50 protein-coding genes, 2 tRNA genes and 1 pseudogene (1 of these 53 running past the window's edge) are annotated in these 56,627 nt (G+C 71.7%); 20 read left to right on the forward strand and 33 right to left on the reverse strand.

Annotated features, from left to right (window positions below):
• Window positions 1-589: 589 nt before the first annotated feature.
• Complete coding sequence (gene tyrS / locus ACGF5C_RS22060) at window positions 590-1,876, reverse strand: tyrosine--tRNA ligase (protein ID WP_393304472.1); 1,287 nt, start codon at window positions 1,874-1,876, stop codon at window positions 590-592.
• Between the two features lie 79 nt (window positions 1,877-1,955).
• On the opposite strand from tyrS, the gene ACGF5C_RS22065 reads away from it, so the two are divergent.
• Window positions 1,956-2,366 (forward strand): PaaI family thioesterase, encoded by a 411-nt coding sequence (locus ACGF5C_RS22065; protein WP_393304320.1) that lies wholly within the window; start codon window positions 1,956-1,958, stop codon window positions 2,364-2,366.
• A 33-nt stretch (window positions 2,367-2,399) separates the two neighbouring features.
• Here ACGF5C_RS22065 and ACGF5C_RS22070 read toward each other — a convergent pair.
• The 3 genes and pseudogenes from ACGF5C_RS22070 to ACGF5C_RS22080 form a co-directional block, all read right to left on the reverse strand.
• Window positions 2,400-2,770, reverse strand: a pseudogene (locus ACGF5C_RS22070) (transporter associated domain-containing protein); the annotation flags it as partial.
• Window positions 2,771-2,840: 70 nt separating this feature from the next.
• Entirely contained in the window at window positions 2,841-3,485 is a 645-nt protein-coding gene (locus ACGF5C_RS22075; protein ID WP_393304322.1) for a hypothetical protein, read from the reverse strand.
• Window positions 3,486-3,539: 54 nt separating this feature from the next.
• Entirely contained in the window at window positions 3,540-4,022 is a 483-nt protein-coding gene (locus ACGF5C_RS22080) for a GNAT family N-acetyltransferase (RefSeq protein ID WP_393304324.1), read from the reverse strand.
• Between the two features lie 168 nt (window positions 4,023-4,190).
• On the opposite strand from ACGF5C_RS22080, the gene ACGF5C_RS22085 reads away from it, so the two are divergent.
• Window positions 4,191-4,439 carry a hypothetical protein gene (locus ACGF5C_RS22085; protein WP_393304326.1) on the forward strand — a complete coding sequence of 83 codons (249 nt, stop codon included), beginning with the start codon at window positions 4,191-4,193 and terminating at the stop codon, window positions 4,437-4,439.
• A 160-nt stretch (window positions 4,440-4,599) separates the two neighbouring features.
• Here the strand turns inward: ACGF5C_RS22085 and ACGF5C_RS22090 are convergent, their stop codons facing one another.
• The 4 genes from ACGF5C_RS22090 to ACGF5C_RS22105 all read right to left on the reverse strand — a co-directional run bounded on the left by ACGF5C_RS22090 (window position 4,600) and on the right by ACGF5C_RS22105 (window position 8,001).
• A complete protein-coding gene (locus tag ACGF5C_RS22090) occupies window positions 4,600-5,256 on the reverse strand; it encodes an SGNH/GDSL hydrolase family protein (RefSeq protein ID WP_393269229.1) in 657 nt (218 codons plus the stop codon).
• A 550-nt stretch (window positions 5,257-5,806) separates the two neighbouring features.
• Window positions 5,807-5,932 carry a hypothetical protein gene (locus ACGF5C_RS22095; protein ID WP_393304328.1) on the reverse strand — a complete coding sequence of 42 codons (126 nt, stop codon included), beginning with the start codon at window positions 5,930-5,932 and terminating at the stop codon, window positions 5,807-5,809.
• A 326-nt stretch (window positions 5,933-6,258) separates the two neighbouring features.
• Complete coding sequence (locus tag ACGF5C_RS22100) at window positions 6,259-7,131, reverse strand: hypothetical protein (protein ID WP_393304330.1); 873 nt, start codon at window positions 7,129-7,131, stop codon at window positions 6,259-6,261.
• Between the two features lie 285 nt (window positions 7,132-7,416).
• Window positions 7,417-8,001, reverse strand: a complete 585-nt coding sequence (locus ACGF5C_RS22105) for a hypothetical protein (protein ID WP_393304332.1) — start codon at window positions 7,999-8,001, stop codon at window positions 7,417-7,419.
• A gap of 232 nt (window positions 8,002-8,233) precedes the next feature.
• Here ACGF5C_RS22105 and ACGF5C_RS22110 point away from each other — a divergent pair, with 232 nt between their 5' ends.
• On the forward strand, window positions 8,234-8,824 hold the full coding sequence (locus tag ACGF5C_RS22110; protein WP_393304334.1) for a TetR/AcrR family transcriptional regulator: 591 nt from the start codon (window positions 8,234-8,236) through the stop codon (window positions 8,822-8,824).
• Between the two features lie 277 nt (window positions 8,825-9,101).
• Here ACGF5C_RS22110 and ACGF5C_RS22115 read toward each other — a convergent pair whose 3' ends face one another.
• Both ACGF5C_RS22115 and ACGF5C_RS22120 read right to left on the reverse strand, forming a co-directional pair.
• Window positions 9,102-10,091: a BtrH N-terminal domain-containing protein gene (locus tag ACGF5C_RS22115; protein WP_393304336.1), complete on the reverse strand. Its 990-nt coding sequence runs from the start codon at window positions 10,089-10,091 to the stop codon at window positions 9,102-9,104.
• Window positions 10,088-10,933 (reverse strand): MerR family transcriptional regulator, encoded by an 846-nt coding sequence (locus ACGF5C_RS22120; RefSeq protein ID WP_393304474.1) that lies wholly within the window; start codon window positions 10,931-10,933, stop codon window positions 10,088-10,090. Before ACGF5C_RS22120 ends, ACGF5C_RS22115 begins: the two co-directional genes overlap by 4 nt.
• 490 nt (window positions 10,934-11,423) lie before the next feature.
• Between ACGF5C_RS22120 and ACGF5C_RS22125 the strand changes: the two genes are divergently transcribed.
• The gene (locus tag ACGF5C_RS22125; RefSeq protein WP_393304338.1) at window positions 11,424-11,690 is read left to right on the forward strand and encodes a hypothetical protein; all 267 of its coding nucleotides are present in this window, start codon (window positions 11,424-11,426) and stop codon (window positions 11,688-11,690) included.
• 114 nt (window positions 11,691-11,804) lie between these two features.
• On the opposite strand, the gene pdxY is transcribed toward ACGF5C_RS22125, so the two are convergent.
• The gene (gene pdxY / locus ACGF5C_RS22130; protein ID WP_393304340.1) at window positions 11,805-12,656 is read right to left on the reverse strand and encodes a pyridoxal kinase PdxY; all 852 of its coding nucleotides are present in this window, start codon (window positions 12,654-12,656) and stop codon (window positions 11,805-11,807) included.
• A 288-nt stretch (window positions 12,657-12,944) separates the two neighbouring features.
• On the opposite strand from pdxY, the gene ACGF5C_RS22135 reads away from it, so the two are divergent.
• Window positions 12,945-13,361, forward strand: a complete 417-nt coding sequence (locus tag ACGF5C_RS22135) for an MmcQ/YjbR family DNA-binding protein (RefSeq protein WP_393304342.1) — start codon at window positions 12,945-12,947, stop codon at window positions 13,359-13,361.
• Between the two features lie 157 nt (window positions 13,362-13,518).
• On the opposite strand, the gene ACGF5C_RS22140 is transcribed toward ACGF5C_RS22135, so the two are convergent.
• The 3 genes from ACGF5C_RS22140 to ACGF5C_RS22150 form a co-directional block, all read right to left on the reverse strand.
• Entirely contained in the window at window positions 13,519-14,700 is a 1,182-nt protein-coding gene (locus tag ACGF5C_RS22140; protein ID WP_393304344.1) for an N-acetylglucosamine-6-phosphate deacetylase, read from the reverse strand.
• On the reverse strand, window positions 14,697-15,470 hold the full coding sequence (locus ACGF5C_RS22145; protein WP_393304346.1) for a 6-phosphogluconolactonase: 774 nt from the start codon (window positions 15,468-15,470) through the stop codon (window positions 14,697-14,699). Before ACGF5C_RS22145 ends, ACGF5C_RS22140 begins: the two co-directional genes overlap by 4 nt.
• 79 nt (window positions 15,471-15,549) lie before the next feature.
• On the reverse strand, window positions 15,550-16,524 hold the full coding sequence (locus ACGF5C_RS22150; protein WP_393304348.1) for a LacI family DNA-binding transcriptional regulator: 975 nt from the start codon (window positions 16,522-16,524) through the stop codon (window positions 15,550-15,552).
• Window positions 16,525-16,628: 104 nt separating this feature from the next.
• Here ACGF5C_RS22150 and ACGF5C_RS22155 point away from each other — a divergent pair, with 104 nt between their 5' ends.
• The 3 genes from ACGF5C_RS22155 to ACGF5C_RS22165 are packed head-to-tail and all read left to right on the forward strand — an operon-like array spanning window position 16,629 to window position 20,697.
• Complete coding sequence (locus ACGF5C_RS22155) at window positions 16,629-17,876, forward strand: AGE family epimerase/isomerase (RefSeq protein WP_393304350.1); 1,248 nt, start codon at window positions 16,629-16,631, stop codon at window positions 17,874-17,876.
• The gene (locus tag ACGF5C_RS22160) at window positions 17,860-19,170 is read left to right on the forward strand and encodes an enolase C-terminal domain-like protein (protein ID WP_393304352.1); all 1,311 of its coding nucleotides are present in this window, start codon (window positions 17,860-17,862) and stop codon (window positions 19,168-19,170) included. The genes ACGF5C_RS22155 and ACGF5C_RS22160 overlap by 17 nt, the downstream gene beginning before the upstream one ends.
• A gap of 33 nt (window positions 19,171-19,203) precedes the next feature.
• On the forward strand, window positions 19,204-20,697 hold the full coding sequence (locus ACGF5C_RS22165) for a DUF4127 family protein (protein ID WP_393304353.1): 1,494 nt from the start codon (window positions 19,204-19,206) through the stop codon (window positions 20,695-20,697).
• A gap of 33 nt (window positions 20,698-20,730) precedes the next feature.
• Here the strand turns inward: ACGF5C_RS22165 and ACGF5C_RS22170 are convergent, their stop codons facing one another.
• From ACGF5C_RS22170 to ACGF5C_RS22205, 8 genes are all read right to left on the reverse strand, one after another.
• Window positions 20,731-23,625, reverse strand: coding sequence for a hypothetical protein (locus tag ACGF5C_RS22170; RefSeq protein ID WP_393304355.1), 2,895 nt, complete (start codon window positions 23,623-23,625; stop codon window positions 20,731-20,733).
• Window positions 23,622-26,099, reverse strand: coding sequence for a hypothetical protein (locus ACGF5C_RS22175; RefSeq protein WP_393304356.1), 2,478 nt, complete (start codon window positions 26,097-26,099; stop codon window positions 23,622-23,624). The genes ACGF5C_RS22170 and ACGF5C_RS22175 overlap by 4 nt, the downstream gene beginning before the upstream one ends.
• Window positions 26,100-26,183: 84 nt before the next feature.
• Complete coding sequence (locus ACGF5C_RS22180) at window positions 26,184-28,256, reverse strand: hypothetical protein (protein WP_393304358.1); 2,073 nt, start codon at window positions 28,254-28,256, stop codon at window positions 26,184-26,186.
• A gap of 94 nt (window positions 28,257-28,350) precedes the next feature.
• Window positions 28,351-29,235, reverse strand: a complete 885-nt coding sequence (locus tag ACGF5C_RS22185; RefSeq protein ID WP_393304360.1) for a carbohydrate ABC transporter permease — start codon at window positions 29,233-29,235, stop codon at window positions 28,351-28,353.
• Window positions 29,232-30,167 (reverse strand): carbohydrate ABC transporter permease, encoded by a 936-nt coding sequence (locus ACGF5C_RS22190; protein WP_393304362.1) that lies wholly within the window; start codon window positions 30,165-30,167, stop codon window positions 29,232-29,234. Before ACGF5C_RS22190 ends, ACGF5C_RS22185 begins: the two co-directional genes overlap by 4 nt.
• Window positions 30,168-30,234: 67 nt before the next feature.
• Complete coding sequence (locus ACGF5C_RS22195; RefSeq protein ID WP_393304364.1) at window positions 30,235-31,494, reverse strand: ABC transporter substrate-binding protein; 1,260 nt, start codon at window positions 31,492-31,494, stop codon at window positions 30,235-30,237.
• A gap of 227 nt (window positions 31,495-31,721) precedes the next feature.
• Window positions 31,722-32,726, reverse strand: coding sequence for a hydroxyacid dehydrogenase (locus tag ACGF5C_RS22200; RefSeq protein WP_393304365.1), 1,005 nt, complete (start codon window positions 32,724-32,726; stop codon window positions 31,722-31,724).
• Complete coding sequence (locus ACGF5C_RS22205) at window positions 32,723-33,682, reverse strand: dienelactone hydrolase family protein (RefSeq protein WP_393304367.1); 960 nt, start codon at window positions 33,680-33,682, stop codon at window positions 32,723-32,725. The genes ACGF5C_RS22200 and ACGF5C_RS22205 overlap by 4 nt, the downstream gene beginning before the upstream one ends.
• A 213-nt stretch (window positions 33,683-33,895) precedes the next feature.
• On the opposite strand from ACGF5C_RS22205, the gene ACGF5C_RS22210 reads away from it, so the two are divergent.
• From ACGF5C_RS22210 to ACGF5C_RS22230, 5 genes are all read left to right on the forward strand, one after another.
• The gene (locus ACGF5C_RS22210) at window positions 33,896-34,759 is read left to right on the forward strand and encodes a Gfo/Idh/MocA family oxidoreductase (RefSeq protein ID WP_393304369.1); all 864 of its coding nucleotides are present in this window, start codon (window positions 33,896-33,898) and stop codon (window positions 34,757-34,759) included.
• Between the two features lie 13 nt (window positions 34,760-34,772).
• Window positions 34,773-35,780, forward strand: a complete 1,008-nt coding sequence (locus tag ACGF5C_RS22215; RefSeq protein WP_393304371.1) for a Gfo/Idh/MocA family protein — start codon at window positions 34,773-34,775, stop codon at window positions 35,778-35,780.
• Window positions 35,781-35,795: 15 nt separating this feature from the next.
• Complete coding sequence (locus tag ACGF5C_RS22220) at window positions 35,796-36,452, forward strand: SGNH/GDSL hydrolase family protein (protein WP_393304372.1); 657 nt, start codon at window positions 35,796-35,798, stop codon at window positions 36,450-36,452.
• A 72-nt stretch (window positions 36,453-36,524) separates the two neighbouring features.
• On the forward strand, window positions 36,525-37,586 hold the full coding sequence (locus ACGF5C_RS22225; RefSeq protein WP_393304374.1) for a dihydrodipicolinate synthase family protein: 1,062 nt from the start codon (window positions 36,525-36,527) through the stop codon (window positions 37,584-37,586).
• Entirely contained in the window at window positions 37,583-39,208 is a 1,626-nt protein-coding gene (locus tag ACGF5C_RS22230; RefSeq protein ID WP_393304375.1) for a mannitol dehydrogenase family protein, read from the forward strand. The genes ACGF5C_RS22225 and ACGF5C_RS22230 overlap by 4 nt, the downstream gene beginning before the upstream one ends.
• A gap of 3 nt (window positions 39,209-39,211) precedes the next feature.
• Here the strand turns inward: ACGF5C_RS22230 and ACGF5C_RS22235 are convergent, their stop codons facing one another.
• Complete coding sequence (locus tag ACGF5C_RS22235; protein WP_393304377.1) at window positions 39,212-39,799, reverse strand: TetR/AcrR family transcriptional regulator; 588 nt, start codon at window positions 39,797-39,799, stop codon at window positions 39,212-39,214.
• An 80-nt stretch (window positions 39,800-39,879) separates the two neighbouring features.
• Here ACGF5C_RS22235 and ACGF5C_RS22240 point away from each other — a divergent pair, with 80 nt between their 5' ends.
• Complete coding sequence (locus tag ACGF5C_RS22240) at window positions 39,880-40,338, forward strand: GNAT family N-acetyltransferase (RefSeq protein WP_393304378.1); 459 nt, start codon at window positions 39,880-39,882, stop codon at window positions 40,336-40,338.
• A 74-nt stretch (window positions 40,339-40,412) separates the two neighbouring features.
• On the opposite strand, the gene ACGF5C_RS22245 is transcribed toward ACGF5C_RS22240, so the two are convergent.
• The 8 genes from ACGF5C_RS22245 to argS form a co-directional block, all read right to left on the reverse strand.
• Complete coding sequence (locus tag ACGF5C_RS22245) at window positions 40,413-40,853, reverse strand: hypothetical protein (protein WP_393304380.1); 441 nt, start codon at window positions 40,851-40,853, stop codon at window positions 40,413-40,415.
• Between the two features lie 259 nt (window positions 40,854-41,112).
• A complete protein-coding gene (locus tag ACGF5C_RS22250) occupies window positions 41,113-41,748 on the reverse strand; it encodes a hypothetical protein (RefSeq protein ID WP_393304382.1) in 636 nt (211 codons plus the stop codon).
• Window positions 41,749-42,246: 498 nt separating this feature from the next.
• Window positions 42,247-43,026: a hypothetical protein gene (locus tag ACGF5C_RS22255; RefSeq protein ID WP_393304384.1), complete on the reverse strand. Its 780-nt coding sequence runs from the start codon at window positions 43,024-43,026 to the stop codon at window positions 42,247-42,249.
• Between the two features lie 653 nt (window positions 43,027-43,679).
• Window positions 43,680-44,558 carry an RNA polymerase sigma-70 factor gene (locus ACGF5C_RS22260; RefSeq protein ID WP_393304385.1) on the reverse strand — a complete coding sequence of 293 codons (879 nt, stop codon included), beginning with the start codon at window positions 44,556-44,558 and terminating at the stop codon, window positions 43,680-43,682.
• Window positions 44,555-45,145 (reverse strand): carboxymuconolactone decarboxylase family protein, encoded by a 591-nt coding sequence (locus tag ACGF5C_RS22265; protein WP_393304387.1) that lies wholly within the window; start codon window positions 45,143-45,145, stop codon window positions 44,555-44,557. Before ACGF5C_RS22265 ends, ACGF5C_RS22260 begins: the two co-directional genes overlap by 4 nt.
• A 67-nt stretch (window positions 45,146-45,212) precedes the next feature.
• The gene (locus ACGF5C_RS22270) at window positions 45,213-47,171 is read right to left on the reverse strand and encodes a bifunctional aldolase/short-chain dehydrogenase (RefSeq protein ID WP_393304389.1); all 1,959 of its coding nucleotides are present in this window, start codon (window positions 47,169-47,171) and stop codon (window positions 45,213-45,215) included.
• Between the two features lie 34 nt (window positions 47,172-47,205).
• Window positions 47,206-48,219 (reverse strand): S-methyl-5-thioribose-1-phosphate isomerase, encoded by a 1,014-nt coding sequence (mtnA, locus tag ACGF5C_RS22275; protein ID WP_393304391.1) that lies wholly within the window; start codon window positions 48,217-48,219, stop codon window positions 47,206-47,208.
• Window positions 48,220-48,307: 88 nt separating this feature from the next.
• Window positions 48,308-50,026, reverse strand: coding sequence for an arginine--tRNA ligase (gene argS / locus ACGF5C_RS22280; protein WP_393304392.1), 1,719 nt, complete (start codon window positions 50,024-50,026; stop codon window positions 48,308-48,310).
• 322 nt (window positions 50,027-50,348) lie between these two features.
• Between argS and ACGF5C_RS22285 the strand changes: the two genes are divergently transcribed.
• The 6 genes from ACGF5C_RS22285 to ACGF5C_RS22310 all read left to right on the forward strand — a co-directional run bounded on the left by ACGF5C_RS22285 (window position 50,349) and on the right by ACGF5C_RS22310 (window position 55,063).
• Window positions 50,349-51,761 (forward strand): hypothetical protein, encoded by a 1,413-nt coding sequence (locus ACGF5C_RS22285; protein ID WP_393304394.1) that lies wholly within the window; start codon window positions 50,349-50,351, stop codon window positions 51,759-51,761.
• A gap of 20 nt (window positions 51,762-51,781) precedes the next feature.
• Window positions 51,782-51,854, forward strand: a tRNA-Lys gene (locus ACGF5C_RS22290).
• A 10-nt stretch (window positions 51,855-51,864) separates the two neighbouring features.
• Window positions 51,865-51,936 (forward strand) — tRNA-Pro (locus ACGF5C_RS22295).
• Between the two features lie 217 nt (window positions 51,937-52,153).
• Window positions 52,154-53,104 carry a DUF817 domain-containing protein gene (locus ACGF5C_RS22300; RefSeq protein ID WP_393304396.1) on the forward strand — a complete coding sequence of 317 codons (951 nt, stop codon included), beginning with the start codon at window positions 52,154-52,156 and terminating at the stop codon, window positions 53,102-53,104.
• 381 nt (window positions 53,105-53,485) lie between these two features.
• Window positions 53,486-54,346 (forward strand): phosphotransferase family protein, encoded by an 861-nt coding sequence (locus ACGF5C_RS22305; RefSeq protein ID WP_393304398.1) that lies wholly within the window; start codon window positions 53,486-53,488, stop codon window positions 54,344-54,346.
• A 69-nt stretch (window positions 54,347-54,415) separates the two neighbouring features.
• Window positions 54,416-55,063, forward strand: coding sequence for an AAA family ATPase (locus ACGF5C_RS22310; protein ID WP_393304400.1), 648 nt, complete (start codon window positions 54,416-54,418; stop codon window positions 55,061-55,063).
• Between the two features lie 223 nt (window positions 55,064-55,286).
• On the opposite strand, the gene ACGF5C_RS22315 is transcribed toward ACGF5C_RS22310, so the two are convergent.
• Together ACGF5C_RS22315 and ACGF5C_RS22320 are read right to left on the reverse strand one after the other, a co-directional pair.
• The gene (locus ACGF5C_RS22315; RefSeq protein WP_393304401.1) at window positions 55,287-56,096 is read right to left on the reverse strand and encodes a class F sortase; all 810 of its coding nucleotides are present in this window, start codon (window positions 56,094-56,096) and stop codon (window positions 55,287-55,289) included.
• Window positions 56,080-56,627, reverse strand: partial view of a hypothetical protein gene (locus tag ACGF5C_RS22320; RefSeq protein ID WP_393304403.1) — the 3' portion only. The gene runs 121 nt beyond the window's last position; the window shows 548 of its 669 coding nt (coding positions 122-669); the start codon falls outside the window, past its right edge — the gene reads right to left on this strand; its stop codon occupies window positions 56,080-56,082. The genes ACGF5C_RS22315 and ACGF5C_RS22320 overlap by 17 nt, the downstream gene beginning before the upstream one ends.

Consider the following 56,627-nt stretch of genomic DNA (forward strand, 5'->3'; position numbering starts at 1 on the left):
AACAAACCATAAAGGCTTGCCAGTCCGGGGTATAAATCAATTTGGCACTGGCTTATCAAGCACCCTGTTGAGTTCTCAAAGAACAACCACACACCGCCCGGAAACCCCACACCGTGGAGCCCCCGACCCGGGGCATTTCGTTCACATCCCCGCCGCTCTCGCGCCGGGCACTTTCACTACGCTACCCGCTGGTTTCCGCCGAGTCAAACCGCTCTGCCGCGATCCGCACCACTTCAACCCAATTTCCGGACACCACAACCAGACCGGCTTCCACCGATTCCGATCGCAGCTTCCGACAGACCGGCCGCCGCGGTCTCCCGCGAACTCGCCCGGTTTCCTGCCGGCGTCGAACCTTACCCGGTCGGCTCCGCCTCACCAAATCCGCCTCACAGCGAATCCGGGGCACCGCCCGGTCCCGGGTCCAAGGAGTGCAACCCCTCGAACCGGAAGCTCATTCCCACGCTCCGGCCTCCAGGACTTTCGCCCCGTTTCGTCCGTTCCGCGCTGGCAGAGAGAAAGTTACGCCCCCGGCGGATTGATCGTCAAATCCGCCGGGGGCGTCGCCCGTCACAGTCGCGCGGGCGTACGGCTAGCTGCGCAGCTCGACCCCGGCGAACGACCGCTTGCCGCGGCGCAGCACCAGGTACCGACCGTGCAGCAGGTCCTCGGGGCTCACGGTGGCGTCGGTCTCGGTGACCCGGTTGTTGTTGACGTAGGCGCCGCCCTCGGCGATCACCCGGCGGGCCTCCTTCAGGCTCGGGACCAGCCCGGAATCGCGCAGGAGCCCGGCGACGTCGGGCAGCTCGTCGAGGTGGACGAGGCCGGCCTCGGTCAGCGCGGCGCGCAGCGTCGCCGGCGTGAGCTCCTCCAGCGAGCCCCGGCCGAAGAGCGCCTGGCTGGCGGCGACCACCTGCGCCATCTCCCGCTCGCCGTGCACGAGCGTGGTCAGCTCCTCGGCGAGCGCGCGCTGTGCCGCCCGGGCCGCCGGCCGCTCCGCCGTCTCCTTCTCCAGCGCCTCCAGTTCCTCCCGCGAACGGAAGCTGAAGTAGCGCAGGTAGCGGCTCACGTCCCGGTCGTCGACGTTGACCCAGAACTGGTAGAACGCGTACGGGCTGGTCATCTCGGGGTCGAGCCAGATGGCGCCGCCCTCGGTCTTGCCGAACTTCGTCCCGTCCGACTTCGTGACCAGCGGGGTGGTGAACGCCTGCACCGGGCCGGCGCCGCGCCGGCGGATGTAGTCCACCCCGGCCGCGATGTTGCCCCACTGGTCGGAGCCGCCGAACTGGAGCTGGCAGCCGTGCCGGCGGTGCAACTCGAAGAAGTCGTTGGCCTGGAGCAGTTGGTAGCTGAACTCGGTGAAGCTGATTCCGCTCTCCAGCCGCGCCTTGACCACCTCCCGGGCCAGCATCCTGTTGACCGGGAAGTGCTTACCGACGTCGCGGAGGAACTCGACCACCGACATCTCGCCGGTCCAGTCGAGGTTGTTGACCAGTTGCGCGGCGTTCTCGCCCTCGTACGAGACGAAGGGGGCGAGCTGGTCGCGGATCCGGGCCACCCAGCCGGCGACCACCTCGGGCGGGTTGAGGGTCCGCTCGGCGCTCTCCTTCGGGTCGCCGATCTGGCCGGTCGCGCCGCCGACGAGCAGCAGCGGCCGGTGCCCGGCGAGCTGGAGCCGACGGGCCGTGGTGACCTGCATGAGGTGGCCGACGTGCAGGCTCGGCGCGGTCGGGTCGAAACCCACATAGTAGGTGGCGGCACTGCCGTCGAGCAGCGTACGCAGCTCGTCGAGGTTGGTGGAGTCCTGGATCAGGCCGCGCCACCGCAGGTCATCGGTCAGGGAGTCCCGCCCGGGCGGCGGGAGGCTGCTGTCGGTCACGGTCACCCATTCTCCCCTATGACCGGGCGCCTGCCGTAGCGGGTTTGCGCAGCCGGCGGCGGCGTAGGCTGGCGACGCCATGATCGGGAAGGGGAACGCCGTGGACATGCCGGATCTGACGGGCGGCTTCGTCGCCCTGCTCGGCCTCAGGTTCGACGAGGTCAGCGGGGACCGCGTGGTGATCCGCTGGCAGGTCCGCCCGGAGCTGCACCAGCCGTTCGGGATCCAGCACGGCGGCGTGTACTGCTCGGTGGTCGAGACCGCGGCCAGCGTCGGCGGTTCGGTGTGGCTGGGCGACCGGGGGCGGGTCGTCGGCGTGTCGAACCAGACCGACTTCCTGCGCGCGGTCCGCGACGGCGAGCTGACCGGCGTGGGCACCCCCGTACACCGGGGGCGCAGCCAGCAGCTCTGGCAGGTGGAGATCACCGACGCCGACGCCCAGCTCGTCGCCCGCGGCCAGGTGCGACTACAGAACCTCTCCCCCGCCTGACCCGCGCCCCGGCCAGAGGCGCGGTGGCGACGGTCAGCCGCGGGCCTCGTCCAGCACCGGCTCCCCGGCGTCGTCGCACGGCGGCGCGGCCGGCCGGCGCAGCCGGACGCCGGTGATCGCGCGGTGGTCGATGCGGGCCACCTCCAGCTCCCAGCCGTCCACGGTGACGCTCTCCCCGCGACGGTGGGAATGTGGCCGAGGCAGGTGAGCACCAGGCCCGCGATGGTGGTGTAGTCGCCGCCGGGGCGGCCGGGCAGCTCGACCCCGACGTCGGTGAGGTCGTGCACCGGGAAGGTGCCGGGGAGCAGCATGGGGCCGTCCGGCTCGGTGCGCACGGCGCGCACGTCCCGGTCGGTCTCGTCGTAGATCTCCCCGACGATCTCCTCCAGGATGTCCTCGAGGGACCCGGCCGGCGTAGGCCAGTCTGTGCCCACCGGGCCGGCCGGTGAATCCTCGCCCCGGCCCGGGAAGCGGTCAGGCTCGCTCGGCGACCGGCGGGGCCGTCAGGTCGAGCACGTACGAGCGGCCCTCGGGGCGGAAGCCGAGCCGGTGGTAGTAGGGGGCGACCATGCCGGGCGGGGTGACCACCCGGCGGAACCCCCGGTCGGTGAAGAGGCGGCTGCGCCGGTAGACGAACTCGCCCGGGGTGAAGTCCCGGAACCGCCGGGTGACGTAGTCGAGGTCGACCTGCGCCACGCCGTCGGGCTCGGCGTGCGACAGCACCACGCCGACCACCTCGTCGGCCCGCAGCACGAGGAAGGCGGAGCGCTCGGCGGAGGTGCCGGGCGGCCAGCGGAAGCCGGGGTTGAAGCGGGCGATGTCCGTGCCGTGGACGCGCAGCGTGTGGGCGAGGAACTGGTCGTCCACGCCGACCTCGACCACCTGGTAGGTCGCCTCGTCGTGGCGGGTGGCGAGCATGGCGCGCAGATACCAGACGTTGATCACGGCCAGCACGACGTTCAGCCCGACCATCGGCCAGACCTGCACCGCGGCGTTGTAGCCGATCAGGATCAGACACCCGAGCAGGTTCAGGGCACGCAGCCGGAGAATGCGCGTCTGCAGCAGCGACCAGACCAGCAGCGCCGAGCCGGTCCAGCCGATGAGTTCCAGCCAGTCCACCCCGCGAGAGTAGTGGTCACCCGGGTCAGCCCGCACGGCGGGCGCGGGGCCGGTTCACCGGTCGGCGAGCTCCAGCACCCACTCCTCCACCTCGGCGCCGCGGCCGTTGGCGTACCCCCTGTCCTCGCCCGTGACGACGAAGCCGCACTTGCGCAGCACGGCGAGCGAGGCCCGGTTGTCCTTGGCGGCGCGGGCGTGCACGGGCCGCTGGGGCAGCTCGCGCAGCAGGGCGGCGAGCGCGGCGGTGGCGTAGCCCCGGCCCCAGCGACGCGGGTCGATCCAGTAGCTGACCTCGGTCTTGTCGTCGACCGGGAAGGCGGTCACGTGGCCGACGACCTCGTCGTCGACGACGGCCGTGCGGGCGACGATCCGCTCGTCGGCGCGGAGCCGGCGCCAGTGCGCGTCGAACCGCGCCCGGTCGGTCGGGTCCTCCGGGCCGAAGGCGGCCATCCAGTTGGCCTCGACGTCCTGCTCGTGGTCGAAGAAGTGGGGCAGGTCGTCGTCGCGTACGGGGCGCAGGCGCAGGTCGGCGGTCACGGGCCCGAGGATAGGGCCAGGCGGTGACATCGCGGACCTCGCGTCACGCCCGCTGCGCCGCGTTCGCCAGTCCCGGCCGCGCCCCCGATCAGGCCCAGGGCGGACACGGACGCCCGTCGGTGCGCCGATTCGAGCACGCCGGGCCGGCGCCGCGCGGACAATGAGCTGGTGACACGAGCGGTACGGGGCGCGCGGGCGGGCGGGACGCCCGTCGGCACGGCGGCGGGCGCACGGGCGGCGGGCGCGGCGTCGCTCGGAGCGCTTGCCGTGGGCGCGCTGGCCGTCGGGGCCGTCGCCGTCGGGGCGCTGGCCATCGGTCGGCTCGCGATCCGCCGGGCCGTCGTGCGGGAGTTGCGCATCGGCCGGCTGGAGATCGACGAACTGGTCGTGCGCGAGCGCCCCGCCGGCGACGGGTAGCGGCCCGACGGTTAACCGCGGCTGTCGACCGAGACGTAGTGAACTCCGCGCTGGTCATCGTCCATTCGCTCAGCGATACCGTCGCGCCCGCCGGCCGACGAGCCCGGTGGAGAGGTCGTCGGCGAACATCCGTGGTTCCGCCGTCTCTTCTCGCGGATCGTCACGGGACGGCTGTCGGGGCGGTTGCCAGGTCCCGGGCGGCGACCGCCCGCAGCCACTGCTGGGCCAGCAGGGCGTGACCCGGTTGTGTCAGGTGCACGCCGTCCGCCGTCCAGACCTGCTCGTCGGCTGTTCCGGCACCGAACAGGTGGTCCACCGTCACCAACGTCGCGTCGAAGTCGACGGCCAGTTTGCGCACCACGTCGGCCTTCGGCCCGAGGTCTTCGCGCCATGCCCGCTGTCCGTCGTCGAGCGGGATGAGGAAGGGCTCGATCAGGATGACGGCGGCGTCGAGCCGCCGTCGGGTCAGGTCGAGGATGTGCCGGTAGTCGCGTTCGAACTCCTCCACGGTGGTGGGATCGTCGGCACTGTACCGGCGCCAGGTGTCGTTGATGCCGATCAGCACCGACACCACCTGCGGCGCGAGCCGCAGGCAGTCGTCGTCCCACCTGGCGCGCAGGTCGCGGACCCGGTCGCCGCTGACGCCCCGGTTGAGGAAGGTGACGGCGTGCTGCGGGTGCCGGGCGGTGAACCAGGCCGAGGCCATCATGGCGTATCCGCCACCGAGGTCGTCGGACCGCTCGCGGTTGCGTCCCGCGTCGGTGATGCTGTCGCCGATGAACAGCACCCGTCCGCCGGGTGGGATCTCTTCTGTCATCACGGGCCTCCATTGCGTCGCGTGGGTGCCGGAGCCGGGCAGGGCGATCGTACGCGTGCCCGGCTGAGAGGTCGGCTGGTCAGAATCGTGGTAGGGGCCGGCCCATCCTGTACCAGTCGACCGTCTGGTACTTCGTCCCGAACGGGCGCGCCTTGCTGCTGACCTTCGATCCCGAGGCGGATCTGAGCATGGGCTGGGACCAGTGCGTCGAGCAGGAGTCGCTCTACCGAGACGTCCCGAGGACCTGGTTCGCCTGGTGCGCAACGTTCATGGATAGCACGCTAGTCAGCACGTCCTGGCCGGTGCAGCCAGGGCGCGGCCCTGGGCGCCGCCGCGATCAGGGCGACCGCGAGCGCCGTGATCACCACCTGCCCGATCCGGCCGGGCGTAGTCCCCGGCACCGTGTCCAGCACGTAGTCGGCGTACCCGTTCGCCGCCGCGCCGCTGGCAAGGACAACCAGCCAAGCAACAGCCCTTCGATCCGGCGCAGCGCTAGCAACAGCGCCGCGAGCGGATCGAACACGGTCAGCGAGGTGAAGCACACCATCAGTCAGGTGGGGGTGGACGGGCTTGGACCACCCGGCCGGACGCCGAGCAGGTCGCCCAGGTGGACGATCCCGCCGTACGCGAGGAGGCAGACAGCGGCGATCACGACGACCCGAACCCACCGGCGCACACCGGCCCACCGCCGGAGCGATCTCCGTCTCGCCGCGCCCACCGGCCCCCCGTTCCAGTCGGACAGTGCCCCGCCCGCGCCGCATCGATGCTAATGCGGTTCCAGGGACGTTCGCTGCGCCGGTCCAGACCACCACCGGCGGCGTTGGAGGCGTGCCGGATCGCCTCCCTGGACCTCCCCGCGACACTGGCAACGTTCTGGACCCGCACCTCGAGAGCCGGCAAACGTTTGTGGTCAGCGCACTAGCCGGCCCATGGGACCTCGGCGGGCCGCTGTCCCCCGCGCCGATCCGACGTGGTGTAGCGCCCGGGCCCGGCGTCGTCGGGTCAGTAGCCTTCGAATTCACTCACGGCGTCGGGGTGGGCGAAGAAGGCGCCGGGATAGCGCGGCGGGTACCGCAGGGCGACGTCGCGGTCATCGGGCGGAAAGGCCCGATTGATGCCGAGTGCCACCTCGTAGCCGCCGTGGACGAGTAGCTGTTTCGCTCCCGGAATGTACTCGTTCTCGACCTGGTACCGCAGCTCGGTGAACTTGGCCCGCACCGCATTGCCGAGCGCCACCAGATTCAGGGCCTCGGGACCGCCGTCGACCCCTGCCTGAAGCGCTCTGGTGAGGGTGCTCGTAAATGGGTCGATCTCGCTCCCGAACAGCATCACCCGGCCAGCGCCCAGCAGCGACAACTGTACGCCGTGCCGGTGACCGGCCGGTGGGTCCGGCCGGGTGAAGTGCCGCGCGGCGATCTGCGCGGAACCGCAGTCCAGCAGGACGACGAGTCGGGTGGCCGCGCTGTCCCGCATCAGGTCGGCGACCCTCCTGAGCACGGACCGCCGGCTGCCCGGATCCTCGGTCTGCTGCTCCGCGCCCTCGGGGGTCTCCCAGTGTTCCGGGCCGGTCGCGGCGTAGGAGAACAGCAACGTGTCCGACGCCGCCGCGGCGGCCCGGCGCACGGCGTCGATCACCGCGTCGGGGGACTCCCCGCGCACGAGCTGTTCGGTGTGCGCTTCGAGGAAGGGCGTGCCGATGTTCGGGGAGACGAGGGCGCGGGCCAACGCCCTGGTCGCCTCCACCGCCGACTCGTAGCCGTGGCCGAAGCCATGGTCCGCGTCGGGGTCGGGGGTGTCTCGGCCGACGAGGACGGCTCGGGAACCGGCGAGGACGGGCAGGAGCGGATGTCGTCGCGGGGTCGCGTCGGCTGTCATCACTCCATTCTGGAGACCGAGAGCCGGCCAGTCGATGCCCCGGCCATGTTGGTGTCGGGGGAGCGCGGGCCGGCACCTCGCGCCGCAGGTCGCTCCCTGCGGGCCGGCTTGCGGCGCGTCAACCGCCGTGCCCGTACCGGCTCGGCCAACCCGCCGACCCGCTCTCGGCAGCACCATCACCACCGTCGAGAGTGAGCCCCTACCGCCTCGTCCAAACGGACGACACTCGGCGTGTCACCGACCCGGTGAACGTTCATGGACAGCGCACTAGCCTGACCGCCGTGGTCATCCCACCCGGCAGTCGCTGGGCCCCGGGATGCTCGTCTTTCCAGGAGGTCCCATTGAAGCGGGCGACGCGCCGCTCCTGGGAGATGACCCAGCCGTGCTCGCCGCCCGCTCCGCTCCCGCCGCGAAATCACGCCTGGTTGTCTCCCTGGTGGTGGGCTCTCCGCGACCGGTCTTCTCGCCGCTTCGCCAGGATGATGAGTGCGCCGGAGACGACGCCTGCGAAGTACGGGACGGCACGAGCAGGACGCCACCGACGGAACACCACGCCGCGAGGCCCCAGCCGATCCCGGCGGGCACGGCGACCCCGCGTCCGGCGAGGTGCCAGGTCAGGCAACCCAGGAGGATCAGGGGCACGGCGAAGCTTCCCGGACCGGCCCAGAAGGTGACCGCGTTCTGAAGGGATGCCACCGTCTGGTCGGCGCCGCTGTCCGTCAGCCCGAGCGGGACGGCTGCCCACACCCCTCGGCCGACCCAGCCGGCGATGTCTTCGCGGGAGAAGACAGTCAGCAACAACAGGTGACCCGTCCCCAGCACGAGCATGATGCCGCTCGCCCAGCGCAGCAGTTGCTTACCGGCGTTCATCGTCAGCCCCGCTCCCGATACCGTGCCGGGAGATCGTCGCGGAGTGCCAACACGTCCTCGACTGCGAAGTCAGCGGTGGGTTCGTGGATGCGCCACGGAACGCTGGCGTGTGCGGTGTTCGGAAGTCTCACGTGCAGGGCCCTCCCAAATTTCTCGTCGCGTCGCCGGCGCCGCAAGATGATCTCCTGTGTCAGCCAGCACAGGCTGTTATGGTTAGCACAGAGGAGGTGGCGTGACAACACGACGAAAGCAGACCAGCGGAGAGAGCCGCGAGCTGATCCTCACCGCGGCGGCAGAACTGTTCGCGACCAAGGGCTACCGGCAGACGACGTTTGCCGACGTGGCCGAGCGGTCCGGGATCAGTCGGGGCTCCATTCCGTGGCACTTCGGCAGCAAGGAGGGTCTGCTGCTGGCGGTCCTCGAACGGTCGGTGGACCTGCTCCACGCAAGCCTCGGCGAGGCGCCCGGCCCAGGCGCGGAGACCGGGCTGGACCACCTGATGAAGGGGCTCGGCGCGCTGTTCACGCGGCCCACGACCAGACTGTTCGTCACGCTGCTGGTAGAGGCGCTGGAGCCGGACTCCCCCATCCATGACCGATACGTGGCGATCCACGACACCCTGCGCGGTCACTGCAAGCGCTGGCTGGACCGATTCGCGCCGCCGGCCGGCTTGTCCACCGACGCGCTGGCAGTCGCGATCGTCGGGGCGGGGATGGGCATCCACCAGCAGTGGCTGGTGGCGCCCGACCGGGTCGACATCGAGCAGTCGCTGGCCGCGTTGCGGGCATTGGTGGCGGGAGTCGTGCCGGCAAGCGGGACATGACCGACCGTCGCGCCGGCTACGGCTTCCTCGCGGTGCGCTGAAATCCCCCGCCGGAACCGGTCGTCGACGGCCCGTGCCGGGTCCTCGTACTGCCACCCACCCCGCGCGGTCCCACGGTCAGGCCCGCGCCGGCGGGCAGGGCCTGTGCAGCCAGGCCGACGTGCCCACCCGGCGCACCGCGCCGCTATCCAGGGGTCACGAGGCCCGCCAGTGCGATCCGGACGTGCCGAGGTTGGCGGTGTTCGAGCGGGTACGGGAGCCGCGATCGTCGAGGTGGTCAGTCGGTGCGAATGCCGGTCAGGATCTGCATGGCGTGGCGCTCCCTGGCCGCGAGTTCGGTGAGGAGCACCGAGGCTCGGATCAGGTGGTCCGGGTCGCCGGTTTCTCCGGCGGCCGTGATGTGGTGGGAGACCTCGGTCCATGACGGGGCGATCTCGGCGTACCGCCGGTGACCGAGGCGGACGTTGTCGTCGTCGACGATCGTGGCGCATTCGGCGAGGAAGTCGCGGTACATGGCGCGAAACAGGGCGCCGCCGGTCCCGCCGCGTTCCATCAGCGCTGCGGCCAGCGGGAGGTCGCGGGACGGGTCGCGGGAGCGGTCGAGCCACCGCGCCACCTGTCGGGCCGCCTTGTCGATGCCGCGATGGCCGAGGTTGGCGATGGGTGGGTTGAGGAAAGCGTGCGCGTTGTTGCGGATGGCCGCCCGGATGGCGTGGCCCAGATCGGGCCGGCCGGTGGGGCTGGCGATGGTGTAGGAGAGGTTGCGGGCGGTCATCGGCCCGCGTTCGTTGCGGGCCCGTTCCAAGCTCGTCAGCGTGGTCGTCACGGTGCCGCCCTGCTGGGCGGTGTCGATCAGGTAGGCATGGGTGTCGTCGTAGCCGTACATCGCGGCGAAGTGAGCCCCGAAGTGGACTTTCGTGCTGAAGTAGTCCAGGTGGTAGGAGTCCAGTTGCAGGCCGACCGGGCGTCCGGCGGCGAGGGCGACGACCACGTTCTGCCAGGCCTTACGGGGCGAGGCGGTCTCCTGGATGTGCAGCGTCAGGCCCAGCCGGTCGGCCACGGTTCGGGTAATCGTGGTCGGCTTGGTGCGGCCGCCGAGGAACGGAAAGTCCATGCTCCTGGCATCCCAGTAGACGAAGCCCAGACCTTCGCCGAGGCCGAACAGCATGGGCTCGGACAGGTCGACGCCCTCGTGGCGCAGCAGGGCACCGAGCGTGGTGGTCTCGCAGTGCTGACCGGCGGGGAACGCCACGTTCTCAATGATCATTCGGTCTCCTTATCTGCTGGTCGGGACGGGCCGGACGGGGGTCGGACCGGCCAGGCGATCTCCGTGCGGAGCGCGGCCGTGGGTGTGCCGGGTACGGGCGATACGAGGTAGCGCTCCTCGGCTGGGCCCGCCAGCGCCCGGCCGTGCTCGGCGATCCAGCGTCCCAGCGACCGGTAGGCGGTATCGATGGCGTCGTAGCCGCCCTCGTGGACGGTCGCGGCGAGCAGGCAGCCCGGCAGTTCCCCGGGCGCAATCGTCGCGGTCGGCCGGGGCGGGCGCGCCACCGGCGCGAACAGCTCCACCTCCAACTCCGCCGCGTCGAGGTCGTCGCTGAGGTATCGGGTCCCGACCGGCCCTGCCGGGGCGATCCCCTGCGCGGCGAGGCCGGCGAACAGCCGCGCGAACCCGGGCGCCAACGCCTCGGCCAGCCCGCTCAGCGGGGTACGCACCAGCATGCGGGCGGTGGGCTGGGCATCGCGCCACCGTTCGTACACGTGTAGCCAGCCCGGCACGCGTCCCGGCTCGGCCAGAACAGCCCCCAACCGCCCGGCGATCTCGTCGAGCCGGGCCGCCCGCGCGGCCACGCGTTCCCGGTGCCGCTCGATTACGGCGCGGGTCTGCTCCGGGGTTTCGGCCGCCAGGATCTCGGCGATCTCGGGCAACGGCACCTCCAGCTCTCGCAGCCGCCGGACCAGCCCCGCTCTGGGGAACTGGTCGACGCTGTACCGGCGGTAGCCGGTATCCGGATCGACCGACGCCGGGACGAGCAGACCCAACCGGTCGTAGTTGCGCAGCACTCGAACGGACAAGCGGGTCGCTCGCGCGAACACCCCGATCGGCATCAACCCCGTCACCGGCGCCTCCAACAGCCTCGACCCTCCCCATGGGAGAGGGTCAACCTCGGCCCGGCCCTGCCGCGCCGACCACGGAACGAATCATGATGGAACGGGTCCGGCCGGCCACGTACCCCAGCGCGCTCGCGGGTCGCGCGCCCGGCAGCTCGCCGTCACGCAGGCTGAACCGGTCGGCACGGGCCCGCACAGGTGCGTTGCCGGCGGCAACGACCCCTCCGGCTCCGCGAGCAGCGACCCGTACTGCCTCTTCGGGGACAGGGGTGACGCCGGAGCGCGTGCCGTCCGGCGTCAGGCACGGCGGCTGGCCCAGCTCGGCACCCAGGCCTCGGCCGGAGTGGCCGGCCGCGCGGCCGTCAGGTGCTGGCGGAGTGCGGTGAGGGTGGGATGCGGGTTGCCCGCGAGGCACACGAACCAGTGCGGGTAGACCGGCGTCGGGCCGTGCAGCGGGATGCGACGCAGGTCGTGGGTGGTTGGCCAGATGTACCGGTCGCCGACCGAGCGACTCGAGCGGGTACCGGCTGACCGGGTCGGCCGCGTGCTGGTCGCGTGGAACATCACGGGCACCGGGGCGATCGCGGTGCTCACCGCGCTGTGGGGCGTTCTGGCCGGGGCCACCGACGTACGCGTCGCGATCGGTGTCGCCGGCGTGCTGCTCCTGGCCACCCCGTACCTGCTCCCGCGCCGCTCCGGCACGCAGTCGCCGGCCACCGGGCCTGCGCGGCCGTTCGTCAGCGCTGCTCGATGACCGGGCCAGGTCCGATCCCGGCCGGACGGGCTCTGGCCCGTCCCCGGCTGTTCTCCGGTGGCCGGGCCACGACCCGCCGGCGAGGCGTCAGACGTACCGACGCCATGCTCACCGTCAGCGCAGCCGCCGGGCGGTGAACCTGGTCGGCGGCTCGGCGATCGCGTCCTGGGCCGCGATCAGCTGGATCTCCCGGGTGCCCGCCGCGAGGGTCGCCTCGAGTACGGCGAAGACGGAGGCGATGGTGCGTTCCAGTGCCGTCGCGGGCGAGCCCGTCGTCCGCAGGTGCGCGAGATACAGCGCCGCGGTGACGTCACCGCCGCCGTTCGGGCTGATCGGCAGCAGCGGCGTCGTCACGGCCCAGGCGCCCTCGTCCGAGACGGCCACCACCTCCAGCGAGCCCACCGGCACGTCGCCGTGGAGCACGCTGGTGACCAGGACGTGCCGCGGCCCCGTCCCGCGCACCACGTCGACCGCCTCCAGCAACTCCGCCAACGAGTTCGTCGTACGGCCGGCGAGGAAGTCCAGCTCGAACTGGTTCGGGGTGATGATGTCCGCACGCGGCACGACGACGTCCCGCATGAACTCCGGGATGCCGGGCCGGACGAACATCCCGCGGCCGGCGTCGCCCATCACCGGGTCGCAGCAGTACACGGCATCCGGGTTGGCCGCCTTGACCTTGTCCACCGCGTCGAGGATCACCGCGCCCATCGCCGGGTCGCCCTGGTAGCCCGACAACACGGCGTCAGCGCTGCCGAGGACCCCGCGGTCCGCGATGCCCGCGATCACCTCGGCCACGTCGGCGGGCGCCAGCAGCGGCCCTCGCCACGCGCCGTACCCGGTGTGGTTGGAGAAATGGACCGTCAGTACCGGCCAGACCTCGTGCCCGAGCCGCTGGAGAGGAAAGGCCGCCGCCGAGTTGCCCACGTAGCCGTAGGCGACCGAAGACTGGATGGACAGGATCTTCACCGGCTCATCATGACGGTTCCCGCCGGTGCCACACGTACTGCCCACCGTTTCTGTCGAGTGACCCACTCCGGGCCCTCCTGCGATGGCAGAACCACTGACGGGGGCTTCCACCGCCGGCGACTGTTGGAGCTGTGCACAGCGACCCGCACGCTCGCAGCCGCCGTCCGGAACCTGTTGGCCACCTCGGCAAGCTGACCGAACGTGGGATCCGGCGGGCCGGCGGCGAACGCGTTCGACGCAGCGGCTAGTCTGCGCCTGTGCAGGAGGCGATGTCCTGGAGCAACCTCGATGGCTGACGCCGACGACGTCCGTCGCCTGGCACTGGCACTGCCTCACGTGGTCGAGATCGACAGTGACGGCTTCGACTTCCGGGTGGCCGGCAAGGGATTCGTCTGGTCCTACCCGGAGCGCAGACCCGGTGCGCCGCGCCTCATCCGCACCGACATCGCGGTGCTGTACGCCGGCGACGAAGCGGAGAAGCAGGCCTTGCTCCTCGGCGAGCCCGAGGTCTTCTTCACCACCCCCGCGTACGACGGGCTGCCCCTGGTCATGCTGCGGCTGGCGCAGGTGACCGTCGATCGCCTGGCGGAACTCGTCACCGACGCGTGGCGCATGCGTGCCCCGGAACCGCTCGCCGGCGACCTCGACGACGACCCGGATTCGTCGAGCCGAGACCTGAGCAGAGCCGCTCCGGAGGCCAGGTAGCACTCGCGCCGCCGCGTCCCCGCAGCCGGCTCCCGGCTTCGTGGCGCCCCGCCCACCCGCCTGACCAGGGCAGGGCCGCAGCGGCACGCCGGTCAGTCCGGCGGCCGGTTCCGGGTCGACAGTCGCATCATCGTCATCTGGTGGCCCTGCCGGCGGATCAGCCGTCGGTGGCGGGGCGGGCCACGCCGCCGACGATCGTGGCGAGCAGCCGGGGTTCCGCCTGCCGTGGCGGGCCGTCGAGTCCGCGGACGAGCACGAGGTCGGCTCGGGCCCCCACGGCGACGACTCCCCGGTCGGGTGATCCGAGCAGCCGGGACGGCACGGTCGACGCCATCGACCACACCTCCGCGAGACCGAAGCTGGTCTGCCGCAGCGCCCACCGGACGCACTCGAACAGCGACCGGCCGCTGCCGGCCAGCAACTCGGTGCCGGTCAGGCTGAGCCGGCCGTCGGCGTCCACGGTGACCGAGCCGCCGACCGGGGTGCGGTACTCACCGGGCGGGCAGCCGGCGAGGGCCGCCGAATCGCTGACCAGGACCGAGCGTTCGACGCCCTTCGCCCGCACCATGGCGGTGAGCGTGTCAGCGGGGAGGTGGTGACCGTCGGCGATGAAGCTCGCCGTCAGGGCCTCCTCCGCCAGCTGCGCCCACAGGTGGTTGGGATGCCGCGGCAGGACGGCGTGCGACCCGTTCCCGAGGTGGGTGGATAGCCGTGCTCCCGCGTGGACCGCCGCCCGCACCTGCTCCGGTGTCGCGGCGGTGTGTCCCAGGCCGACGACGATCCCGGCCTCGGTGGCGGCGCGGACGTACCGCGTCGCGCCGGGCCGTTCGGGCGCCAGCGTGACGAGGCGTACCAGGCCCGGGGCGACGTCGAGCCACTGCGTGAGCTCCCGCGGGTCCGGGTCGCGGACGTGCCGCCGGTCGTGCGCGCCACGGGGGCCGTCCGCGTCGGCCAGGTAGGGGCCTTCGACGTGTACGCCGACGACGACGTCGGCGACCAGGGGGTCGCTCGCGCGGGCGGCGGCTATCACGTCGAGGGTGGAGAGGATCTTCTCCTGGCTGGCCGTGATGATCGTGGGGCAGTACGACGTGACGCCCCGGCGGCACAGCGACCGGGTCAACTCGACCACGGTGGCGACCGACACGTCGTCGGCGTTGACGTCCGCGCCGGCGAATCCGTTGACCTGCAGGTCCACCAGCCCGGGAAGGATCGTGGGCTGGTCCGGCGTCGGCTGGGTCTCCTCGATGGACGAGATGCGGTCGCCGGAGATCCGCAGCCGCACGGGGCGACCGTCGGCGAGCCGGCCCTCGATGCGCGTCTGCTGCCCCGGTGGGGTCACGTCAGCTCGTCCAGGCCGCTCGCGGCTGCCGCGTCGGCGTGCACCGACACCGACCGGTGCGTCCGGAGCGCGCTCGCGGGGCAGGCCGGGCCGATGGGTCCGGTCAGGGCGAGCCTCAGCGCGGCCGCCTTGTGCCGGCCGTGCACGGTGACGACGATCGAGTTCGCGCTCAGCAGCGTCGGCACGGTCAAGGTGACCGCCTGGGCCGGCACGTCCTCCAGTCGGGCGAACAACCCCTCGTCGACCTGCTGTTGACGCGAGACCGGGTCGAGTTCGACCACCCGCACGGCGGCCGGGTCGTCGAAGCGGGCGACGTCGGGCTCGTTGAAGGCGATGTGTCCGTTCACGCCGATGCCCATGCAGGTAAGGTCGATCGGGCCCTGCGCCAGCAGCGTGGCGTAGCGGGCGGCCTCGGTGACAGGGTCCGCTTCGGGCCGCAGTCGCGTGAACGACCCGAGCCCGGCGACCGGCAACCGCTCCTGCAACCACTGCCCGAACGCCTGGGGATGCGTCTGCGGAAGTCCCACGTACTCGTCCATGTGGAAGGCGTGCACCCGGGACCAGTCGATCGAGACATCGCGTACCAGCGCCGCGAGCATCTCCTGCTGCGAGGGCGCCGCCGCCAGCACGATCCGGGCGCTGCCACGGGACGCGATCGCGCCACGGATGACGTCCGCGGCGACGCGTGCGGCGCCGGCACCGGCACCGGCCGGATCCGCTGTCACGTGCAGGGTCACGTCGTCCGCACTCAGCCCCGCCGGCATGCCCATTCCGTCTCCTCAGGCTCTGCAATCGGTTGCACAGACCCTAACGACGAAGCGTCGGCGGGTCAACACGTTGTGGCAGCGGTCAGGCGGCGGGACCGGTCGAGGCGCGGAGGGTGAGCTCGCCGTCGAGGCGGATCTCCTCGGTCGGCTCACCCGAGCCGCAGCGCTGCAGCAGCTCCACGGCCACGTGCCCCAGCCGCTGCACCGGGGCCGTCACGGTCGTCAGGCGGGGCGTGACGGTGCGCGCCAGCAGCACGTCGTCGCAGCCGATCACGCTGCGCTCCTCCGGCACCCGCACCCCGGCGTCGGCAAGCCCCGCCAGGACGCCACACGCCATCAGGTCGTCGAACGCGAAGGTGGCGGTGCAATCGCTGTCCAGCAGCGCCCTCGCCGCCGCCAGCCCGCCCTCGAAGGACGCCGCGAAGGGCCCGAGGTCGACCAGCGTGACGTCGGACCGGACCGCCCACGCGTGGATCGCGTCGGCCCGCTGGCGCGCCGCCCACGAGGCGGAAGGGCCACGCATCATGGCGACCCGGCGGTGGCCCAACTGCTCCAGGTGCCGGCCGGCGGCCTGCAGGGCGCGCGTGTTGTCGCAGGTCACGCCCGGCAACCCCCGGATCCGCCGGTTGATGACGACGCACGGCAGGTCATTCACCTTGTCCTTGAGCCCGGACGAGGACCGGGGCGACGCCAGCAGCAGGCCGTCGACCTGGCCGGCGAGGTGACGGATGAGCTGGGGCTCCGCGGCGGCTCTCTCCTCCGTGTCGACGAGCAGCACGGAGGAGTCCAGCTTGTCGGCCGCCTGCTGGATGGCCCGGACCAGTGGCGGGAAGAAGGGGTTGGTGATGTCCGGGACGAGCAGTCCGATCAGGCCCGTCCGCCCGGTCACCAGGCCGCGCGCGGCCTTGTTGGGCTGGTAGCCCACCTCGCGGGCCGCGGCGTGGATGCGTTCCCGGAGTTCGGCGTTCACCACGTGCGGCCGGCTGAAGGCACGCGAGACGGTCGACGCGGACACGCCACACGCCTCTGCGATCGAGTAGATCGTCGGCCGCTTCATTCGGTCCTCCTGTTTCGGGCTGTCGCCGCGCTCGCTGAATGTGAAGCGTGCCGCTACTCTAGCCACCGACACGGTATGCAAGCGATTGCACCAGGAGGGGTCGGATGACCGCTGAGGCCCGGGTCCAACTCGAGAACGTGATCCTGCCCTTCTGGCTGCGCCACGGCGTCGACGAGCGGCGGGGTGGCTTCCACACCTGCTTCGACAACCGCGGCCGCCGGCTCGTCTCCACGGAGAAGTTCACCTGGTCGCAGGGGCGGTTCGTGTGGCTGCTCGCGCGAGCGGCCCGGCTGGCCACGGAGGGGCTGCTGGACGTCGACGGCGACCGCCTGGTGGCACTGGCCGAACGCGGCGCCCGGTTCCTCGCCGACCATGTGGTCCGACCCGACGGCACCTGCCACTTCGTGGTCACCGCGGACGGCACCCCCACCCACGGTCCGGCTGGCGAGACGCACAGCGTCTACGCGGACTGCTTCGTCGTGATGGGACTGGCCGAACTGGCCCGCACGACCGGGTCGACGGCGTGGCTGGAGGTCGCCGAGCCGCTGCTGTCCCGGGCGACCGCGGACATCCGGACGAACCGCGCGGCGACGCCGCCGTACGCCGTCCCCGACGGGCATGTCGCCTTCGGCCCCCGGATGATCCTGCTCAACACCCGCCTGGAACACGCGCGGGCCCTGCGCCACCTCGACCGGATGACCTCGGACACGCTGGCCGACCTCGCCGCCGACCGCGACGCCATGCTCCGCCACCGCACGCCCGACGGCACCTTCCGGGAGATGATTCCCGACCTGCCCGACGACACCTCCCTCGTCGCCCGGCACCGGGTCCCCGGGCACGCCCTCGAAGGCGTCTGGGTCGCCCTGGAGGCGGGCAACCTTCTCGGCGAGAGCGACGAGGTCACCGACGCCGAGCTGCTGACCAGCGTCGACGCCCTCTGCGCATCGGCCTGGGACAGCCGGCACGGGGGGCTCTTCCGCTACGTCGACGCCGAGGGCGCCACGGAGCCGCGCGGCACCGGGGGTGACACGCCCTACGAGAGGCTGGTCCGTTCGACCTGGAGCACGAAGCTGTGGTGGGTGCACACCGAGGCGGCGTACACCACGGCGCTGGCCGCACGCCGCTACGGCGACCGTGACGCCGGGCGGTGGGCGGAGCTGATCTGGGACTACACCCTCGCGACGTTCCCCGGCCGGGACGAGGGCGAGGAGTGGGTCCAGATCCGCGACCGCGGCGGACGCCCGCTGGACCAGGTCGTGGCGTTGCCGGTCAAGGACCCCTTCCACATCGCCCGGAACCTCATGCAACTGGTCGAACTCGGTGCCGAGGTGCCCGTTGACAGCCGCCGCTGACACCGACATCACCGTCCGCGACGCCCGGGTCAGCTTCCGGGAGATCGACCTGGACCATCCGTTCATGATCAGCGGTCGCGCCATCACCTGGTTCACCCTCGCCCTGGTCGACGTGGTCGCCACGAACCGCCGTGGCGAGGCCGCGACCGGCCGGGGTGCCTCGGTGCTCTCCGTCCCGTGGTCGTGGCCGACATCGCGGCTGGACGTCAGAGGACGGGACGCCGCCCTGCGCCGCCTCACCGAACGGTTCGCGCACGCCGCGCTGGGTGCTGAGCCGGCCGACCCCGTCGGCACGTGGCTCCGGCTGCACCAGACGGTGGCCGACACCGGTGCCGCCGTCGAGGACGTCCCGGCGCCGGAGCCGATACCCCGGCTGGCGGCGCTGCTGTGCCTCGGCGCGGTCGACAATGCCCTGCACGACGCGTGGGCCCGCGCGGCGGGCCGCCCGGCGCACACCATGTACACCCCCGACCACCTCGCCCACGACCTCGGCGCGTGCGTGGATCCGACGTTGGCCGGCCGGTACCCGGGTGAGTTCCTGACCGCACCGCGCCGGCGGCTGCCGGTCCAGCACGTGGTCGGCACCGCCGACCCGCTGCGGCCCGGCGACGCCGGCGGCGCGCGGTCGCTCGAGGAGTGGCTGCGCCGGGACGGCGTACGCCATGTGAAGATCAAGGTGCCGGGTCGCGATCCCGACGCCGACGCGCGGCGGATCGCAGAGGTGCATCGGGTGGCATCGGCCCGGACGGCCGACGTGGTGCTGTCGGTGGACCCCAACGAGGGCTACCCCGGGCCGGCGGCACTCGGCGCGATGCTGGACGCCCTGGCGGCGACGGCACCCGACGCCTTCCAGGCCGTGGCCTTCGTCGAGCAGCCCTGGCCCCGGGACAGCAGCCCGGATCCGGCCGCCGTGCGGGAGCAGAGCCGGCGCCGGCCCGTCCTGATGGACGAGAGCCTGCACGACCCGGCGCAGCTTCGCCACGTGCGAAGCGACGGCTGGTCGGGAGTCGTGGTGAAGGCCGGCAAGGGCCAGACGCCCGCCCTGCTCACGTACGCCTTCGCCCGCGCCCACGGGCTCTTCGTGACGATGCAGGACCTCACAGCGGTGGACGCGGCCCTCGCCCACTCGGCCCGCCTGGCGAGCGTGTTCGACCTCTCCGCCCCGCATCTGGAGTACAACAGCCGCCAGTACGCGCCGACCGGCAACCGCGACCTCGCCGGTCGGCAGCCGTCCCTGGTCACCGTCGACGACGGCGTGATCGTCCTCGACGAACCAACGGCCGGCATCTACTGACGCCGCACCGACCGCGATCCCGAGGAGGACGAAATGACCCGCGTCGCCCTGCTGCCGCCGGACGAGAGACCCAACACCCGTGGCTACGCGGTCGCCATCGGGGCGTGCGCCGGGTTGGACGTCGTCACCCCGCCTCCCGCCGCCATGCCGTCGTTCCGGCAGCCGGCGGACACCGCGGCCCTGGCGCGGTGGCTCCGGGAGATCTCCACGGAGGTCGACCACGTCGTCGTCTCCCTGGAGTTGCTCGTCCACGGCGGGCTGATCCCGTCGCGCAACACCGACGACCGGATCGGGCAGGTGCTGTCCCGCCTCGACGTGCTGCGTCAGATCGACGTGCCGGTCACGGCCTTCGGCGTGGTGACCCGACTGCCGTCGTACGACAACGCCGCCCGCTCCCGACAGGAACCGGCCTACTGGGCCACGCACGGGGCGCGGCTCGGCGCGTTGTCGACCGTCTGGGACGCGCACGACCTGGGCGAGGCGACGGCCGAGGCGGTCGCCGCCGCTCGTGGGCAGGTGCCGGACGCCTACGTGACCGACCTGGTGCGACGGCGCGCGCGCAACCACGCCGTGCTGCTCGCCGCGCTGGAGATGGCCTCCGACGGGACCCTGGACACCCTCGTGATCTCGTCCGACGACACCGCGCCGCGGGGACTGCCGGCGGCGGAGCGGCGACAGTTGCAGCGCTGGATCGAACGGCTCGGCGTCGACGTCCTCACCTACCCCGGCGCCGACGAGGTGCCGAGCGTGCTCGTGGCGCGCGTGGCGGCGCAGGTCCGGGGAGTCACCCCGACGATCGCCGTCGACTGCCCGGACGCGGACGGCCTGGACCGGATCGCCCCGTACGAGGACCGACCGGTGCGGCTCGGCCTCGCCAACCAGGTTCGTGCCCTCGGGGCCGTGGAGGTCGCGGACGCCGACGAGGCCGACCTGGTGGTCGTCGTGCACCCGCCCGCGACAGAGCCCGGCGACTGGGTGCTCGACCCGCCCGACGCGTCCGCCGACACCGGCTGGACGGCCGTGGCGGACGCGGTCGCGGCCCATGTCGCCGCGGGGCGCCGGGTGGCCGTGGCGGACATCCGCTTCGCCAACGGCAGCGACCCGCAGTTGCTCGCCGGACTCGACGACCGGGGCCTGCTGGGCCGGCTCGTGTCCTACGGCGGCTGGAACACCGCGGGCAACACGATCGGCACCACCCTCGCCGCCGGTGTCACGCCGGCGCTGTCGGTCACCCCGCGCTCGCAGGACGCCCGCGACCGGTTCCTGGCCCGCAAGATCATCGAGGACGGGCACTACCTGCCGGTCGTGCGGCGGCGCCTGCAACAGGAGGCGGCGCAGCGGGGGCTGACCGACCCACCGCTCGACGAGCTGCCCGACGTGCACGCGCGGATCACGCGGGATCTGCACCGGTGGGCGACCGGCACCCGGACGCTGTCCGGCTGGACCGTGACGAACGCGCGGCTGCCCTGGTCGTACACCTTCACCGTCGACTTCGACCTGACGCCGCCGGGCGGGGCGGCAACCTGACCGGTTGCCGCCCCGCCGGCGGTGCCGCCGCCGTCACATGCCGGCGCACTGCCCCAGGCTGTCGCCGGTGACGCTGTTGGGCGCGCCCCGGTCGGTCGGTTCGCTGTCGTTCCCGGTGCAGGTCAGTGATCCCGAGATCCGGTTGCCCGACAGCACCACCCAGCCGCCGGTGCCGGCCACGCTCACCGCGCCGTGGACCTGGGACCGGCGGAGCCACACGGCGCGCCCGTGGTCGGTTTCCACCCCGCCCTGCACCTGTGAGTCCTCCACGAGTACGCCCGCGCCGGGGCGTACGACGATGCCGCCGCGGACGTCGGCATTCCGGACACAGGTCGTCCCGGCCTCGACCGCGAGGTCGCCGTGGTGCGTTCCGGTGATCGTCCGGTCGCAGGCGGGCGCCACCGGCTCCGGCACCCACCGGTACAGGGTGCTGCCTCGGTTGTAGTAGTAGGAGCCGTTGCGGTCGATGGCCAGGTTCTGCATCCCGGTCTGCAGGATCGTCATCTGCAACGTCGCCGGGTCGATCTCGAAGAGCCGGCCGGTCGAGGTGCCGACGAGCTTGCCGTGGTGCCAGAAGAGCTCCCGGCCGGTGGCGTAGATCTTGCTGTCGTCCACCCCGAAGTAGGTCTTGCGGAACACGACTCTGCGGGTGTCCGGGTCGAACTTGAACAGCGCGTTCGCGGTGAAGCCCCACAGGTTGCCGTCGTCGTCGAAGGTGAGGGCCGAGACGTTCTCCTCCCCCGGGACGGGCACGGTCTCGAACACCACCTTCCCGGTCGCCGGGTCGAAGACGAACAGCTTGCCCTCGCTGGTGGTCGGTTCGATGCCGATGCCGCCCCAGATGCCGGTGCCGCCGTAGACGAGGCCGTCCCGGTAGGCCAGGGCGAGCGGGGTCTGGTCCTTGACGACGTCGCGGAACACCCGCAGGTCGCCGGTCGACGGGTTGAACAGGGACAGCGCTCCGCCGAGCTGCCCGTAGTCCGGCATCGAGCCGATGGCCACGACGTCACCGGCGCTGGCCCAGCCGAGTGGTCGATCCTGGTGACTGCCCAGCGAGACGACCCGGTCGCGGTCCGTCACCGGGTTCGTCGCCGGATCCCACGGCCGGGTGGTGTCGTAGGCGTAGATCCGCGCACCGGGGTAGGTGCCGAAGACGAGATGGTCGCCGTGGGCGACGAGCCCCTCGGTCTGTCCGACACCGTTGAGCGGCTCGGTCGCGCCGCTGTCCACGTCCACCCGGGCGATCCCCGGCGGGGATCCGTACCCGCCGACGTAGACGTCGCCGCGCGGGCCGGTCGCCATCGACCGGATCAGGAACGGCGTCAGCTCCGCGTCGGCGCGCACCGCGGCCGTCCGCCCGGTGGCGGGATTCCAGGCGTGGAAGATCGACTTGCTGGTCGCGGTCACCACGGACGTGCCGGGGAACCCGTCGGTGCCCAGCTCCATCAGGGCCCAGCCACGGGCCGCGGATCCCTGGAGGTTCATGGAGATCCGGCGCTGCTGCCGGGTGTCGAGGTCGTAGGCGATCACCGCGCCCTCGATCGGCACGATCAGCGCCTCGCGCCGGCGCACGCCACTGTCCTCGGTGCTCACCTCGGGAGACACCGCCAGACCCACGACCTGGGGTACGACGTCCACCCACGCCTGCTCGGCCAGCGAGTAGACGAGCAGGTCGGTCGAGGGCGTCGGCCGGGCGAAGAGGAGCCCGCCGGAGACGGTCACGTCGTAGAGGAAGGTGTCGGCGTCGTGCCCGGCTGGCAGTGGGATCTCGTGGACCTCGCCGGTGTGCGTGTCGAGGCGGGTGAGGCTGGCCCGCAGCGCGCCGCCGCCGGCGTAGACGTACCGGCCGTCGGAGTCGATGCTGCGCACGTAGATGTTGCCCTCGACCTGGACCCCGTAGTCCTGCCACTGCCCCGTGGCGGGGTCGTAGGCGATCACCTTGCCGTCCGGATAGGTGCCCCACACCGGCCGGCCGCGGTCGTCGAGGGTCGCCGACCACAGGTGCGTCTGACCGAACGGCGCGGTGGCGACGAGTTCGAGGGTGAGGTCGTCCGGGTCGAACCGCCACACCTCCCCCTTGGTCTGCGTGCCGATGTAGATGTCGCGATCGGCGGTCGTGACGAACGACCAGGACATGATCACGTTCGGCATGGTCCGGCTCATCAACCGCGCACCGGTCACGATGTCCACCGCGCTGAACGTCGAGGGACTGCCACCGCCGATGACCACCCCGATGTCCCGTCCGGCCGAGTCGGTGGTGTAGCCCGCCCCGGCGTTGGTGATGCCGGCGATCGGCTCGCCCAGATCCTGCTCGACACCGGCCGGCGGCTGCGGAGCGGGGCCGGTGGCGGCGAACGCGACCGAGTCGACGAGGCCGTCGGCGGTGCCGACCGAACTGGAGTAGATGACCGGCTCCGCGCTGACCGCGTCGGCCGGCGCCGGGAACGTCGCCGCCTGGCGGTCCCAGGCCCCGGGTGCGGGGCGCAGCACCTGGTACGGCTGGGCGATCCTGGCGCCGGCGGAGTCGTAGAAGTAGACCGTCGGTTGCAGGACGCCGCTGGTCAGCTTGAGGTCCATCGAGAACGTGTAGTTCACGCCCCCGGTCACCGGCACGCGCACGGGTCGCAGGCCGGCGCCGGCGGTCGTGCTCGCGTCGCGCACCCGCAGGCTACGGCCACCGTCGCTGGCGTCGGTGTCGTCGAGGGAGTAGTACTTCTCGGAGCCGGGCCACAGCGGGGACCAGCTCGCGGGCAGGCCGTCCGGACCCACCTCCTCGAAGCTCGCGTTCGCCAGCAGGTTCCCGCTGGTGTCCGCGGTCACGCCGGTCGTACCGGCGCTCGCGGGTGGCGCCACGAGCGCGACGGGCGCCAGCACCACCACGCTCAGCATCCACCGGGCCCAGGCCCGGCTCCGTCGGTTGTCGCTCACGACGATTCTCCCTCCAGTCCGACACACTGCCCTGACACCTGCCCGGTCACCGCGTTGCGAACGCCGTCGTCGGTCGGCGTCCAGCCGTTCTCCGCGCAGGCGAGCGCGCCGTCGATGGTGTTGCCGGACAGCAGCACACGTCCGCTGGTACGCGTGATCGACACCGCCCCGTCGACGCGAGACCGGGCGATGCTCACCACCCGGGCCTGGTCCGTGGTCACGCCACCGTGCACGCGGGAGTCCTCGATCCGGACACTCGCTCCGGCGCCGACCTGGATCGGGCCGTCGACCACCGCGCCGGTGACGCAGGTCTTGCCCACGGTGACCCGGAGGGGGCCGTCGTGCGTACCGGTGACCGTCGCGTCGCAGTCGCGCGGGTCGTCGGCGGGCTCCCACCGGAACACGTTGGTGTTGTTCGCGACGTAGATCGTCTCGTCGCGGTCCATGCCGGCGATGCGGACGTCCTGGTCCAGGACCAGCCCGTGTTCCAGCGTCTGCGGGTCGAACCAGAACAGCTTCCCGCCGGCGTTGCCGTAGAAGCGGGCGTCCGCGGCGCGGTAGAACAGCTCGGTGCGGAAGCCCCACAGGTTGCCGTCGGCGAATCCGGCGTCGAAGGACCGGGGGACGGTGCGGGTACGCGGGTCGAACTCGAAGACGGTGCCGTCCCCGACCAGGCCCCACACCATGCCGTTCGGGCCGACGGTGAGCGCCTGGACCACGGCGCCGCCGCCCACCACGGGCGCACTCCAGACCTTCTCACCGGCCTCGACGTCCCAGACGAACAGTTCGGCCCGGTCCTGGGTGGGGGTGCTCGACAGCCCACCGTGGATCGAGGTGCCGCCGACGACGAGCCCACCGACGGCGGTCAGCGCGGTCACGCTCTGGTCCGGTACGACGTCGCGGTGGAACTGGTACGCCCCGCTGGCCGGGTCGAAGACCACGAGACCGCCGCCGAGTTCCCCGTAGTCGGGGACGGTGCCGCCGACCACCACGTTCCCCGCCGACACGAGGGTCACCGGCCGGTCCTGCCCGAGCTCGGCGCGGCCGAGCGAGAACAGGTGCCGGGGGTTGCTGCCCCAGTCCCAGGCGGCGTCACCGCCGACCTCGCCCGCGTAGTACTCCGCGCCCGGGTAGCTGCCCACCACGATCCGGTTGCCGTGGGTGGTGATGCTGTCGGCCTGCTTCGGCCCCGACAGCTGCTCGAGCTGGCCCGTCCCCCGGTTGACGCGGGCCATGACGCCAGCGCTGAGGTAGGCACCGAAGTACACGTTTCCGTCGGGGCCGGCGCCGACGGAGTGGACCGTCGCCGGGGAGCTCCGGATGACGTTCGGCAGGATGTCACCGGTGCGGTTCTCCAGGTTGTACCGCCAGATCGTGCCGTCGCCGCGCATGCCCACCAGGGTCGTGCCCGGGAACTGCGGGGTGCCGAGCTGCATCGGCTCGAAGGCACGGGTGGTGCCGAGCGCCGCGGCGAGGGGGCTGTCCTCCCACCCGATGGAGGCCGTCTGCCGGGTGGCGGTGTCGTAGCCCTGGACCTTGTCGCCGGAGGCGTAGAAGAAGCGGCCGTCCACCGCACCACGGGTCATGTGTCCGAAGGCGATCGGCTGCCCGACCGTGTCGGTGCAGCACCACTGCCCGGCGGACAGGTCGTAGACGAGGTGGTTGCGACCGTCCAGGGTCGGTGAGTACTGCACGAACACCAGGTCGCCGTGCCGGGTCACCCGGTTGACGAAGCTGGCCCTCGTCGCCACCGGCTCCGGCAGCGGGATCTCGGTCTTCCCGCCGGTCGTCGGGTCGAGGCTGAACAGGTGCGGGACCGCGCCCGTGCCGACCCAGAGTTTGCCGTCGACCTCGTCGAAGCCCCAGGCGTAGTCCCCGTCGGCCGTCATACCGCCGTAGTCGCGGAACGCCCCGGTGGCGGGGTCGTAGGAGTAGACCTTGGCGTCCGGGTAGGTGGTGCCGTAGAGGATGCCGTCCCTGATCAGCAGCGTCCGCAGCATCCCCTCACCGACCACCCCCGTAGCGATCTTGGTGACCTGGTCGGTCGCGGGGTCGTACCGCCACAGGGTGCCGTCGTTGGGCGCCCGGACGCTGAAGTAGACCAGCCCGGAGTCGTCCACCACGATGGAACTGGCGACGGTGTAGCCGGGGAACGTCGTGGTGTGGAGCAGCTCGCCGGTGCGGGCGTCGATGGCGTTGAAGCTCACCGGGGTGCCGTCGCTGAAGCCGTAGACGACGGGTGTGCCGTCGGGGCGCACGTCCATCGCCGCGAGCCGCACGTTGGCCGTGTACATCGAGCCGAGGTCCACGAACTCGGCCATCGGGTCGTGCTGCACGGCGGCGGCGCCGCTCGTCTCGGAGGCGGGCGACGCGTGGGCGGGCCCGGCGGACGCGGCGAGTAACGCCGCGCCCAGGAGCAGGGCGAGCAGGGCCCTGCGGCGGATGCGTGGGCCGGGTCTGCATGAACCTGGCATGGTGGCACCTTTCGGTCGACGCGGGACGGGACGGTGGGCAAAACGGGCCGGCCCGCTCGCCGGGGCGAGCGGGCCGGGTGGGCGCTACTGGTGTGTCGTCGCGGGATCGAAGCGGTAGACGTGGGTGGCGTCGGCGAAGTAGATCCGGCCCTGCCCGTCCATCGCCGACTCCCGTACGCCGGTCTCGACGAGCACCTCGATCGCCGGCGTCCCGGGGTCGAACCGGAAGAGCCGGCCACCGGCGTTGCCGTAGAAGAACCCGTCGGCCGGGCGGTGGTACAGCGACGTGGCCCGGCCCCAGGTGTTGGTGTTGCGCAGGCCGGTCGCGACCGACCGGACCACCTTCCGTTGACCCGGGTCGTACGCGAAGACGGTGCCGTCGTCGGCCATTCCCCACAGCAGGCCGTCGGGGCCGAACTCGAGTTCGTGGATGACGGTCGCGCCCGGCACGACCACCGCGCTCCACGCGAGCCGGCCGGCGGCCACGTCCCAGGCGAACAGCCGCGCCTGGTCCTGCGTCGGCTCGCTGGACAGCCCGCCGTGGATCGACGTGCCGCCGTAGACGACCCCGTCCCGGTACGCGAGCGAGACGACGCTCTGGTCGTCGACGACGTCGCGGTGGACCTCGACGGCACCGGTGGCGGGGTCGACGAGGGTCAGCGCGCCGCCGAGTTGCCCGTAGTCCGGGACGCTGCCGACCGCGAGCCGCTCCCCCGCCGATGTCATGGCGAAGATCCGGTCCTGGAAGTGCGGCTCGCCCCGGCCGAGCTCCAGCACCTTGCGCGGATTGGTGCCCCAGGCCCAGGGCTGCGCCGGGTCGCCGGTGTGCACGACGGCGCCCGGGTAGGAGCTCACCGCGATCGTCCCGTTGTGGCTGACGATCGCGTCGGCCTGCTTGGGCCCGCGGATCTGCTCGACCTGCTGCGACTCCTGGTCGATCCGGCTCATCACGCCGCTGCTGAGGTAGGCGCCCATGTACACGGTGCCGTCGGGGCCGACGCCCATGCTGTGCGCCCCGGCGGGTGAGCCCAGCACGTCGGCGGGGACGATCCGGGACCGTCTGGTGGCGAGGTTGTAGTGCCAGAGGCGGCCGTCGGTGTCGATGCCCACCACGGTCTCGCCGGGGAAGAGCGGTTCACGCAGGTCCATGACGCTCATCCCGTACGTGCCCACGGCGTCGGCCAGCTGGGCGGGCAGGGTGCTGTCCTCGAATCCGGTCGAGACGGGGCGCCGGGCGGGCACCTGGTAGCCGGTGAGGGTTCCGCCGGCCATCAGGTAGAAGGTGCCGTCGCGCCCCTGGGCGGTGGGTTCCGCGCCGAAGGTGTTGCCGATGACCTGGTCGAGCCACCGCTCGCGCTTCAGGTCGTACACCGCAATGTCGTACGTGCCTCGCGGGGAGAGCCGCACGAAGACCAGGTCGTCGCGGGGCTCGATGCCGATGAACCAGTCGGTGTTCTCGAGCAGGGGCGCGGGCACCGACATCTCGGTGGTCTGACCGGATCGCGGGTCGACCTGGTAGAGGTGGGGCACCGGTCCGGTGCCGGCCCAGACCTTGCCTGCCACGATCCCGACCGAGAAGACGTAGGCGGCGTCGGTGGTGAGGCTGCCGTAGTCGCGGAACCGGCCGGTCGCCGGGTCGAACGACACGAGCTTCGCGTGCGGGTAGGTGCCGAAGTACAGGACGCCGTTCGCGTCGAAGGTGGCCGAGTAGAGGGCGGTCTCCCCGGCGATCCCGCCGAGGTGCTCCAGCCGCATGGTGTCGGGGTGGAAGCGGAACACGGCCGCCGGCGTGGGGGCGCGTACGGAGAAGTAGACGGTGCCGTCGGGTGCCACCTCCACCCATCCGCCGACGGTGTAGCCGTCGAGCGGGAGGGCCGTGATCCGCCTGCCGTTGCGGGCGTCGACGACGGTGAAGCTGGCCGGGGTGCCGTTGGAGATCGCGTAGGCCACCGGTGTGCCGTCGGGCAGTGTGCCGAACTCGGCGTTGCGGACGTTCACGGTGTAGAGCGCCGGCCCCAGGTCCGTGACCTGGCCGGCGGTCGCGACGACAGCGGGGGCTGCCGCCGGGGCGGCGGTGGTCGTCAGCAGGAGAAGCGGGAGACAGGCGGCGAGGACGACGGACCCTCGCCGGAGTCCGCTGGGCAGGAGCGATCGCATGGGCACCTCTTCTGTTCGTCCGGATTGCGCCTCACGGTGCTGCAATCGATGGCATAGACAGGTGGAAGGGCATGCCGCTGAGTGCGTGACGCCGCTACTTGAGGCCGCTCATCATCACGCCGCGGACGAAGAACCGCTGCAGGAGGACGAAGACCACGACGGTGGGAACGAAGGTGATGACGGAGGCGGCCATCGTGGTGGCCAGTTCGGTGTCCTGCTCCTGAAGGCTGTTCAGACCCACCGTCAGCACGTAGTTGCCGGGACTGCGCTGGGACACCAGGGGCCAGAGGAAGTCGTTCCAGTGCCACAGGAAGACGAAGGTGCCGAGCGTGGCCATGATCGGCTTGGTCTGCGGCAGGATGATCGACCAGTAGACCCGGAACTCGCTCGCCCCGTCGATGCGGGCCGCCTCGAGCAGCTCGTCCGGAATCTCCTGGATGAACTGCCGCATCAGGAACATGGCCTGGGCGTTGGCGATGGTGGGCACGACCATCCCCCACATCGTGTCGAGGCCACCCATCTCCGACACCATGATGAACAGCGGGATGAGCGTCAGGTGCCCCGGCACCATGAGCATCGCGACGAACAGCCAGAAGACGAACTCCCTGCCCAGGAACCGCTTCTTGGCGAACGCGTAGCCCGCCATCGAGGCGAAGAGCAGGACGAGGACCACCGACGCCAGCGAGTAGACCGCCGAGTTGACGGCCCACTCGTACACCTGGTTGCTGCCGAGGGCGTCGGCGTACGCGTCGAACGAGATGCTGTCCGGCAGCAACGAGCCTGGCAGCTCCACGCCCTGCTTCGGTTGCAGGGACAGCACGAGCATCGCCCAGAAGGGGAAGAACGTCACCACCGCGCAGAGCGCCAGCGGCACGTGCATCCACAGGGCCCGGCGCCGCCGCCGGTTGGGCCGCCGTACGGGCGTCTGCGGTGTGCTGGCCGTCGGCGGGGCGGGGGCCTGGGCGACCGTGGTGCTCATGCCGACTTCCCCTTGTTCATCAGGCGGTGCTGGATCAGCGAGGTGATGAGGGTGATGACCAGCAGGACGACGCCGGCGGCGCTCGCGTACCCGAAGTCGAAGTAGCCGAAGCCCTGGTCGTAGATCATGTACGTCAGCGAGTAGCTGGCGCGTACCGGGCCGCCACCGGTCATCACGTAGATGGTGTCGAACACCTGGAAGGATCCGATGATCTCCAGGACCGTGACGAAGAAGAGGGCCGGCTTCAGCAGCGGCAGCGTGACGTGCCAGTAGCGGCGCCGCCACCCGGCCCCGTCGACGTGGGCGGCCTCGTAGTACTCGTTGGGGATGGCGAGCATTCCGGCGAGCAGGATGAGCATGTTGTAGCCGAAGCCCTTCCACGCGCTCACGATCGCCAGCGCGGGAATGACCATGGCCTCGCTCTGCAACCAGCCCACGTCCGGGATGCCGACGAGGTTGAGCAGCCAGTTAAGCGGACCGTCGACCTCGAAGATCCACACCCAGATGATTCCGGACATGACCGTGCTGGTGACGACCGGGAGGAAGAAGATGGAGCGGTAGATGCTCATGCCGCGCAGGGTCCGGTCGCACAGCGTCGCCATCGCCAGGGACACACCCATGCTGAGCGGGATGGTGAGCAGGGTGTAGTAGGCCGTGACCTTCAGCGAGTTCCAGAACAGCGAATCGCCGAACAGCCGGGTGAAGTTCTCCGTCCCCACGAAGGTGAAGGTGCCGGCGATCCCGTAGTCGCCCAGGCTGAGGAACATGCCCATGACCGCGGGGATGATCCGGAACACCAGGAAGAAGAGGACGTACGGCAGGATGAACAGGTAGCCGGCGAAGGCGGCCCGCGAGCGCCACCAGGGCCTTCTCGCGCGTCGTGCCCCCGACTGCGGCACTGGCTGGACTGTCCCTACGGCCTGCTCGCTCACCACACCTCCTTCGCCGGTGGTCGCAGGCGTGCCGGATGCGGCCACGCCTGCGACCGTCGAATGTGAATCAGCGGCGCTCGAGGAGCGCGTTGACGTCCTTCTCCGCTGCGGCGAGCGCATCCTTGGGTGCGGTCTTGCCGAGCAGCACGGCCTGCAGGTGCGGCTTGATCAGGTTCATGATCTCCCGCGCCTTCGGGTGGATGACGCCCGACCGGATGACGTCCAGGTGCTTCTCGCCCTCGGCCATTCCCGGGTTGTCCGAGTACAGCCCCGTGACGGACTTCCTCGGCGCGTAGTAGCCGTTCTTCTGGTCGAAGGACCGCATGTGCTCCGGGCTGGTCAGGAAGTCGATCCACGCCTTCGACGCGGCCTTGGCGTCGCTGCCGGCCAGCACCGACAGGCCACCCACCGAGCCGGCGGCGACCTGCACCTTGTCGGTGAGCGGCTGGCTGACCACCAACTCCTCCGGCTTGAACAGCTTCGCCAGGCTGGCGGTCGTGTTGTTGGGCGAGTAGGCCTGCTTGCCCTGCCCCAGCGCGCTCTGCTCCAGCGTCTCGGCCGTGGTCAGGCTCTGCTGCGAGGTCCACCCGTTGTCGACCAGCTTCTTGACGAACTCCAGTGCCCGCAGCCCCTCGGGACTGTTGAACGCCGCCTTCTTGCCGTCGGCGGTCAGGACCTCACCGCCGGCCTGCCAGAGGTAGGGGTAGAAGCTGTGGTTGAGGGTGAGGGTCTGCGCGGCCACGTAGTCGGTCGGGACGTACCCGGCCGCCTTCACCTTCGGCGCCATCTGCTCGATGTCCGCCCAGGTCTCGGGGCACTTCTGCACCCCGGACGCGGCGAGCACCTGCTTGTTGCACACGCCGATCAGCGCCTGCATCAGCAGCGGCACACCGTAGAGCTTCCCGTCCCACGACATCGCGTCGAGCGCCGCCGGCGTGAAGTCGTCCCGGTCGTCGGCGATGACGTCCTCGACGGGCTCCAGCACGCCCTCGACGGCGAACTTGGGGATGAAGTCGGGGTTGAAGTAGACGACGTCCGGGCCCTGCTTGCCGGCGATCGCCGTGACGAGGGTTTCCTCGCGGTTGGTGAACGGCTGCACCACGACGTCGACATCGACCTTCGGGTACTTCTGCTTGAACTGCTCGACCACCGGATCCCAGTAGCTGTCCTTGCCGCTGTCCCCGATGGGGTAGGTCCAGAAGGTCACCGAACCCTCGACGGCACCCGGGTCCGTCGGCATCGCGCTGTCCCCGCCGTTGCAGCCGGCGACGGCCAGCGTCACCGTCAGCACCGTGGCGCCCAATCGGAGTCTGGAAATACCGCTCATGCCGCCCCCTCTTTTCTGAAACAGCCTGCCCCCGCCTGTTTCTCATCGTGCAATCGGTTGCAGAGAACCTAGCGTCGGCACGGTCACCGGTCAAGGGCATCGATAGGCCGAACTCTTCCCGGCGAGCGGGTCGTCAGCGCAGGGTGGCCGGTCGATGACCGACGAGCGGTCGACCGCCCCGCCGGGGTCCACACCCGCCCCTCACCGCGACGCACCCACCGGCCCGGTCACGCCAGCAGGTCGTAGGACTCCACGCTCACCTCGTGTTCGAGCGGTTCGCCGACGAGGAACCGGCGCAGCTCGTCGACCACGATCCGACCCTGCGCCCGTCGCGCCTCGACCGTGCCGCCCGCGACGTGCGGCGTGACGACGACGTTCGGCAGCCCCAGGAACGCACTCGTCGCCGGCAGCGGCTCGGTGTCGAACACGTCCAACCCGGCCGAGAGCCGGCCCGGCACCAGCTCCGCGAGCAGGGCCTCCTCGTCGACGACCCAGGAGCGGGCCGTGTTGACCACGATCGCGCCGTCCGGCAGCGCGGCGAGTTCGCCCCGGCCGACCAGGTGCCGGGTCTCCGGGGTGGACGGCGCGTGCACGGCGACGACGTCGCTGCACCGGAACAGCTCCGCCAACCCGACCAGCTCCACCCCATGCCGCGCGGCCACCGTCGGGTCGGCGTACGGGTCGTACGCGCGCAGCGCCGACGCCCCCAACGCCCGCACCATCCGCGCGTACTCCCGCCCGGTGCGACCGAAACCGACGATCCCGACGTTGCGCGCCGCCAGCGCCCGGCCCAGCTCCGGCTGCCGGGCCGCCGCCCAGTCACGTCCCGTCCACAGGGCACGGTCGTGCCGGTGCAGGTTCCGCAGCAGGGCCAGGGTCAGGGTCAGTGCCATCTCGGCGACGGCGGGCGCCATGGCCGCCGCGCCGGCCTGGCAGACCCGCAGCCCGGACCGGAGGGCCGCGGCCGGGAACAGCCGGCGGATCGAACCGGCCGAGTGCAGGGCGAGTCGCAGCCGCTCGCCACGCAGTCGAGCCGGGTCGAACGGCGTCGTGCTCCACGACGTGACGACGACGTCGAACCGGTCGGCGGCGGCCGACGGCAGCACCGTCCGCCGGTCGCCGTCGCCGAACTCGACGACCGCGTGGTCGCGGAGGCGCTGCTGGGATTCCGGCGCGAAGAGCAGGTCGTACTCGTCGGGGGCGACGACGACGCAGACGGTCGGCTTGGTCATGGCGGGTAGGTCTCCTCGGGCGTGTCGGCAGCGGCCAGGCGCCCGCGCAGCCACGCGTAGCAGGCGTGCAGGACGTGGTCGGGGTGGGCGTGTCCGCTGTTGTGGTAGAGGGTCTCCAGGCCGGGCGGTCCGGGCCACCGTCGGGCGGCCCGCTCGACCAGACGGTGGTTGTGCCAGCCGTCCGAGGCGCCGCCGCCGGCGAGTAGGAACGGTCGGGGCGCGACCAGGGCGAGCAGGTCGTCGTGGTCGCGGCCGGGCGGCACCGCGCCGGCGAGGTACCAGGGGTCGGCCCAGTTCGAGTACGCCAGGCCCAGGCCCGGTTCGTGCGCGACTCCCGCGGCGATCCGCGTGTCCAGCGCGGTCAGGTGCAGCGCCAGCTTCCCGCCGAGCGAGTGGCCGAAGGCGCCGATCCGCCGGGGCGCGACCCACGGCACGCTGGCGAGGGCGTCCACCGCGAGGAACAGGTCGGCCAGGCTGCGGCCCAGACCGGTGATCGCCAACGAGTCCGCGTGCGACGTGGCGCTCGGTCGGTACCGTTCGCTCAGCGAGGCCGTTTCCGTCGCCGGATCGAGCACGTACTCGAACCACCACGGCACGGCGAGGACCGCGAAGCCGCGCGCGACGAGGTGCCGGGCGTAGGCCTGGGATCCCCGTTGGGCGGCACTGCGGCCGGCGGTGCGGGCGCACGGTTCACCGAACAGGGTGGCCACCTCGTAGAACGGCACGACCACGGCCGGGCGGACATCCTCACCCGCCGGCCGGACCAGCTCCGCCCGCATCGTCGTTCCGTACGAGGTCAGGTCGACGGGACGGCGCACCGTCCCGTCAGCGGTCCGCCGCGCCGAGCCGATCTCCCACGACCCGTCCGGATCGCGGACCGCACCCAGCCACCGCAGCCACCAGTTCCGGCCCTGCTCCGGCTCGCGATGCTCGTCAGCGGCACCATCCGGGGTCACCGGGCCAGGGTAAGGCCACGCCCAGCTCGACTGCAATCGATTGCTCGCGGGAAGTCCCACGGTCCCGCGCACGGCATGCCCATCGGACACGGCTAACGTGCAGCAGGTCCATTCCAGGCAGGACAGTCCGACAACCGGGGAGGCTCTTGACGTGCAACCGATTGCAGGCGAGGCTGGGGGCAGTTGGCCGTCGACTTCGAAGAGGGCAGTCGCGTGAGACGGATCGGAATCATCGGCACCGAAAACTCGCACGTCGACCACTTCATCCGCTTCCTGAACACAGAGCAGCGGCATCCCGGCAACCGGGTGGTGGCCCTGACCGGTGGCCCGACCGACCGCAACGCGGCGTTGTCCGAGGCCGGCGGCATCGACCTCGTCGTCGACGAGCCGAGCGACCTGATCGGACGGGTAGACGCGGCGATCGTCAGCAGCCGCGACGGACGCCACCACCGGAAACAGGCCGAGCCACTGCTGGACGCCGGGCTGCCGGTGCTGGTCGACAAGCCCCTGGCCGCATCGGTCGACGACGCCCAGGCGATCCTCGCGGCCGCCGCGCGCGGCCACGCGCCGCTGGTGTCCTGCTCGGCCCTGCGGTTCGTCCCCGAGATCGCCCGGCTCACCGACCCACAGGAACGGATCGGTCGGCTGCGCCAGCTCGCCGTCATCGGCCCGGCCGATCCCGACAGCGAGTGGGCGGGCCTGTTCTTCTACGGCATCCATCAGGTCGAACTGGCCCTGCAACTGCTCGGCGACCCGCACGTCGAGCCGGAGTCGACATCGGTCGACGTGGTCCGCGAAGGCGACACCACGGTGGCCCTCACCCGGATCGGCGACGTCGTGGTGACCTTCACCTTCGTCACGCCCGCCGACGACCGCGTGCCGTTCCAGGTGGTGGCCACCGGGACGCGCGGCGTACTGACCGGGTCGCCGACGATCGGCCCCGACTACAACGCCCCCGCGCTCGCCCGGTTCGTCGACGCCTGCGACCAAGGGCGATCACCGGTCGATCCACGCACCCTGCTCTCCCCGATCGTGGTCATGGCGGCGATCACCGACGCGCTGACCGGCCGGTCCTAGGAAAGGACGGAACATGCCCCCACCCCACAGTCCGCTCCGCGTCGGCGTCATCGGGGTCGGCGTCATCGGCAGGGCCCACGTGCAGCGCCTGATCAGCGGCGCCGCCGACGCGACGCTGGTCGCGGTCGCCGACGAGCGCACCGGACACGCCGACGCCGTCGCGGCCGAGTTCGGAGTCGACGCCACCCGGTCGGTGCCGGAACTACTCGCCCGCCCGGACGTCGACGCCGTGGTCGTGGCGATCCCGAGCGGCCTGCACGCGGCCGTCACCGTCGCCGCGCTCGAAGCCGGCAAGCACGTGCTGCTGGAGAAGCCGATCGACGTGACGGTCGAGGCCGCGGATCAGATCCTCGACGCGGAGAAGCGGTCGGGCCGGACCCTGAGCGTCGTGAGCCAACGCCGGTTCGCCGAGGCGAACCAGTTCGTGTTCCGCGCCGTCCGCGACGGTCACCTGGGGCGGATCACGTCCGCCACCTTCGAGGTCGCGCTCTGGCGCAGCCAGGAGTACTACGACGCCGGCGACTGGCGTGGCACCTGGGCCCTCGACGGCGGCGGCGCCCTGATGAACCAGGGCGTGCACCTGGTGGACCTGGCGCTGTGGCTGCTGGGCGAGGTCGACGAGGTGTTCGCGTACACCGACCTGCTCGCCCACGAACGCATCGAGGTCGAGGACACCGTCGCCATCACCGCCCGGCTGCGCAGCGGCGCGCTGCTGACCTTCCTGGCGACCACCGCCGCGTACGACAGCGTCCCGATCCGCTACACGGTCTTCGGCGACGGCGGCTCGGTGGTGGTGGAGGCGGAACAGCTCACCCACTACACCTCGAAGCACGGCGGACAACCACCCGGGCCGGACGGCGTACCGACCGACCAGCAGCTGGCCCAGCTCACCGATTTCATCACCGCGGCCCGCACCGGTGGCCCGCCTCTGGTCACCGCCGCGCAGGCGCGGGCGGCCGTGGCCTTCATCGAGGCGGTCTACCAGTCGGGTCGGGCCGGGAAACCGGTACGCATCCACTGACAGGAGGAGCGAAACGTGGACCAACACCCCGCACTGACCGCCGTCGTCGCCCGGCAGACGCCGCTGACCTGGACGTTCATCGGCGACAGCGTGACTGCTGGGACCTGGCACACCTACGGCGCCCGGTCGTACCCCGAGTTGTTCACCGAACGCCTGCGCGAGCTGGGTCGGACCGCGGACGCGTTCGTCAACACCGCCGTGAGCGGCTACACCGTCACCGACCTCGACGAGCGTCTCGAGCGGCTCGCCCTGCGCTTCCGACCGGACGTCGTGGTGGTGGGCATCGGACTCAACGACACGAAGCACGGTGAGGCCGGCCTGGCGAAGTTCTCGTCCACCTACCGGTCGGTCGTCGAGCGGCTCCGCGCCGGGGCGGGCAGCCTGGTCGTGGTCCAGACACCGAACGACACCCTGCCGACGGCTCCCGAGCACGTCGTCGAGCACCTCCCCCGCTACGTCGACGCGATCCGGGCCGTCGCCGCCGACACCGCGGCGCCCCTGGTCGACCACTACGCCGTGTGGACCGACCCCGACCGCCCGGCGCCCGAGCACTGGTACGCCATGGGGTGCCACCCCGGCCAGCACGGTCACCGGGCCATGGCCCGCACCCTGCTCGGCGCCTTCGGGGCCTGGGATCCCACGAGCCGCTCCGGCCGCCTCACGATTCCCTGACCCACGGACGAAGGCAGGAGCAGCGTGCCGGGCAGACCCCACTCGATTCCAGACGCGGAACGGAAGATGCCGATGACCACGACGGTGCAGGCCAGGACGACCGACCCGCTGACACTGTTCCGCGCCGGCACGGTGATTCCCGCGCACCCCCTGGCGCTGGACGCCCACCTCAAACTCGACGAGCGCCGCCAACGCGCCCTCACCCGCTACTACCTGGAGGCCGGCGCCGGCGGCGTCGCCGTCGCCGTGCACACCACCCAGTTCGCCATCCACGAGCCCCGCCACGGCCTGCTCCGGCCCGTCCTCGAACTCGCCGTCACCACCGCCGCCGAGTACAAGACCCGCGACACCGTCCTCGTCGCCGGCGCCTGCGGGCCGACCGGGCACGCCGTCGCCGAGGCGGAGCTGGCCGCCGAACTCGGCTACCACGCGATCCTGCTCGCCCCGTACGGCGCCGGCGACCTCACCGAGGACGAGCTGGTCCAGCGGGCGGCGGCGGTGGGCGAGGTGCTGCCGGTGATCGGGTTCTACCTGCAACCGGCCGTCGGCGGCCGGATTCTGTCCCGGTCGTTCTGGACCAGCCTGGCGGACCTGCCGTCGGTCATCGGCATCAAGGTCGCCCCGTTCGACCGGTACGCGTCGCTCGACGTCATCCTCGGCGTGGCCGCGTCGGGGCGCAGCACCGAAGTCGCCCTCTACACCGGCAACGACGACCACATCGTCGGCGACCTGCTGTCGCGCTACCCCGTCGACGGCTCCCGGGAACTCGAGTTCGTCGGTGGGCTGCTCGGTCAGTGGTCGGTGTGGACGCAGCGCGCGGTGCACCTGCACCGGACCGCCCGGCTGGCGAAGGCCGGCGACCCGGGCGCGCTGCGCGAGGCGTTCGCCACCGAACTCGCCCTCACCGACGCCAACGCCGCCATCTTCGACGTCGCCGGCAGGTTCCACGGCTGCATCTCCGGCATCCACGAGGTGCTGCGCCGGCAGGGGCTGCTCGCCGGGCTGTGGTGCCTGGACGAGCGCGAATCGCTCAGCCCGGGTCAACTGGCGGAGATCGACCGGGTGTGGCGGGCGTACCCGCAGCTGCGCGACGACGACTTCGTCGCCGAGCACCTCGACCGCTGGCTGTCGTGAGCGCCACGGCAGAGTCGGGGCCACGGCTGTCGCTGGGCGGCCTCGCCGCTGCGCCGCGGGGTCACAGTGGCTGGGTCGGGCCGGCGGTGGATCCGCGCGCGGTGCGGGTCGGCATGGTGCACCTCGGCATCGGCGCCTTCCACCGGGCACACCAGGCGGCCTTCACCGAACTGGCCGCGGCCGCCGCCGGCCGCGACGACTGGGGAATCACCGCGGTCACGCAACGCTCCGCGGTCGTACGCGACCAGTTGACGGCGCAGGACGGCCTCTACTCGGTGCTGGAGCGCGGGCCGGCAGCCGCGCCCCTGCGGGTGGTCGGCAGCGTCCGGGAGATCCTCGCCGGGCCGCATGATCCGGCGGCGGTCGTCGACCGGCTCGCCGATCCCGCCGTCCGGCTGATCACCCTCACGATCACCGAGAAGGGCTACCGGCGAGGCGGCGACGGCCGGTTGGACCTGACGGATCCGGAGGTCGTCGCCGACCTGCGGGGCCGCCCGCCCCGCACCGCCGTCGGCCAACTCGTCCGCGGGCTGCGCCGACGGCGGGCACTCGACGCGGGTCCGGTCACGATCCTGTCCTGCGACAACCTGGTCGGCAACGGCAAGGTCCTGCGCCACCTGGTGCACGACTTCCTGACCGCGCTGCCGTCGGCCGAGGGCGACGTGCTCGCCGACTGGATCGCCGGGGCGGCACGTTTTCCGTCCTGCGTGGTCGACCGGATCGTCCCGGCCACCACCCCCGAGGACCGCGCCGAGGCCGCGGCGATCCTGGGCCTGCGCGACGAGGGCCTCGTGGTCGCCGAGCCCTTCCGGCAGTGGGTGATCGAGGACGACTTCGCGGCCGACCGACCGGCCTGGGAACTGGCCGGAGCGGTGCTCACCGATGACGTCGCCGCCTGGGAGGCCGTCAAGCTGCGCATGCTCAACGGCACCCATTCCCTGCTCGCCTACCTGGGCGCGCTGCGCGGACACGAGACGATCGCGCAGGCGCTCGCCGACGACGACCTCGCCGCGGCCGCCGACGCGCTGATGGCCGAGGACGTCGCTCCCACGCTGCGCGTCCCGCGGGGACTGGACCTGGACCGGTACCGACGCGAGGTCCTCACCCGCTTCGCCAACCCGGCGCTGCGGCACCGCACCGCCCAGGTGGCCATGGACGGTTCCCAGAAGCTGCCGGTCCGGCTGTTGGACACCGTCCGGGACCGCCTCGCCGCCGGCGTGGTGCCCCACCATGCCGTGCTGGCGATCGCCGCGTGGATGACATACGTCGCCGACGTCTGCGGCAGGGCGGTGCCGTTGGCGGACCCGTTGGCGGACCGGCTGCGCGCCGCGGTGGTGGCCGGCGGCACCGATCCGCACCGCCTGGTCGGCTCCTTCCTGGACGTCCGGGAGATCTTCGGGGCTGACCTTCGGGACCATGACGGCCTGCGGGCCGCCCTGGTCGACCACGTCGCCCGCCTGCGGTACGACACCACCGCTCCGGCACAGGGCTCGCGCTGGAAGCATGTCCGCACCAGGGCGGCGAGCTCGCCGCCGACACCGGCCCGCACTTCCTGTCATGGGCTGATCGAGCCGCCTGGATGCGCCACGGGGGCTGGACCCGGTGCCGCCGTGCGGTGGTGATCGTCATTCGGCACGGATCTGGTGCAGTGCGGCCTCGATGGCTGCCTGCTGCGCGGCGGCGGAGTACGTGTCCGGGTCGACGGCCGCCAGGGCGTTGAGCCCTTCCACGAGCGAGACCAGGGCCTTGGCGCTTCCCATGGTCTGGTCCTCGCTCCAGTCCGGACGGCAGGCCGCCAGGAGGTGCTGGATCCGGCGCAGGAACGCGCGGTTGTGGGCCTGGTGCAGCCTGGCGAGTTCGGGGTCGGCGAGCGCGGCGGCCAGGAAGCCCACCCACACCCGGGCCTCCTCGCGTTTGTCGTCGCTGCCGGACGCCGCCTGCATCAGCACGGCACGCAGCGCGTCCAGGGGTTCGAGGCCGGACGCCTGGGCCGCGTCGGCGCGTGCCGCGGTGCGCTCGTGCAGCAGGGTGCGGGCGTGGACGAGCAGGGCCTGCTTGTCGGGGAACGTGTGCAGCACCAGCCCCGTGCTGCACCCGGCCCGCTCGGCCACCGCACGAAGGGTCAACCCCGCCAGCCCGTGTTCAGCGAGCACGGACCAGGTGGCGGTCGACAACCGCTCCTGGTGACCCTCAAGATCCCGTCGTCTGGCCATCCCCGCTCCTTCGCCGTCGCCCGCCGATAGCGTAGCATCTGTTACCGGAACACTTGTTACGGATCGGAGAGGGTGTGGGTGTGCGCGTCACGGTGAAGTCGGAGTCATGGGACGGCGTCGACGGCGTGCGGCTACGCGCCGCGCAACGTGCCGAACTGGATGCCCGGTACGGCAACGACGACCACGAGCCGGGGGTCCCACCCACCGCTCACGACGTGGGCGTGTTCCTCGTCGCCCGCGACGCGCACGGCGCGGCGGTGGGATGCGGCGGGCTGCGGCTGCTGGGCCCGGACTCGGCGGAGATCAAGCGGATGTACGTCGAACCGGCGGTCCGCGGCACGGGGGTGGCGGCGGCGATCCTGCGTGCACTGGAGCACGAGGCGCGCCGCCGTGGCATGACGAAGCTGCTGCTGGAGACCGGCACAGCCCAGCCGGACGCGATGCGCTTCTACGAGCGGGAGGGCTACCACCGCATCGACAACTTCGGCCCGTACGAGGGTGAGCCGCTGTCGGTCTGCTACGCCCGCGAGCTTCGGTGACCACCGCGACAGTCAGCCGTTCACTGCGCCGTTCGTAGGAGTTGCACGGGCACCTTCGGCTACCTCGTCGGGCGTCACGATCCTTCGAGAAACGGCACCTGGCACTCGCTCCAGTCGGGCGAGCCGCGCTGCCAACCAGGTGGCCGCCTTCCGACCTGGAGCGGGATGATCGGCCCGCCGTCGACGAGAGCCACGTACAGGCCAGGCTGTCCGGTGAGCAGGTGGCACTCGTTGTCGACGGCGGCGAGCAGAGCGCTCGCGGCGTCGAAGCGCCCCAACATGAGGTGAGCCATGGCGCACGCCCGCCAGTTGAGGGGGTCGACCGTCAGCACCGCGGCGGCCGGGTGGTTGACGACCATGTCGAGGCGGTCCGCGTCGGCCAGCCGAAATGCCTCGGCAAGGCACGCCACCGGCAGCCCGAACATGCACCCCTCGTCGGCCACCTCGGCGATCACCTCGCCCACGTCGATCGACTCCTCGGCGAACGCGAGGATCGCCGAGGCGTCGAGGATCACCCGTATCGGGAGTCCGTTCAGACGGCGCGGGGGAAAAACCCGATCTGCCGGCACCTCAGCCTCCGCGACGATGCGGTGAGCTACGCCGGCCCGAGCCTTGCGGGGCGCCAACGACCGGCTCCCCGCCAGCGGCACGGCGGGGAGTATGACCGGCACCGCTTCGCGGCGATCGTGTCGTAGCTGGTTTCGACACCGGGATGATCCCTCCTAACGGGTGTACGCAAGCGGAAGGCAGACAGGCACGGCGGTGGCGGGATCGTCAGCGGCCGACAGATTCGCGTCGGGTGAGCTGCGACGCCGTCCTGCCCGTTCCTGGGCTGCGCCACATCGGGTAGGCGGTGCTCCCGTCGGGAAGCGTGAAGGGGTCGTGGGCGACATAGCCGTGCCGGGTGTAGAGGTCACGCTCGGTGAGGGTGGTCGCCTCGGTGTAGGCGGGCAGCAAGGCGTGGTCCATCCGGGCGTGGCTCGTGGTGAGCAGGGCGCCGGCGCGGTTGACGCCTCGCCGGTCCGGCGTGGCAGCGAAGAACGCCAGGTGGTTGTGGGGGCCGGTGGGCCGATGGGCGGCCAGGACGCCGTCGAGGCAGAGGAAACGATCGAGGTGGTCGCCGCAGGCGACGGCGAGCCGTTCGCCGTATCCGGTCGGTGGTGGGATCCGGCCGTACCGGTGGAACCAGACCGCGGCGGCGGAGCGGTCGTCGAGGAGGTAGGCCTCGCCGAAGAGGAGCGCGTGCTCGGCCCAGATCCGGGTGACGGCGCGGAGCACGTCGTGTCGACGGCACTCGTCGGGTACGAGCCATGCCCCGATGGCGCTGGTGGCGAGGGCATCGGCGACGAGGTGGACGACCTCGCCGATGTCGCACCACCGGGCACGTCCGAGCGGCAGGGTTTCCTTCATGACTTCTCCTCTTCACAGGTACGGCTGGTCGACAGACGGAGTAGCCGCAGGGCAAATGAACTTGTTCGATCAGGCCCGCCTGCAGCGGCCGACAACGGTGCCGGGAGTCCAGGCGGCTCGATCAGTACGACGGGAGGTGCCCGGTCGAAGCACGGCAGCGCTTTCCCGCCCGGACGCGAGCCCACGTCCCTCGTCGTGCGGACACGGCATCTGGTCGTTCGCCCGCCCCCGATTCCGGTGGCGACAGCGACGCCCCGTCAGCGGACCGTCCAGGCGATCGTGGTGATGCCGGCACCGCCAGCGGTGCGGCTCGTCATCGCGACAGCGACCACCACTGCCCGAAGCGGATTGCCGACATGGCGAACCGCTACCCGTACGCCGTCCCTTGGGATTGTTGCGCCTCCGATGACTTCCGGTGGTGACGGCGACGATGCGTCCGGGGCCGGGCGGGAGGACGCCGGCACCGCCCCCGCCAGAGCCGCACCCAACCCGGCGGGCTCAGGCGGGTCGGGTATCGGGCTGGCGCGGCCGGTCCGCGAGTTCCTCGCAGCGGGTCGCGCACCAGCCCTGGGACTCGGGTTCCGGGGTCCACGAACCCAGCGCGGTGTCGACGGCGGTGCCGGCCCACCCGCCGGCGGAGCTGTTGCCGGCCGAGCTGCCGGACGCGGCCGGCGTGACAGCGGGAGTGTGGGCCGGCGAGGACTGCCGCATCGGGTGGCTCGCCTCGGCTGCGCCGGCGCCCGGCGCACCGGCGGACGTCGACTCCCCCGTCGTCGCGGGTGAGGTGGTTGCCACGCTGCTCGGGATGCGTGGCGTGACGCCGGGATTCATCGGCGGCACGGGCATCGGGCCCTCGTCAGCGGCAGGTGCCGTGACGGCCGGCACGTCTTCGGCCGGCGCAGGCACGACATCCGCCGGATCGCCGGATGGAGGCGGGGGCGCGGCGGGTGGGCCGATGATCGGCTGGGTCAGCTCGAGCACCGGCGCCAGAGCGGGCGCCAGGGCCTCGACGACCGGCTCGACCACCGGACGAACGACGGTGACGACCGGCTCGAGCAGGCCGGCCTCGGCGACCTCCCGCACGACGGGCGGGGCGTCGCCCACGACCCGACGCGTCACCGGTTCGGCCACCTCGGCGACTGAGTCCACGCCGTCGGACGGGATCGTGTCCACCGCCCGGCGCACCGGTGCCCGCACCTTCGCGAGCCGCACACCACTGGGCACCCGTACGGAGATCCCCACCTCCGTGTGCGCCGGCGGCGCGATCCTGCCGGTCATCGGCGACGTCGCGCCCGGCCTCCAGTTCGCCCACCGCGGCTTCCCCGGCGCCGCCGGGCCGGCGCCCACACCGACGATGGCCGGGGATCCACGGTCGGCGGCCGACGAAGCAGTGCAGGACTGCGATCCGTCCACGATGGCCCCGGCGCTGTCGAGCAGGTCGCTCAACGTACACAGGCGAGGCGCTCCGGCAGCGTAGGCAGGCTCTTCCGCTGTCGCCTCGGCCATGCCCCAGGCTCCGAGGACGCCACCGAGCATCAGCGCCCCACGCAGCATCGTCCGGGCGAATCGGCCGCGAACCCGCACCACACGCACCTCCGGGGACTGCTCTTCCCGACGACGCCGATTGTGCCAACAGTGAACGCATCGGCACGCTCCGACACGCGAACGGACGGCACCCGCCGGCTACGACGACGCCCCCGGGCCGGGTCGAGGCGGGACTGTTCGCGTTGGCGAATCCACCGGAGGGTTGCTGAACCTCACCAGCGGTACGGCGAGCCCGAACAGGGCTCGACCCTCCGACCACGCCCAGCCGACGAAGAGAGGCACAGGCGCACCCGCCGCAGCCACCGCGACGACGGCCACCACACCCGCATCCTGCTCGGCGGCCATTGGCAGACCCGCCGGCAGCGCGTGCGGACATCGGCTGATCGCTAGCGGCTGAGGGACGCCTCCTCGCCGAGTCGCGCGAGCTTCTGCGGGTTCCGGACGGCGTAGATCCGGGTGATCCGGCCGTCCTCGACCACCATGCTCGTTACCGTGTCCAACTCGCCGTCGAGGTCGATCCGCGCTGCCGGCGCCCCGTTGAGCCACATCGGCATCACCTCGAGGTTGCCCGGCAGCTTGACCAAGCCGCCCAGGAGGGCCCCCACCCGGTCCGCCCCCTCGACCGGGCGGCGAACCGCGGCGACCACGCCGCCACCGTCTGCCACCATGACGACGTCCGGCGCGAGCACGTCCAGCAGCCCCTGCAGGTCGCCACCGCGGACGGCCGCCAGGAAGCGCTCCACGACGGCCTCCTGCTCGGCCCGGCTCACCCGCACCCGCGGCCGTCGCGCGGCCACGTGCTCCCGGGCGCGGTGGGCGATCTGCCGCACCGCCGCCGGCGTCCTGCCGACCGCCTCCGCGATCTCGTCGTACGGCGTCTCGAACACCTCGCGCAGCACGAACACCGCCCGCTCGGTGGGGCCCAGGGTCTCCAGCACGGTCAGCATCGCGATCGAGACGCTCTCGGCGAGCTCGACGTCCTCGGCCACGTCGGGGCTCGTCAGCAGCGGCTCGGGGAGCCACTCGCCGACGTACTCCTCGCGCCGCCGCACCAGCGTGCGCAACCGGTTGAGCGCCTGCCGGGTGACGATCCGCACCAGGTAGGCCCGGGGGTCGCGCACGTCCGCCCGGGCCGCGGCACCGAGGTCCGCCCACCGCAGCCAGGTCTCCTGCACGACATCCTCGGCGTCGGCGGCGGAGCCGAGCATCTCGTAGGCGACCGTGAACAGCAGGCTGCGGTGGGCGACGAACGGGTCGTCGGTCATGCCTGCGACGCCACGCGGCTCGGCTTCGCCAGGGGCGCCAGGCCGCACGTCGCCGCGAACCCCTGTGCCTCGATGCCGAGCGCGAAGTTCGTACGCGCGAACTGGTTCGCCAGCGCGACCCACGCGGTGAGCTCGACCATCGCCGGCGCCCCGAGCTGCCCCAGCAGCCGAGCGGAGAGCTCGTCGGTGACGGTCGGCGGCGTCTGCGACATCGCCTCGGCGTACTCCATCACGTCGCGCTCCAACGGCGTGAAGACGTCCGACTCCCGCCAGCGCGGCACCTCACGGGCCTTGGCCTCGTCGAGCCCCTCGTTGTGCGCCTGGAAGTACCCGAGGTCGAGGCAGAACGTGCAGCCGATCAGGGACGCCACCGCCATGTGGGCGTACGACTTCAGGTCCTTGTCGCACTCGTTCCACTTGGCGGCCTTCCGGCCGAGGCCGAGGCTGAACGTGAGCACCGGCCGGTTGTGCCACATCACTCCGAGGGGATCGGGCACCACGCCGAACATCTTCCTGCTGAACCTCTTCAGTACGGCCCCGTAGACGCCGGTGACCTCAGCCTTGGGAACCCGGGTGTTGCTGGTCATGTCTCCTCCTCGCCCGCTGGTCTCGGCAAGGAGACACCGGCGAGGCCCGATCTGTGACAGCACGCCCTCAGATCACCCGCTCGTTCCCCCCGTCCACGGTGATCTGCGCGCCCGTGGTGGCCGCGAACGTCTCCCCGCAGAGCGTGGCGGCCAGGTCGCCGACCCGGGCGCTGGTGATCTCCGTACGGAGCAGGTTCCGGCGCGTGTACTCCGCCACGGTCAACCCGTAGCGCCGGGCCCGGGCCTCCAGCAACTCCGCACTCCACAGCCCGGTGTCGAAGACCGCGTCGGGGTGCAGCACGTTCACCCGGATGCCGTCGGTCGCCCACTCCAGCGCCGCCACCCGGGCCACCTGCGTCACCGCCGCCTTCGATGCGGAGTAGGCGACCGCGCCGGGCCCGGGGGCCAGGGCGTTGCGCGAGGCGACCACGACGACCCGCCCGCCCCGGGGCGCGAGCGCCAGCAGCGGGTGGGTCCGGGAGAACAGGTACGCGACCGACTCCGCGTTCACCGCCATCGTGCGTTGCCAGTCGGCCGGGTCCAGCCCGGCGATCTCCCGGCTGGCCGGGAAGATCCCGGCGGCGGCGACGACGATGTCGACCCCGCCGAACCGGTCCACCGCCGTGTCGAGGGCGGCGTCGACGGCCGCGGAGTCGGTGACGTCGACGGTCAGGCCGAGCCGGGCCGGGCCGTCCGACGCGGCGACCGACGGGTCCCGGTCCAGGGCCACCACGCAGGCCCCCCGGGCCTGGAGCGCCTCGGCGCAGGCCCGGCCGATGCCCGAGGCAGCCCCGGTCACCACGGCCACCTCGCCGGCGAACTCCGGCACCGGGCCGCCCCGCCGCAGCTTCGCCTGCTCCAGCTCCCAGTACTCGATGTCGAAGATGTCCTGCGCCGACAGTGCCTGGTAGCCGCCGACCGACTCGGCCGCCTCGATCACGTCGACGGTGTGCCGATAGATGTCCCGGGCCATCACGGCGTCGGCCGCCCGGCGGCCGGCGGTGAGCATCCCCAGCTCCGGATCGAGGATCACCCGGGGCGCGGGGTCGAGCGTGGTCAGCGCCGTCCGGGCCCGGGAGCGGTTCTGCTCGACGTACCGGCGGTAGTCGTCGGCGTACCCGGCCACGTCGGTGCCGACCAGCGGGATCCGCTTGGTGCGCAGCACGTGGTCCGGGGTGACCGGGCCGCGGGTGGCGACGGCCGCCAGGTCGGGCCGGTCGAGGAACGCCCGCACGGCCGGGTCCTCGTAGCGGCTGAGCAGCATCGGGGCGCCCGCCGCGGTGGAGACCTCGTGTCGCAGCCGGGCCAGGCGCAGCCGGTCGACCGGACGGGGCGTGGCCGGCGCGACCCGGGGGCGCGGCAGGGCCGTCCGTTCCTCCGCCAGGGTGACCAGCTCGATGTGCCGGCGGTACGCCTCCTCGGCGTCCGCGCCGAAGGTGAACAGCCCGTGGTTGAGCAGGACCACGCCGACCGTGCCGGCGTGGGCGCGCGCCGGGTACAGCTCCGCGCAGAGCCGGGCCAGGTCGAAACCGGGCATGACGTACGGGACCACGACGACGCTGTCGCCGTAGACCTCCTCGACCAGCCGGTCACCCTTCGGCTGGTTGGTCAGGGCGAGCAGCGCGTCGGCGTGGCTGTGCAGCACAGCCGGGTACGGCAGCAGCGCGTGCAGCAGCGTCTCGACGCTCGGGTCCGGCGCGGTCGCGTCGAGGCGGGCGCAGCGCAGCTCGTTCATCATGTCGCTGTCGGCGAGCCGCTCCAGCCGCAGCAGCGCCCGCAGCCGGTCCAGCCCCAGCGCGGTGAAGCCGGAGGCCTCCATGGTCGCCAGGTCGGAGCCGCTGCCCTTGACGTGGAGCACCTCCACCGGCTCCCCGGTGAGGTCGGTGACCGTCGTCTTGACCGAGGTGTTCCCCCCGCCGTGCAACACCAGGTCGGTGTCGGCACCGAGCAGCCGGGACGCGTACACGAGTCGCGCGATCGGATCCGAGGCGTCCGGGGCGTCGGCGGCGGACCAGCGGTCGAGCATGGGGGCGGCTCCTCGCGGGAGGGGTCGGGGTTGGTCAGGCCCGGGCGGTGGGGTCGTCGGGGCGGCCGCCGGCGGCCGGCAGGATGACCCGACGCTCGGTGACGATGGCGGTGACCAGGTCCGCCGGGGTCACGTCGAAGGCGTAGTTGAGCGTACCGGTGCCCTTCGGGGCCAGGTCCGCCGCACCGAGAGCGGTGATCTCCTCGGGGGCGCGTACCTCGATGTGGACGTCCCGGCCGGTCGGGGTGGCCAGGTCGACGGTCGACTCCGGGGCGGCGACCACCATCGGCACCCCGGCGCGGGCCGCCGCCAGGGCCAGCGGGTAGGTGCCCACCTTGTTGATCACGTCGCCGTTGGCGGTGATCCGATCCGCGCCGACCACGACCGCGTCGACCAGGCCCTGGGCCAGCACCGACGCGGCGGCCGAGTCCACCACCAGGGTGTGCGGCGCGCCGATCTGGGCCAGCTCCCACACGGTCAGCCGCGCGCCCTGCAGCAGCGGGCGGGTCTCCGAGGCGTACACGTGGGCCAGCGCCCCGTGCTCCTGGAGGGACCGGACCACGCCCAGCGCGGTGCCCCACTCGACGGTGGCCAGGGCCCCGGCGTTGCAGTGGGTCTGCACCGCCACCTGCGGCCCCACCGTCTCGACCAGCCAGCGGGCACCCCGCTCGCTGAGCGCACGACAGCAGCGGACGTCCTCCTCCAGCACGGTCAGGGCCTCGGCGAGGGCCGCCTCCGCGCCCTCGGCCTCGAGCCGGACGCGGACCCGGTCGACGCCCCAGGCGAGGTTCACGGCAGTGGGGCGGGCCGCCCGGATCGCGTCGACGGCCCGTCCCAGTTCCGCCGGGTCGTCGGGATACAGCCGGGCGGCGAGGGCCACGCCGAGCGCCCCGGCGACACCGATCGCGGGTGCGCCCCGGATCGCCAACGACCGGATCGCCGCGATCAACTCCTCGACGGTCCCGATCTCCAGGAACTTGACCTCGTGCGGCAGCCGGGTCTGGTCGATCGCGATGATCAGACCGTCCCGCCAGTCGATGGTCCGCATCCACACCCCTCGCTGTCCGGAGCCCATAACCTACGGTGGTCACCCGCTCCCCCGCTACCTCCCCGCTGTCCGTGACCACGCCGTGGGGTCACATCCGTTCGAGGGTTCGGATGCCGAGCAGGTGCAGCCCCTGCCGCAGTGTCCGGGCGGTCAGGTCGGCCAACAGCAGCCGGCTCTGCCGCAGCTCGTCGGGGGCGCGCAACACCGGGCAGCGTTCGTAGAACGCGCTGAACGCGGTCGCGAGCCGGTGCAGGTGGCTGGCGAGGTGGTGGAACTCCAGGCTCCGCCCCACCTTGCCGACGACCCCGGCGAAGCCGAGCAGCTCGATCGCCAACGCCCGCTCCGACGGCTCGGCGAGCACGACTGGCGCGCCGCTCGGCGGGGCCGTCCCGGCCCGCCGGAACACCGACCGGATACGGGAGTACGCGTACTGGAGGTAGGGCGCGGTGTTGCCGTCGAGCGACAGCATCCGCTCCCAGTCCAGGACGTAGTCCCGCGCGCGGTCGGTGGACAGGTCGGCGTACTTGATCGCGCCGATGCCGACGGCCCGGCCGATCTCGGCGGCGGCTGCGGCGTCCAGGTCGGGGTTCTTGGCCCGGGCCAGGTCGGTGGCGCGGGCCACCGCCTCTTCGAGCAGGCCGACCAGCTTCACCGACTCGCCCGTCCGGCTGCGCAGCATCCGCCCGTCGGCGCCGAGGATCGAGCCGAAGCCGAGATGCTCGGCCCGGGCGGGCGGGCGCAGCCAACCGGCCGCCCCGGCGACGGCGAAGACCATCGCGAAGTGCTGCTGCTGGGGCAGCCCGACGACGTACAGCAACCGGGTCGCGGCCAGCTCCCCGGTGCGCTGCCGCAGCGCGGCCAGGTCGGTGGCCGGGTAGCCGTAGCCGCCGTCGCTCTTGCGCACGATCAGTGGCAGTGGCTCACCGCTTCGGCCTGTGAACCCGGACGGGAAGGCGCAGTCCGCCCCGCCACTGGGCACCAGCAGCCCCAGCCGGTCCAGGTCGTCGACGACGCCGGCGAGCAGCTCGTTGTACGCGCTCTCGCCCCGGAAGTCGCCCCCGGTCAGCGTCACGTCGAGCAGGTCGTACACGGACAGGAAGTACCGCTCCGACTGCTCCACCAGCAGTCGCCACAGGCGCCGCGTCGACTCGTCACCGCCCTGCAACGCGACCACCCGCCGCCGGGACCGTTCGCGGAACGCCTCGTCGGCGTCGAACTTCGCCCGGGCCGCCTTGTAGAACGAGTCCAGGTCACCCACCGACAGCCCGTGCGCCGCCTCGACCTCGCCGAGGTCGGTCAGGTGCTCGATCAGCATCCCGAACGGCGTGCCCCAGTCGCCCAGGTGGTTGACCCGCACCACGCGGTGCCCGAGCCAGTCCAGCAGCCGTACCGCCGCGTCGCCGATGACGGTGGAGCGCAGGTGTCCGACGTGCATCTCCTTGGCCACGTTCGGCGCCGAGTAGTCGACCACCACGGTCTCCGGCGCCGCCGCCGGCGGCACGCCGAGCCGGTCGTCGCCGGCCAGCCGGGAAACCAGGTCGGCCAGCGTCCGGTCGGCCACGGTCAGGTTGAGGAAGCCCGGCCCGGAGACCTCCGCCGACGCGCAGACGTCGTCGAGCGCCGCGTGTTCCAGCACCTCGGCGGCGAGGTCGCGCGGCGAGCGGCCGAGCCGCCGGGCCAGCGCCAGCGCCGCGTCGGACTGGAAGTCCGCGCGCGGCGAACGCCGCACCGTCGGGTCGACCGGGGTGCCGGCCACGGTCGCGAACGCCGGTGCCAGCCGGTCGGAGAGCAGCCTTTCAAGATCCATGGGTACGCCGATCTCGCTCGGACCCGCGCTGTCACGCGGGCCGTTGGACGGGGAGATGCGGGCAGACCGAGGACGATCGGCGATGGCCGGCGGCTCGATCCGCCGGTCGCCGGGAAAAGGTCAGCGCGGGCGGGCGACGGATCGCCGGCGTCGCTCCGCACCGACCTGGACGTCATACGACGGTCCGGTGCACTGAGCGGTCGCGCTGGTCATGCACGGAGCGTAGCGGGCCGGCCGGGTCGGGGACACCCCGATTCCGCCAGGTTCGGCGGCCGTCCGAATGCGATTGCCGCACGTGTCGACCGCTGCCAGGATCGCGGTCATGTCTGTTGCCGAGATGTCCGCTGACGAAGCGCTGGCCGCGCTGCACGCGTCGCTGGACGAGCGGCGCCGGCCGGAGGAGGTCGCGCTTCTGGTGTGGCGGGCCGTCGGCGGCCGGCTGGGACTGCGCGAGCGGACGGTGTTGGGCCGGGTGGCCCGGGCCGCGTCCCGGTGGAACGGCTGGAGTTCGATGTCGGCCGACTTCGCCCGTCCCGTCGGCGGCGGACGACAGGTCGACGCCGCGCTGCGGCTGTTCGAGCTGCCTGGTGTCGATGTCGACGCGGACGACCCGGCCTCGCTGCTGGACTTCAGCGTCCAGCTCAGCGAGTCCCTCGGCGCCATCGATGCGCGGCGGTTGGATTTCCTGCGGGACCGGTTGAACCGGGAGGCGCGGGCCTCGGCGGGGATCGAGATCTCGAAGCGGCAGTACAACCGGCGTTTCCGGGTGGCCCAGCGGGTGGCGGCGAAGGCAGGGCGACTGGAGACGGAGTGGAGCAAGCGGCAGCTGACGATGATCGCGCGGGCCGGGTTCGCGGCGGACATCGGCCGGGACGCGTTCGTCGCCGACCCCTGGGCGGGATGCTTCGTCGCCTACCTCACGGCGAAGCGCAAGCTGCGGCGGGAGTTCACCCTGTCCGGCCGGGAGAACCCCTACGACGAGATCGCTGATCTGCTGTTCCGCCGCTGCGTCGACAGTCCGGGCACCGACTGGTGGATGGTCGCGCAGGTCTGGCCGAGCCCGGAGGTGCTCGCGCGGCTGTCCGAGGCGCGACGGGGTGAGCTGCTGGGCCGGTGGTGGGCGACGATGCGGCAGGTCGCGGGTCTACTCGAGCGGGTGTGGGCGGCCAGCGAGTTCGACCGCGCCACCATGATCGTCCGTCGGGGCAACGACTCGTCCACGTGGAACCTGCTGTCCGGCGCCTACAACACCGCCCGAGCGGCCTGGATCAACACGCTGGAAGCGTCGGGCAGCATCGGCCTGCTGGACGTGTCCTGCCCTGGCAAGGCGATGATGCTGATCGCCGCTGACCTCGCCGCGTGGCACCGCTCCACCGGCGGCGGACCACACCCCGACGTGGGCGTGTGGACGCGGCTGCCGCTGCCCTGGGACGTCCTCGACGGGGCGGCACCCTGCACCCGCCGGGACGTGGAAGCGGCATGCGCGGACGCCGGTGTCGACCCCGCCAGATCGGGCTGGGTGGGGCCGCGGTCGGTGGGCGACATCGGCGTGTTCCGGCCGACGCCGGAACTGGTGCACGGCGTGTCGGTCGCCGACCCGGTCTGGGCATCCGTGCTGCGCTCCGAGGGAGTGTTCTCCGGCAAGCCGGCCAAGGCCGGCCGGGAACAGCGCCAGGTACCCGCCGGCGTCGTGACCAGCGCGTTGCCGGAACGCGGTGGACAGGGCCCGGAGTGATCGGGGAGCATCGTCGGCGGCCCGTCGTAGCTCAGTGGTAGAGCGCCCGGCTCTTAACCGGGTGGACGCTGGTTCGAGCCCAGCCGACCGGGACGCGCGGAGATCCGTTGTAGCTCAGCGGTAGAGCAGCCGGCTAGGGACCGGCAGGACGCCGGTTCGAGCCCGGTCGACGGATCTCCGCCCCGCCGACCCGCCGGCCCGGCACCTCGTCGGTCTGATCGAGGTGGTGCACGAGTTTCGGCCGGCTGAGCAGACGGGGTGACCTGCGGCGGATTCCGCTGAGCGACTGCTCCGGGGCTCGTCACTTCGCGTCCCGCTTGCCGCACGACGAGCAGGGCACGCACCGCCCACCGGTGCGGGCTCGGGCTGGGCCGGCCGATAGCGTCGCGGTGATGCGTACCCCGTCCGGACCGGCCGCCCTGACCACGGCCGAACGCGCGATCGATGCCCGCTTCCGCGCGGTCCTGGCACGGCTGCCTGAGCGTGGGCCGATCTGCTGGCTGGCCGAGTTCGCGGTCTTCGGGCTCAAACAGGCCTGGGCGTGCGTATTCGGTGCGGCGATGCTGGCGGTCATCCTCGCGGCGCACCTCTGGTACCCGGCAGACGTGGCACTCGCCCGCAACGACTTCCTGACTCTCGCCGCGGTCGCCATCCAGATCGCGATGGTGGCTGGACGCCTGGAAACCCTGCGCGAACTGCGAGTGGTGGTCCTGTTCCACCTCGTCGGCACGGCCATGGAGCTGTTCAAGACCCACATCGGCTCGTGGTCCTACGCGCCAGACGGGGTCCTGCGACTCGCCGGGGTGCCCCTCTTCAGCGGCTTCATGTACGCCGCCGTCGGCTCCTACATGGTCCGGGTCAACCGGCTGTTCGACCTGCGTTTCGCGCGTTACCCGAGACGCTGGGTGACGGCTGTCGTGGCCGCCGCGATCTACGCCAACTTCTTCAGCAACCACTACGTCCTGGATGTGCGATGGGTGCTCATCGCCGTCGTCGCGCTGGTGTTCGGGCGCTGTGTCATGCAGTTCCGCGTGTTCCGGTTCCGCTTGCGCATGCCGCTCCTGCTGGCCTTCCTCCTCGTCGCCCTCTTCATCTGGCTCGCGGAGAACATCGCCACCTGGTCGCAGGCTTGGCTCTACCCGAGCCAGATGAGCGGTTGGCACCCGGTTTCGCCGGAGAAGCTCGCGTCGTGGTTCCTCCTCATGATCATCTCGGTGGTGATGGTCACCTGGATCTCGCCGCCGCAGCCGTACGACTTCCGCGAGCGACACCGACTGCGGGATGCCCCTGGCGCATCCCATCCCGCACCCAACCGGAAGGGGCGTGGCCGTGAGATGGCGTAGGGCCGCGAGGGTGGTCGCCGGAACGCCTCGTCCTGCTTGGCCTGTTGTGGACGCTGCAGGGGGCCGACCTGATCCGGACAAGGCCGATCCTGTGCGTCGCCGACTGTCAACCCGTCACGGGCGGGTCACCCGGCTGGTTGGCCGCCGGCGTGGTCACCGTGATCGTCGGCCTCGCTGTGGTGGGTTTCCGGCCACGCCGACGCCAACGGTGTCGCGCATAGATCGTCCACCGGCCACCGCTGCATACGCGGAGACACCCGAGACCGCCTCAGCCTGTCATCCCCGACGTCAGTCATCGCAGCGCACCCTGGAGGCTCCATGCCCGGGCAAGCCGGCCCAGCCATATCCGAGTGGGACGATCAAGAAACCGTACGGCGAACGGTGTCCGCCCACCTGCCCGACATTCATGTCACGTCGGTGGTCCCGCTCGGGGCAGGCCTGGACAACATTTCGTACGAGGTGAACGACAACCTCGTGGTCCGGATCTCCAAAGACCCCGACTCTGACGAGCGCACCGCCCGCGCGACCCGTGAATGTCGATTGCTACGGGTGGTCGCACCCGCATCACCTCTACCGGTGCCCCAACCATTGCTCGCAGCGGCCGAAACCGGTGTTCTGGCGTACCCCAAACTACGCGGCCGCCCACTCCTGTCGATTCGTGAGGCATCGCGCGCGGCGCTGATCCCGTCAGTCGCGACCGCCCTGGGTGACCTTCTCCGCGCTCTTCACGCCATCCCCGCCGACCGCGTGGCCGGGCTGGTCGACATCGACGACACGCCGCTGACCGAGTGGCACCGCGACGCCGAGGAGTTCTACTCAGTTGTCGCCGGGCACATCCCACCTCGACACCGGCCAGCCGTCGACGCCTTCTTCCGGTCCACCCCGCCGCCAGAACCGCACACTTCGGTGTTCACCCACAATGATCTCGGCATCGAACATGTCCTCGTCGACCCTGACAACGGTGAGGTCACCGGCATCATCGACTGGAGTGACGCCGCCATCGCCGACCCTGCCTACGACTTCGGCCTGATCTGTCGCGACCTTGGCCCACACGCCCTCGACCTCGCCCTAACCAGTTACGACGCACCTGGGCCCGACCGCACGGGCCTGCACGGCCGGGCGGTCTTCTACGCCCGATGCACTCTGTTCGAGGACGTGATGTACGGAGTCGACACCGGGCAGAACGCATACGTGAGCAAGAGCCTGGAGGCGATGACCTGGCTGTTTCCGTCAATAGCGTGAGAGAGCCGCGACGGTCTGTCCAGGTGTGACACGCCGCCCGTGCGGTGCTACGCGATCAGCCGTCAGGGGGTGAGCCCGATCCTTCCTCCCGCCGGACCGAGCGTTGAGCATGACCGGCGCACGATGATCCGTCCCGCCGCGAGCGCTGCTATAAATGACCTGGTGCGGAAAAAACCGATTCTTGTCGTCGTCAGCGGTCCGCCCGGCGCGGGTAAGACCACGCTCGCCCATCGACTCGCCCGCAGGATCGGCTGTCCGGCGATCTGTCGGGACGAGATCAAGGAGGGCATGGTCCATGCGGCTGATGACTTCATCGCCGCGCCGATCGACGAGCTGACCCTGCGGACACTGCCGACGTTCTTCCAGGTACTGGAACTGCTCCTGACGGCCGGCGTCACCACGGTGGCCGAGGCAGCCTTCCAGGACCGGCTCTGGCGCCCGCACCTGCGACCCTTGGGCGAACTCGCCGACATCCGGGTCGTCCATTGCCAGATCGCGGCCGAGATGGCATGGGACCGCATTCAGCAACGGCAGGAGGAGAGCTCCACCCGGCGCGCACATGCCGACGCATTCCTCATCGACCAGCACGTGCACACGGCTGGCCACGACAGCTTCGACCGCGTCCGACTCGACGTGCCCGAGTTCGAAGTGGACACCAGCGACGGTTACCGACCCGGTCTCGACGAGATCGTTGCCTTCGTGAACGCTGGAAAATGACCTCACCGGTCACGTTCCGTAGTTCTGCGACTGGCCGTGCCCGGGGAAATACAACTGGCCGCCGACAGCCCGCCGCCGAGATCAGGAGGAGCGCGAGGTCGACGACCTGGTCGAGGCATGGGGCGCCACCCCGAGGAACGACGTCGACCGCAGCTCCATGGTCGTCATTCGCGGTGAGCTGGTCCTGAGGCTGGCGTGCCACCAACACAGCGAACGTTTGTGGTCAGGGCGCCAGCGTCGCGAACACCACGATGTTGTCCTTGTACGACTTCGCTGCCTTGTCGTAGTCGCCACCGCAGGTGATCACGCGGAGCTGCGCCTTGCCGGTGTGACCGTAGACCAGGCTCAGCGGGAGCTTCTTCTTCGGGTAGCGGGCCACCCCGTTGACGACGAAGCGGGCCTTCTTGCCGTCTTGGCGGGGCACCTCGATGGTGTCTCCGGGTTTCAGCGAGCCCAGGCGGAAAAAGACCGCCCGACCCGTGGCGCGTGAGTCGACGTGGCCCACCACCACCGCGGTCCCGACCTCACCGGGGCTTGGTCCCAGCTTGTACCACCCGGCCGTCTTGGGCTGATCCAGCGGTGGGACCGCGATCTGCTGGTTCCGGTCCAGCCCGAGCGGAAGCGTCGGCGCGTCGACGCCGATCCGCGGGATCCTGATCCGGGTGGGCTGCGATCGCGGCATCCCGGCCACCTTCGGTGCGGGAGACGGGCGGGTCGCGGTGGACCCGGGATCGGCTTCGAGGCGGCCGCGAGCACTGTGCGCCTCGCCGTGGGTCGTCCCGGAGGCCGCGTTGGCTTCGCTCGGCGTCGGCTCTGGTGCGGTGGGCTCGTCCACCAACGGTGAAAGCAGGGACTGCGGTGCGGCGGCGGGGTCGGGCTGCGGCGGCCCGACCGGATCAGGAGCCGTGGCCGCGAACGTGATCAGTCCTGCTCCGGTAAGCGTGATGAGGACGACCAGGACGAGGCCAGCGGCCCGCCACGGGAAACCGTGGCGGCCGCTGGCGCTCCTGGCCGCCCTAGGCGACAGTGCCATTGGCGGACCGCCGACGCAGCAGTGCGATGCCACCGAGCACGCCAACGCCCATCATGCCGGCACCGGCCGCCGTCAGAGCACCGGTGTTGGTGTCGGAGAGCGCGCCACCGTCACCGGCCGCGACGCCGGCCGTCCTCGGCAACACCCAGGCTCCGTCCGGCCCCGCGTACGCGCCGCTGGCGCCGGCAGGCTGGCCCACCGGCGAACCAGCCTTGCCGATACCGGCCTCGACCATCCCGAGGAGGTCGGCGAGCAGATCGGTCTCGACATCCACCTCCACGTCGAGGTCGCGGATGCAGACGACGATGTTGTTGGGCTGGGTTCTGTTGTCGTTCGACGCTGACTGCGCTGCGGACAGGTTGAAGGTGACGATGCTGTTCGTGATGGTGTTGTCCTTGATGATCTGGTTGATGTTCTGCTCGTTGATCTGCTTGTTGGTAGCGCAGGTGACCCCGTTACCCTTCTTGTCGCGCAGGCTGAAGGTCTTCGGCTTGTCGTCTGACTTCTTCTTCGCCTGCCCCTGGTTCGAGG

The organism is Micromonospora sp. NPDC047620 (assembly GCF_043205005.1).
Lineage (GTDB): Bacteria > Actinomycetota > Actinomycetes > Mycobacteriales > Micromonosporaceae > Micromonospora.

Bases quoted from the DNA above. Each gene is read 5' to 3' on its own strand.
- ACGF5C_RS22065 (WP_393304320.1), top strand. From the start codon at position 1,956: ATGATCGGGAAGGGGAACGCCGTGGACATGCCGGATCTGACGGGCGGC.
- ACGF5C_RS22090 (WP_393269229.1), bottom strand. From the start codon at position 5,256: ATGACAGAAGAGATCCCACCCGGCGGACGGGTGCTGTTCATCGGCGAC.
- ACGF5C_RS22100 (WP_393304330.1), bottom strand. From the start codon at position 7,131: ATGACAGCCGACGCGACCCCGCGACGACATCCGCTCCTGCCCGTCCTC.
- ACGF5C_RS22105 (WP_393304332.1), bottom strand. From the start codon at position 8,001: ATGAACGCCGGTAAGCAACTGCTGCGCTGGGCGAGCGGCATCATGCTC.
- ACGF5C_RS22115 (WP_393304336.1), bottom strand. From the start codon at position 10,091: ATGATCATTGAGAACGTGGCGTTCCCCGCCGGTCAGCACTGCGAGACC.
- ACGF5C_RS22120 (WP_393304474.1), bottom strand. From the start codon at position 10,933: ATGCCGATCGGGGTGTTCGCGCGAGCGACCCGCTTGTCCGTTCGAGTG.
- ACGF5C_RS22125 (WP_393304338.1), top strand. From the start codon at position 11,424: ATGTACCGGTCGCCGACCGAGCGACTCGAGCGGGTACCGGCTGACCGG.
- ACGF5C_RS22135 (WP_393304342.1), top strand. From the start codon at position 12,945: ATGGCTGACGCCGACGACGTCCGTCGCCTGGCACTGGCACTGCCTCAC.
- ACGF5C_RS22145 (WP_393304346.1), bottom strand. From the start codon at position 15,470: ATGGGCATGCCGGCGGGGCTGAGTGCGGACGACGTGACCCTGCACGTG.
- ACGF5C_RS22150 (WP_393304348.1), bottom strand. From the start codon at position 16,524: ATGAAGCGGCCGACGATCTACTCGATCGCAGAGGCGTGTGGCGTGTCC.
- ACGF5C_RS22155 (WP_393304350.1), top strand. From the start codon at position 16,629: ATGACCGCTGAGGCCCGGGTCCAACTCGAGAACGTGATCCTGCCCTTC.
- ACGF5C_RS22165 (WP_393304353.1), top strand. From the start codon at position 19,204: ATGACCCGCGTCGCCCTGCTGCCGCCGGACGAGAGACCCAACACCCGT.
- ACGF5C_RS22175 (WP_393304356.1), bottom strand. From the start codon at position 26,099: ATGCCAGGTTCATGCAGACCCGGCCCACGCATCCGCCGCAGGGCCCTG.
- ACGF5C_RS22180 (WP_393304358.1), bottom strand. From the start codon at position 28,256: ATGCGATCGCTCCTGCCCAGCGGACTCCGGCGAGGGTCCGTCGTCCTC.
- ACGF5C_RS22185 (WP_393304360.1), bottom strand. From the start codon at position 29,235: ATGAGCACCACGGTCGCCCAGGCCCCCGCCCCGCCGACGGCCAGCACA.
- ACGF5C_RS22195 (WP_393304364.1), bottom strand. From the start codon at position 31,494: ATGAGCGGTATTTCCAGACTCCGATTGGGCGCCACGGTGCTGACGGTG.
- ACGF5C_RS22200 (WP_393304365.1), bottom strand. From the start codon at position 32,726: ATGACCAAGCCGACCGTCTGCGTCGTCGTCGCCCCCGACGAGTACGAC.
- ACGF5C_RS22215 (WP_393304371.1), top strand. From the start codon at position 34,773: ATGCCCCCACCCCACAGTCCGCTCCGCGTCGGCGTCATCGGGGTCGGC.
- ACGF5C_RS22225 (WP_393304374.1), top strand. From the start codon at position 36,525: ATGACCACGACGGTGCAGGCCAGGACGACCGACCCGCTGACACTGTTC.
- ACGF5C_RS22235 (WP_393304377.1), bottom strand. From the start codon at position 39,799: ATGGCCAGACGACGGGATCTTGAGGGTCACCAGGAGCGGTTGTCGACC.
- ACGF5C_RS22250 (WP_393304382.1), bottom strand. From the start codon at position 41,748: ATGAAGGAAACCCTGCCGCTCGGACGTGCCCGGTGGTGCGACATCGGC.
- ACGF5C_RS22255 (WP_393304384.1), bottom strand. From the start codon at position 43,026: ATGACCGGCAGGATCGCGCCGCCGGCGCACACGGAGGTGGGGATCTCC.
- ACGF5C_RS22260 (WP_393304385.1), bottom strand. From the start codon at position 44,558: ATGACCGACGACCCGTTCGTCGCCCACCGCAGCCTGCTGTTCACGGTC.
- ACGF5C_RS22265 (WP_393304387.1), bottom strand. From the start codon at position 45,145: ATGACCAGCAACACCCGGGTTCCCAAGGCTGAGGTCACCGGCGTCTAC.
- ACGF5C_RS22270 (WP_393304389.1), bottom strand. From the start codon at position 47,171: ATGCTCGACCGCTGGTCCGCCGCCGACGCCCCGGACGCCTCGGATCCG.
- mtnA (WP_393304391.1), bottom strand. From the start codon at position 48,219: ATGCGGACCATCGACTGGCGGGACGGTCTGATCATCGCGATCGACCAG.
- argS (WP_393304392.1), bottom strand. From the start codon at position 50,026: ATGGATCTTGAAAGGCTGCTCTCCGACCGGCTGGCACCGGCGTTCGCG.
- ACGF5C_RS22285 (WP_393304394.1), top strand. From the start codon at position 50,349: ATGTCTGTTGCCGAGATGTCCGCTGACGAAGCGCTGGCCGCGCTGCAC.
- ACGF5C_RS22300 (WP_393304396.1), top strand. From the start codon at position 52,154: ATGCGTACCCCGTCCGGACCGGCCGCCCTGACCACGGCCGAACGCGCG.
- ACGF5C_RS22315 (WP_393304401.1), bottom strand. From the start codon at position 56,096: ATGGCACTGTCGCCTAGGGCGGCCAGGAGCGCCAGCGGCCGCCACGGT.